Source organism: Collinsella sp. LCP21S3_A3, from assembly GCF_052118905.1.
In the GTDB taxonomy this organism is placed as follows: domain Bacteria; phylum Actinomycetota; class Coriobacteriia; order Coriobacteriales; family Coriobacteriaceae; genus Collinsella.
In genome coordinates this window covers 115,344-171,971 of sequence record NZ_JBQKGH010000004.1, presented here as the reverse complement: position 1 = coordinate 171,971, position 56,628 = coordinate 115,344, and the positions used below count along the sequence as shown (strand labels likewise).

Sequence of the window (56,628 nt, the reverse complement as noted above, 5' to 3'; positions counted from 1 at the left end):
GGAGAGCACACCGGCCACGACCAAAGCAACCAAGCTGACCAGTTCCACCCAGCCCAGCGTCGCCGCCCCCAAGCCTGCCGAGGGCAAAAAGACCAAGGAGCAAAAGCGTGCCGAGGCCCAGGCCCGCGCCGCGCTCAACAAAAAGCTCAAGGGCGTGCGCAACCAGCTCAAGAAGATCGAGGCCGAGCTCGACAAAAAGCGCGCCCGCTATGACGAGCTTATGGAATTGATGGCGAGCGAAGAGCTTTATGCCGATCAGGATAAGTTCAACGCCGCGCTGGGGGAATATAACGGGCTTAAGCAAGAGCTGCCCAAGCTCGAGGACGAATGGCTGGAGCTTTCCACCCAAATCGAAGAGGAGACCGCGCGTGAACTCTCGTAAGGCCGCTGCCGTGGCGATGAGCATCATCGCCATCGCTTGTCGCATCTGCGGCATCTTTATGAGCGCGATGACCGTGCTGCTGTGCTTTAGCGGCCTTACCGCCAAGCTGCAGATTGTGGGCTTTGTCGTTGAGCTTTCGCGCGCGCTGCCGAGCGCCATCGCCGGCTACGGCGTCATCACATCGCCCTTTGGCGGTGTGTTCCGCCTGGATTACGCCATCGTCGCCGTCATTTTGTTTGTGGCCGACTACCTGCTCACGCGCGCCTCGCGCCGCGTCCGCTAGGGGAGTGCCATGTCCAGCAGCTACCTCATGAACCTGCTTGCCAGTGCCGTCGCCGTCATCGTGGGCATCGTGATCCACGAGAGCGCACACGCCGCCGCAGCCTGGGCGCTTGGCGACAAAACGGCCCGTTCGCGCGGCCGCGTCTCGCTCAACCCGCTCAACCATATTGACCCGTTTGGCACCGTCCTCCTGCCGCTGCTCATGCTCGCCGCCGGCGGCCCGGTGTTTGCCTTTGCCAAGCCGGTGCCCGTGTACCTCAACAACCTTAAGCATCCCAAGCGCGACGAGGTCTTGGTGAGCGCGGCAGGCCCCGCCTCGAACATCGCACTGGCATGCCTTGCGGCCGCCATCATGCACGCAGCATACGGCAACCTCTACACCAGCATGTCCTTTGCCGTAGCGTCCCAAATCATGAACTTCGGCGCCACCTTTATCGTGGTCAACCTGTCGCTTGCGTTCTTTAACCTCATCCCGATCCCGCCGCTTGACGGCTCGTCGATCATCGTGCCGTTTCTCAAAGGCAAGGCACTCGCCAACTACTACCAACTTCAGCAATACGCCATGCCCATACTCATCATCGTGCTGTATCTGCTGCCCATGTGGACCGGCATCGACGTGATCGGCCGCTATTTCGACGTTACCGTGTATCCGCTGGCGGAGCAGCTGCTTAACTTCGCAATCGCCGGCATCTAGGGTAAACTTACAGGTCGACCGTGCAAAACGGTCGCAACATGCACCCAAACCGCGCCGCGAAGGCGCCGTCAAAGGAGGTCGAAGATGTCGTATCGCGTGTCGACGCAGGTCTACAGCGGACCGTTCGACCTGCTGCTGCAGTTGGTAACCCGCCAAAAAGTTGATATCGGCGCCATCTCTATCAGCGAGGTGGCCGAGCAGTACCTGGCCGAGGTCGAGCGTATTGAGGCGCTGGACCTGGACGTGGCGAGCGACTTTCTGCTGGTGGCGGCAACCCTTTTGGACATCAAGGCCGCCTCGCTGGTGCCCCAGGAGGCCCCGCACAAAGCCGACGACGATGACGAGATTGACGAAGACCTCGAGGAACTCAGCGCACTCGACGGCGACGCCCTGCGCGAGGTCCTGATCCAGCGCCTGATCGCCTACAAGCAGTTTAAGGGCGCGGCGGCGGCCCTTGGCGCGCGCATGCAGGCCGAAAGCCGCATGCATCCGCGCGTGGCCGGCCCCGACCCCGAGTTCTTGGGCCTTATGCCCGACTACCTGGCCGGTATCACGCTGCGCGGCCTCGCCGTCATCTGCGCCGACCTGGACGGCAAGCGCCAGACCTTCCTGCTGGAGGCCGAGCACGTGGCGCCGCATCGCGTGCCGCTCGACCTGACGGTGGCCTCGGTCGACCGCTTTACCATGGCGCACCAAACTTGCACCTTCCGCGAGCTGCTGGATGGCGACGCCACCACCGAGCAGCTCGTCGTCACCTTCCTGGCCATGCTCGAACTCGCCAAGCGAGGCTCGCTCACCCTGAGCCAGGACGAGATCTTTGGAACCATCCGCATCAACCGCGTCGAGGGCGCCGAGGCATACGTGCCCGGCGAGGGCCCCGAGCTCACCGAATAGGAGCGGCAACCATGTCAACCCTTTCTACGCTAGAGGCAAACAGCCTCAAAGGCGCCCTCGAGGCGCTGTTGCTGGTTTCGAGCGATCCGGTGAGCGCGCCCGCGCTGGCAGATGCGTTGGATATCGCCCCCGGCGAGTGCGCGTCGCTTTTGGCCGAGCTCAAAGTTGAGTACGAGGAGGCCAATCGCGGCTTTCAGCTGCGCGAGGTCGCCGGCGGCTGGCGCCTGTTTACGCATCCTGCCTACCACGATGTGGTCGAGTCCTATGTGCTGAGCTGGGACACGCAAAAGCTGTCGCAGGCGGCGCTCGAGACCCTTGCTGTGATCGCCTACCACCAGCCCGTCACGCGCGAGGTGGTCAAGGGCATCCGCGGCGTCAACTCCGACGGCGTCATCGCGTCGCTCGTTGACAAGGGTCTGGTGCGCGAGCTCGGTCGCGACCCCCAGCGCGGTCAGGCCATCATTTACGGCACGACCAACGCCTTTTTGGAGAAGTTCGGTCTGCGCTCCACCCGCGACCTTCCCGATCTGGAGCAGTTTGCCCCCGACGAGCAGTCGCGTCAATTTATCCGCGAGCGCCTGAGCGGCCGTAGCATTCAGTCTACGCTCGAGGAGCAGGTCGAGGACCTGGACGAAGAGCGCGAGCTGCTGGATACCGATGTTGAGGATGTCGAGGCAGTCGGTGGCGAGGAAACACTTGCCACCGACGACGCTGCGGAGGATACGCATGACGAGGACTAGCGAAGCAGGGGAGACGCGCGCCGCCGGTGCCACGGGCGCGCCCGCGATCGACCCCCAGCCCGTCTACCCGCACACCATGCGCCTGCAGCGCTTTTTGGCGCGCGCGGGCGTGGCGAGCCGCCGCGGCTCGGAGGACCTGATGACCGCCGGCCGCGTGACTGTCAACGGCCAGGTCGCGACCGAACTGGGCACCAAGGTCGATGTGGACCGCGACCATATCGAGGTTGACGGCATGCCCGTCAAGCTCAACCAGGGCGCCGTGTACCTGATGCTCTACAAGCCGACTGGCTATCTCACCACCATGAGCGATCCGCAGGAGCGCCCTTGTGTGGCCGACCTTGTCCCGCGCGACCGCTTTCCGGGGCTCTTCCCGGTGGGTCGCCTGGACCGCGACACCACGGGCCTTTTGCTCTTTACCACCGACGGCGACCTGTCGCAGGACCTGCTGCACCCCAGCAAGCACGTCTACAAGACCTACCAGGCGCTCGTGGACGGCCATCTGACCGATCGCGACTTGGAACCGCTGCGCCGCGGCATCGAGCTCGACGACGGCCTGTGCCAGCCGGCGATCTGCCGCGTCATTACCGCGCGCGAGGCCGAGGCCGTGGCTCCGCAGGGTGTGAAGCCTGGCACCACCGCCGTGGAGGTCATCATCCGCGAGGGGCGTAAGAACCAGGTCAAGCGCATGTTGAGCAAGATCCACCACCCGGTGATCCGCCTGCACCGCTGCAACTTTGCCGGCCTGGAGCTCAAGGACGTGGCCAAGGGCTCGTGGCGCGAGCTCACCGACCGCGAGGTACAGATCCTCAAGGCCGGCGGCATCCCGCCCAAGCAGGCCATCTCCAAGCGCGGCGCTGCGCCGGCGACCAACACCGCGAGCCGCACGCGTCACCACGGCAGCCACGGCTCCGCGCCCAAGCGCAACACCTACCGCGAGCGCTACACGGGCTAGCCAGTCCGCCAAGCCACAGCGCCCGCGTCCCATACCAGCACGTCAACCACCGAAAGGAAGCATTGCATGATCGTCGCCATCGACGGCCCCGCCGGATCCGGCAAGTCCACCATCGCCAAGGAGATTGCCCGCCAGCTGGGCTTTAACAAGCTCGACACGGGCGCCATGTATCGCGCCGTCACCTTCGCCGCGCTCGACCGCGGCATCGATCTGGACGACGAGGCTGCCATCGACGACCTTGCCGAGCAGATCGAGATCCGCTTTATCAACGGCACCGGCGAGGACACGCGCCTGACCATCGACGGTGCGGACGCCTCGGCTGCCATTCGCACCCCGCAGGTGGACGCCAACGTCTCCAAGGTCTCGGCCTACCCGGGCGTACGCGCCGCCATGCTCATCCATCAGCGCCGCGCCGCCGAGGACCGCGATATCGTGGCCGAGGGCCGCGACATCGGCACCGTCGTGTTCCCCAACGCGCAGGTCAAGGTCTTTCTGACCGCCGATCCGCGCGAGCGCGCCCGTCGCCGCGTGCTGCAGCGCCACCAAAACGATGCCCAGCCGCTCACCGAAGAGCAGCTCGAGGCCGAGGTCGACGAGACGCTCGACGCCCTCAAGCAGCGCGACAAGCTCGACAGCAGCCGTGAGGTCGCGCCGCTCGTGCCCGCCGAGGACGCGGTGCACGTCGACTCCACCGCCCACACCATCGACGAGGTCGTCTCGATAATCGAGGACCTCATCAACCAAAGGAGGTAGCTCATGCGCCTGTTTAAGCAGACGCCCGAGGATTACTACAACGCGCCTTATGCCGAGTTCCCCGTGCTCATCCGTGGCACCGTCTTCGTGGTCATGGGCATCCTGTGGGTCTTCTCCAAGCTCATGTGGCGTTGGAAGGTAGAGGACAGCGACCTGCTGTTTGAACGCCAGGAAGGCCGCGGCAGCGTGGTCATCTGCAACCACACCTCGATGGCCGAGCTCCTTGCTGTAGAGACGGCGCTATTCTTTGGCGGCCGCCGCATTCGCCCCATTTTTAAATCCGAGTTTGCCAAGAGCAGGATCGTGCGCTGGGCCTTTAGCCGCGTGGGCGGCATTCCCGTCGAGCGCGGCACCGCCGACATGAAGTGCCTGCGTGCCGCCCAGCATGCGCTGCAGCGCGGCGAGGACGTCCTGATCTTCCCCGAGGGCACGCGCATCCGCTCGCGCGAGATTAAGCCCGAGGTCCACGGCGGTTTTGCGCTTATCGCCCAGATGGGCAAGGCGCCCGTCAACCCGCTCGCCATCTGCGGCTGGTCCGATATCACGCCTGCGGGCAAAAAGCTCATGCGCCCCAAAAAGTGCTGGATCCGTGCCGGCAAGGCCGTCTCGCTTTCCGACGCACCGGCCGAGCTCAAGCGCAAGGAGCGCCTGGCATGGTTTGAGTCCGAGGCCATGAGCCGCGTCTACGCCATGCGCGACGACCTGTGCGCCGAGCACCCCGGCAGGTTCTAGCCATGGGCGAGAACGTCATGAATACCGCCGCGACCGCGTCCGACCAGGCCGCCGCCCCCACCATCGAAATCGCAGCGCATGCCGGCACCTGCTACGGCGTACAGCGTGCACTCGATATGGCCCTGGCTGCCGCGCCGCAGGCAGGGGAGAGCGCTCAGGTCCACACGCTGGGTCCGCTCATCCATAACCCCATCGTGGTGCGCGAGCTCGCCGAGGCAGGCGTTGATCTGGCCGACACCCTGGACGACGCCGCATCGGGCACCGTGGTCATTCGCGCGCACGGCGTGGTGCCGCAGGTAATCGAGGCCGCTCGCGAGCGCGGCCTTACCGTGGTCGATGCCACCTGCCCCTACGTCAAGAAGGTCCACGTGGCGGCCGAGCGCCTGGTGCGCGAGGGCTACCGTGTGATCGTCGTGGGCGAGCCGGGCCACCCCGAGGTCGAGGGCATCCTGGGCCACGCCGGCGATGACGCGCAGGTCGTGAGTTGCGCCGCCGATGCGGACGCGCTGCCGCTCAAGGGCAAGGTGGGCCTGGTTGTGCAGACCACCCAAACCGCGCAGAACCTGGCCGAGGTCGTGGCCTCCATCACTCCGCGTGTGCAGGAACTACGCGTGATCAACACCATCTGCGCTGCCACGAGCGAGCGACAGCAGGCGGCCGCAACCCTTGCCAACCGCTGTGATTGCATGGTCGTCGTGGGCGGCAAAAATTCGGGCAATACGCGCCGCCTGGCGCAGATTTGTGCCGATGTCTGCGAGCACACCCATCACATCGAGGAAGCATCCGAGCTTGAGGCCGCATGGTTTGCCAACGCGCGCCGCATCGGCATCACCGCCGGAGCCTCAACTCCGCAAGAACACATCGAACGCGCCGTTGCGCGCATCAAGGAGCTTTGTCGCTAATCATGGACCAGACCGTACCCGCATACGCCGCCGAGGTGGCCGATTACGGGCGCAGCCGCGACCCCGAGCCGGGTGAGGGCGCGCTCGTAAAGAACGTGCGTCCCGAATCGCCCGCATGGGATGTGGGTATCGAGCCGGGCATGCGCGTGCTCACGGTCAACGGCGAGCAGCTGACCGATATGATCGTGTGGCTCTGGGAGGCCGACGAGGACACCGTCGAACTTGAGGTTCTCGACCCGCGCGACGGCACCGTCACCCCCGTCGAGCTTGATCGCTTTCCCGGCGAGGACTGGGGCCTTGAGTTCGACGGCCCCATCTTTGACGGCATGCGTACCTGTGTGAACGCCTGCGTGTTCTGCTTTATGACCATGCTGCCCAAGGGCGGCCGCTCAACGCTGTATATTCGCGATGACGACTACCGCTTGAGCTTTTTGCAGGGCAACTTTGTCACGCTCACGAATCTTTCCGACGAGGACGTACAAAACGTTATCGATCGCAATATGAGTCCCATGAACGTGTCGGTCCACGCCGTGAGCCCCGACGTCCGCCGCCGCATGATGGGCCGCAACGCCCAGCGCGGCATGGACGTGCTCGAGGCCATCATGGCCGCCGGCATCGAGATCCACGCGCAGATTGTGCTGTGTCCCGGCATGAACGACGGCGAGGAGCTGCAAAAGACCCTACGCTTTTGCGAGGAGCACGAGCAGATCACGAGCCTGGGCATTGTGCCACTGGGCTTTACCAAGCATCAGAGGCGCTTTACCTGGTCATACAGCGACAAACCTGAGCTCGCGCGCGAAACCATTGCCATGATCCGTCCCTTCCAGGATCGTGCCTACAAGCGCTTTGGCCGCCACACCTTCCAGATGAGCGACGAGTTCTATCTGGACGCCGGCATCGAGCCACCCCAGGCCGATTTTTACGACGGCTACCCGCAGTATTACGACGGCATCGGTATGATCCGCTCGTATTTGGACGAGACTGACGATGTGCTCACCGCCGATGCCGAGCGTCTGCGCCGCGTCCGCGAGGCAATCGCCGCCCGTGGCCAGCGCCTCCTGTGCCTCTCCGGCACCAGCGCACGCGACACCGTGGCGCGCTTTGTGGAGTCGCCACGGGGCCTTGCCGGCACCGTCACCGCTATCGAAAACCGTTACTTTGGCGGCAACGTGGATGTGACCGGCCTCATCGTCGCCTGCGACATTCTGGAGCAGCTGCCGCAGGACCTCTCGGGGGTTATGCTCTTTGTGCCTAAGCTCATGTTCAACGCTGACGGCATGACGCTTGACGAGTATCATCGTGACGATTTACTCGCAAGCCTTGAAGCTCGCGGCGCCGAGGTTCATGTGGTGTCGACCATGCCGCATGAGCTGCTCGATACCCTGGAGCATATCCTTGGCATTGTGCCCGCAGGCTCTACTAATTCCGCTGACCCTACCCATTAAAGGAGTGCAGATGAAACCTATCGTCGCCGTCGTCGGACGCCCCAACGTGGGCAAGTCCACGCTCGTTAACCGCCTGGCCCAAACCTCGGACGCCATCGTCCATGAGTCCCGCGGCGTAACGCGCGACCGCTCCTACCACACGGCCGATTGGAACGGCCGCGAGTTCACCATCGTCGACACGGGTGGCATCGAGCCGCTCAAGAGCGATGACGTCTTTGCCACCTCCATCCGCGACCAGGCCCTCGCCGCCGCCGAGGAAGCCGCCGTCATCCTGTTTGTGGTCGACGGCCGCACCGGCGTCACCGAGGAGGACGAGTCGGTCGCCCGCATGCTCAAGCGCTGCGACAAGCCGGTCTTTCTGCTGGTGAACAAGCTCGACAACCCCGATCGCGAAAACGACAGCATCTGGGAGTTTTATTCACTCGGCATCGGCGAGCCAACGCCGCTCTCGGCCCTGCACGGCCACGGCACGGGCGACCTGCTCGACGACATCGTTGCCCTGTTGCCCGAGGAGGAGGACGAGGTCGCCGACGAGTTCCCCGACGCGCTGAACGTCGCCATCATCGGCCGCCCCAACGCCGGTAAGTCCTCGCTGTTCAACCGCATCCTGGGTGCCGACCGCTCTATCGTGTCCAACATCGCCGGCACGACGCGCGACGCCATCGACACCGTCGTGGAGCGCAACGGCAAGCACTACCGCATGGTCGACACCGCGGGTATTCGCAAGAAGAGCACCGTGTACGAGAACATCGAGTACTACTCCATGGTCCGCGGCCTGCGCGCCATCGACCGTGCTGACGTGGCACTGCTCGTCGTCGACGCCTCCGTGGGCGTTACCGAGCAGGACCAGAAGGTCATGGGCTTGGCCATCGAACGCGGCTGCGCCATCGTCGTACTGCTCAACAAGTGGGATCTGCTCGACGACGACCGCAAGCGCGAGGCCTGCATGGAGACCGTCGACCGCCGTCTGGGCGTCATGGCTCCCTGGGCCCAGTACCTGCGCATCTCGGCCCTGACCGGCCGTAGCGTCGAGAAGATCTGGGCGATGGTCGACGCCGCCGAGAAGACGCGCTCGCAAAAGATCACCACCTCGCGCCTCAACACCTTCCTCACCGACCTGCGCGAGTTTGGCCACACCGTGGTGGACGGCAAGCGTCGCCTGCGCATGCACTACGTGACCCAGACGGGCGTCAACCCGCCGACGTTTACGTTCTTCGTCAACCACAGCGACCTGGTCAACGACACCTACCAGCGCTATGTGGAGAACCGCATGCGCTCGACCTTCGATTTTTCCGGCACGCCCATTCGACTCTTCTTTAGGAAGAAGGAGCAAAAGGATGCATAATCCGATTCTGCTGACCGCCATCTGCGCCGTGGTCTCGTTCTTTATCGGAGCGATTCCGTTTGGCCTGATCCTGGGCCGTGTGTTCAACCACACGGATATTCGCAAGGCGGGCTCCGGCAACATCGGCACCACCAACGCCCTGCGCGTAGCCGGCCCCAAGGTCGCCGCGCTCACGCTGCTGCTCGACTGCTTGAAGGGCGCCATCTGCGTCCTTATCGCGCGTCCGCTCATCGCGAGCGTGGGCTATGGCTTCCCGGTGAGCATCATGGCTCCCGGTGCCGCCGGCGACTGGATGCTCGGCGTCATTTGCCTGGCTGCCGTGTGGGGACACATCTTCTCGCCTTACCTCAACTTCCGTGGCGGCAAGGGCATTGCCGTGGGGCTGGGCGTCATACTCGCCTGGTACTGGCCCATCGGACTTTCGCTGCTGGGCATGTTTATCGTGGCCGTTGCCATCACCAAGTATGTGTCGGTGGGCTCGCTTGCCGCGGCCATCGGTCTTCCCATCGCCGCCTGCGCGGTCTTTCCGTACAGCAGCCTGGGCCTCAAGTTTTGTATGGCGATGATCGGCATCACCGTGGTGTGGGCCCATCGCTCGAATATCAAAAAGCTCATGACGGGTAAGGAATCCAAGCTCTCGTTTACCAAGCGCGTCACCGAGCCCGACGATAAGTAGGAGAGAGTCATGAATGTTGCGCTGATTGGCTCCGGCTCCTGGGGAACCGCCGTCGCCGGCCTTGCCGCCGCGCGAGCCGAGCGCGTGACCATGTGGGCCCATAGTGAGCAGACGGCCGCCGGCATTAACGGCGAGCACCTAAACCCCCGGTATCTGGTGGATTACGAGCTGCCCGGCAATGTCGTCGCCACCACGGACCTGTCGCGGGCGCTCGACGGTGCCGATGCGATCATCTTTGCCGTGCCCTCCATGCACCTGCGCGACGTCTGCCACCAGGCGGCGCCGTTCATCGCGGACGAGACGCCGGTTCTGTGCCTTACCAAGGGCATCGAGCCCGAGTCCGGCATGCTCATGAGCGAGGTCATCGCCAGCGAGATCGGCAACGAGGCGCGTGTGGCGGCGCTCTCGGGCCCCAACCATGCCGAGGAGATATGCCGCGGCGGACTTTCCGCCGCCGTCATCGCCAGCAAAGACTCGCAGGTAGGGGAGACCTTTAAGGACCTGCTCCTATCCACGGCCTTCCGCATCTACCTGTCGCAGGACATGACCGGCGTCGAGGTTTGCGGCGCCATGAAAAACGTCATCGCCATCGTGTGCGGCATCTCCGCCGGTACCGGCGCGGGCGACAACACGCTCGCCCTTATCATGACGCGCGGCCTGGCCGAGATCAGCCGACTGGTGCACGCCCGCGGCGGCCAGGCCATGACCTGTATGGGTCTTGCCGGCATGGGTGACCTTATTGCCACCTGCACCTCCGAGCATTCGCGCAACCGCACCTTCGGCTACGAGTTTGCCCACGGCGTATCGCTCGACGAGTACCAGGCGCGCACGCATATGGTGGTCGAGGGCGCCGTCGCCGCCCGCAGCGTGAGCGAGCTCGCCCGTTCGCTGGGCGTAGACATTCCGCTCACCTTTGCCGTGGAGCAAACGCTCTACAACGGTGTTACTTTGGATAGGGCGCTCGAGATCCTTACCGACCGCGTCCCCTCTCAAGAGTTCTACGGACTCACCGACTAGCGCAGAAAGGCTACTACCATGGGTTCCATCAAAATCGCTCCGTCCGTCCTTTCGGCTGACATGGCCAACCTCAAGGGCGAGCTCGACAAGATCGCCGGCGCCGACTATGTGCACTTCGACGTCATGGACGGTCACTTTACCGGCAACCTCACCTTTGGCGTCGAAATCCTCAAGGCCGTCAAGCGCTCCACCAAGGTGCCGGTCGACGCGCACCTGATGGTGTCGAACCCCGACGAGACCGTCGATTGGTATGCCGACGCCGGCGCCGATATGATCACCGTGCACTACGAGGCCTCCACGCACCTGCACCGCACGCTCACGCATCTGCAGCAGCGCGGCGTCAAGGCCGGCGTGGTGCTCAACCCCGCCACGCCCGTCTGCGTGCTCGAGAGCATCATCGAGGTCGTCGACATCGTGCTGCTCATGAGCGTGAACCCCGGCTTTGGCGGCCAGAGCTTTATCCCTGGCACGCTGCATAAGCTCCACGAGCTCAAGGCCATGTGCGAGCGCCACGGTGTGTCGCCCATGATCGAGGTCGACGGCGGCATCTCTTCCAAAAACATCGCCGAGGTCGTCAACGCCGGTGCCAACGTGCTCGTGGCCGGCTCCGCCGTATTTAAGTCCGAAGATCCCGCCGCCGAGGTTGCGCTGCTGCAGAAGCTGGGCAACGAGGCCGCACAGGAGGCATAAACCCTTATGACCGCAGGTCAAAACCGCATACCCGTGAATCTTGACTATGCCGCCTCGACGCCCATGCGCGCCGAGGCGCTCCTTGCGCAGCGCGAGTACGACGAAAGCGAGCTTGCCGGCGTCAACCCCAACTCGCTGCACTCGCTCGGTCGCAAGGCTGCCGCACGTCTGGAGGTTGCACGCCGCGAGATCGCCCGCAGCTTTGGCGCGCGCGTTCGCCCGTCCGAGATTGTCCTAACCAACGGCGGTACCGAGGCCAACCAGCTGGCGCTCCTCGGACTTGCCGAGGGCGCCCGTCAGCGCGATCGAAAGCGCGAGCGCGTGATCGTGTCTGCGATCGAGCATGATTCGATCCTGGACAACCTGCCGCTGCTGCGTGCCGCCGGCTTTACCGTCGACCTGGTGCAGCCCTGCCGTGCGGGCTACATCGAGCCTGCCACGCTTGTCGAGCTGCTAGGCGACGACGTGGCGCTCGTGAGCATCATGGCCGCCAACAACGAGACCGGTGTGGTACAGCCTATTCGCGAGCTTGCCGCGGCTGCGCACACCGCGGGCGCCCTGTTCCACACCGATGCCATCCAGGGCTATCTGCATATTCCGCTCGATGTGACCGAGCTGGGCGTCGATGCCATGACCGTTGCAGCACACAAGATTGGCGGTCCTGTGGCATCCGGCGCGCTCTACGTTAAGACCCGCACGCCGCTGCGCCCCCGCATCTTTGGCGGAGGACAGGAGGCCGGACGTCGTGCCGGCACGCAGGACCTGCGCACGCAGCTGGCCTTTGCCGCTGCCGCCTCGTCTCTGGCGCCCCATGTGGCTCAGGAGCGCGAGAAGCTGCAAGCCCTTTCCGACAAGCTCTACGCCACGCTCACGGCCCATCCGCGCATTCACGCTACCATGGGCGACTACACGCAGGCCGACCGTCTGCCCGGCATGGTTTCGATCTATATTGACGGCATGGACTCCGAGGAGCTCATCATCAAACTCGACGCCGCCGGTTTTGAGGTTTCGGCCGGATCGGCTTGCTCGAGCGGCAGCATGGACCCGAGCCACGTGCTGAGCGCCATGGGCATTGGTCGCGAGCAGGCGCTGGGCGCACTGCGCATCTCCTTCGATGACCGCGTGAATCCGGCCGATCTGGACAACTTTGCCCAGACGCTGCTCTCGATCGTAGGTGCCGCATGATCGTCGCCGAGCTCGAGCGCGCCCTGCTGGCACACTATCCCAAGACGGACGCCGAGCCCTGGGACCACGTAGGCTTATCCGTTGGCGACCCCGACGACGAGATCCGCGGCGTTGCCTGCGCGCTTGACGCTACCAGGGACAACGTGCAGCGCGCCTTGGAAGCCGGAGCCAACGTGTTGCTCACGCATCATCCCGTCTACATCAAGGCGCCCGAGTCGTTTTGCCCGCCCAGCGCAACGCGCCCCCAAAGCAGCGCGGCGCTCTACGAGGCGGCCCGCTGCGGGGTGAGCATTATCTCGCTCCACACCAACCTGGACCGCTCGCACGAGGCGCGTGCCTGCCTAAGTAAGCTGTTGGACGCGGCGCCTGCAAGCTCGTTGGAGCACGTGGACGACCCCGAGGCCTGCGGCCTGGGCGCGCTTGCAACACTCAACGACCCATGCACGCTGCGCGATCTTGCCGCCCGTGCTGCCACGGCCTTTGGCAGCGACCCACGCGTATGGGGCGATGCCGAGCGCCCGTGCCGCACCGTCGCCATTCTGGGCGGCTCCCTCGGCGACTTTGGCGAGCTTGCCATCGCCGCCGGTGCGGATGTCATCGTGACGGGCGAGGCAGGCTATCACGTGGCGCAAGATCTTGCCTTGCGCGGGCTGAGCGTGATCTTGCTCGGCCACGACCGCTCCGAAGAGCCGTTCGTGGATATCTTGATGAACTCTGCGGTTGACGCCGGGGTCGACCCCCGTCATGCGATTAAAATACTGAACCCTTGCCAATGGTGGACTGTGACAAAAGGAGAGAACTTATGAGCGCCGGCGCTACGCTACTCAAGCTGCAACAGATCGATTTGGAGCTCGCCCGCAACAAGAGCGAACTTGCCAATATGCCGGAGCTCAAGGAGCTCGCCTCAAAGCGCAAAACCTATGTAAAGCTTAAGTCCGAAATGACCAAGCTCTATGCTCAGCGCAAGGACCTCGACATTGAGCTGGACGATCTCAACACCACCGAGATCCAGACCAACAACGCCATCGAGGCCGCCAAGAAACGCCACTTCGACGGCTCTGACTACCGCGAGGTCCAGGATCTGGAAAACGAGCTCGCCACCCTGGCCAAGCGCCTGGACAAGATTGAGCACACCCGCAAGGATGTCGTTGTCGCCCACAAGGAGGCGCTCGACCGTGAGGCTCGCGCGCAGTCCATCATCGCCAAATTCGAGGAGGGCGTGAAGGCCGACACCAAGGCTGCCCGTGCCAAGGCCGCCGACCTGCAGACTCAGATTGATGCCGCCACCAAGGAGCGCACCGCGCTTGCCGCCACGCTGCCGACCGACGTGCTCACCGACTACGAGCGTCTGCTCAAGCAGTTCCGCGGCCTGGCCGTCGAGACCATTAAGGGCAACATCCCCACGGTCTGCCACACCGCGCTGCAGGCGTCGTCCATGAGCGACCTCAACCACGACGGTAGTGAGATTACGCACTGCCCGTACTGCCACCGCTTGCTCGTGCTCCCCAACAAGGAAGCCTAACAATGACGACGGCACCCGACAATTCAATGCAACTTGAGGGAAAAACGATCCTGCTGGGCATTACCGGCGGGATCGCCGCCTATAAGTCGTGCAATATCGTGCGCCTGCTGCAAAAGCGCGGCGCCCGCGTCAAGGTCGTTATGAGCGAGCATGCCACGGCGTTTGTGGGTCCGCTCACCTTTCGCGCGCTCACGGGCGAGCCGGTCGCTGTGGGTCTGTTCGACGACCCCTCCGACCCCATCCACCATATCTCGCTGGCGCAGGAGCCCGACTTGGTGGTCGTGGCGCCCGCGACGGCCAATATCATCGCCAAGATGGCCAACGGCATCGCCGATGACCTCATCTCCACCACGCTGCTTGCCACGCCGCGTCCTATCGTGGTTGCGCCGGCCATGAACAATGGCATGTGGAAGGCGCCGGCCACGCAGGCCAACATGACCACGCTGCGCGAGCGCGGTGTCCACGTTGTGGGTCCGGGCAGCGGCTACCTTGCCTGCGGCGATGTGGACACGGGACGCATGAGCGAGCCCGAGGACATCGTCGAGGCCGTCTGCAAGCTGCTCGACCCCGCTCCTCAGGACCTTGTGGGCAAGCGCATCGTGATCACCGCCGGCCCCACGCACGAGCCGATCGACCCCGTGCGCTTCATTGGCAACCGTTCATCGGGCAAGATGGGCATCGCCCTGGCGGGGGAGGCCGCTCGCCGCGGTGCCGCCGTCACGCTCGTGCTGGGGCCGACATCGCTCGACGTTCCCCGCGGCGTGGAGTGCGTGCGCGTGCAGACCGCCGCAGAGATGCTGCAGGCGGCGCTGAGCGCCTTCCAGACGGCCGACGCGGCCATTTGTGCCGCCGCCGTCGCCGACTACACGCCTGCGGCCCCGGCGGACCATAAACTCAAAAAGGCCAACGAGCGCCTGGATCGAATTGAGCTCGTCGAGACCGTTGACATCCTGGCCGAGCTCTCACGCCAAAAGGGCGATCGCCGTGTAATCGGCTTTGCGGCCGAGACCGATAACGTCGTGGAGTACGCGCAGCGCAAACTCGTGCGCAAGGGTTGCGATGCCATTATCGCCAACGATGTCTCGCGCGCCGATTCGGGCTTTGGGACCGATACCAACAAGGCCTGGATAGTGAGTACAGCGGGCACGCAAGAACTTCCCGTACTAACAAAACCCCAGCTCGCAGATACAATTTTAGACTTGCTTCAAAATTTGTAAAAAAGTTCTTGCACAAGGACAAAGTTTCGGGTTACTATACTCCCTGTTGCGAGCGAGAGCAGAGCAACAAACATAAGCTTCGGGACGTGGCGCAGCTTGGTAGCGCACTTGACTGGGGGTCAAGGGGTCGCTGGTTCGAATCCAGTCGTCCCGACCAGAAGTTTGCAGGTCAGGCACCTAGTGCCTGACCTTTTTTTATCAGGAATCATCAGGGAATCACCGGAGAATCACCGGCTGTTTTTTAGCCAATAAAGACACGCCCTTCTACCTGCACTTTTGTAGAATCTCGGTTTTAATGGATCCCCCCTTCACTTTCTTTCCATATTTGTTGAATTCACTGATTCGTTTTGATACCACATTTGTAGTCTATCTAGCCTAAATTTTTCTACATACGCGAAAATCACCTACCTGTGCCTAGCTACTGCGGCTACGACATCCAAGCCAACTGTCCCGCCCTGCTTCACTAATTCCCCGCACGTTCGCACGGAACACCGACACCGCCCAAGGGCCGCGATACTTTTTCGATTTCTTTCGGCAGCGAGAGGAAGGCTTCCGTGCCTGCCGAAACAAGGCACTGCGCTCCAAAAAGCTAACGCCGCGGGTATTAAGCCGACACCGCTACGGTGCCACCGGCCATCGCTGCGGGCACCTGCGGCGTAATCGCCCCAGAGTCCGCCATCTGGGCCGCCATGCCGGCGAAGTCCTAGGCGACGGCATGAGCGTGCGGCTCAGGGCGGCGTTCGCGCCGTCATTCTCGTGCGACCTCAAGAGAGTGCGTCGGCGCGGGCTCGACTAGGGCGAGCTCGCCACCGTCATCGACTTCATCGTCGAGAACGCCCCGAAGCGCTGGAGGAACTTCATAGACGCCGCATGCGCACGCTCAAGGGCGCATTGAGGGGCAGGGCTGAGGGCTTTAGGATCGGGGCTTGGGACTAGAAGGGGGCTCGGAAGTCGCGGGTCAGGATTCGAACATCGACCCACGCGCTTGGCGATTCTTACCAGTTCAGACGGCTTGCAGGCTATTCGCGCTGCGGGAGGGACTCGCACCACTGCAGCAATGCGCTCAACATAGCGGGCTTGTCTTGCACGAACTGTTCACGCCTCACACCGCGGCGCGGCTCAAAGCGTATGACGTAACCCCTGTTGTCCAGGAACACGTCATAGCTTTCGGGGGCGCCGGGCAGGTTCAGCGCTACATGGCGCGTGCTGCGAATGCGTTGCGGCGCCTCCGTAAGAGACTCGTTGGGCAGCTGACCGCCGCATATCTCTTCTAGTGCGCGGAAGCGGCGTCCGAAGCTCAGGTAACCGTGGCAACCGCTGTCTGCATGCCCGGCACAGCAGAACTGCGTTTTATAACCCTTATCGTTCAGTATGCGCACATGGGGCTGCAGCTCGTGGTCGATCGCTACCAGGTGATCAGGGCGCTTGCCGCATTCGCATTCGCCCAAGGGCTTAAAGCACTTCGGGCACACGAACAGCATGCACTTCATGGTTTGCTCGGGCGTGAGCTCCCTGATTCCCAGGGCTGCGATTTCTGCCGCAGGGGCTTCGGGCTGCACGCAGGGGCAGCCGCTTGCGCGCAGAATTGCGTCGATGCGAGCCACGGTGGTGCGCTCCATTTTCAGGGCGATGGCTTCGTCGCGCATCGCGCCAAACGCTTCGATGTCTTTCGTAACTGCAGAAAGCGGGGTTCGCCGAGAGATGTACACGAATGCGTTCTTTTCCCTCGCAGCGGGTTCGCCCTCAATCTTCACCGTGACGCCGGCTTTTGCATAGGTGCCGTACTGCACGCCATTCGCTTTGTCCAGCGTCTGGACCTCGCCCCGCGTGAGACCATGCCACAGCACGCCTTCCACAAACGATCCTTCCATGCGCATGATGGTGGGACGGCCCTTCGCGTCGCACGCCAGCGTGTAGCCATAGAGCTTCGCCTTGGTTGCATAAACATGGTGACCGCCCTCGAGCTTTTTGGCAATGCGGTCATGGCTGATGTCAAAGCCATATGCGAAGTACGGGGTTTCCGCATACTCGCGGGTGTCGGCGGAGTGTTCGCGCGCGTCGAACGCCGGGCCAGAGGGGCGATTAAAGTTGTGCACGTCAAACTCAGGCAGGCTGTTGCACCAGTCGAGCAGGGTGCGCAGCAGGGCTTTGCGCTGCCTTTCGAACTCATCCAGCGTAAGGGAGTAGCTAAGGTCTGCCCGCAGCGCGGGGTCGCTGCTGCGCACCGCGCGGAACCCTTCGGGGACGTCGATCTTGTAACCGAACTCGCCTGGGGTCTTGATTGACAAGTAGATGCGGTGAGACCCGCAGAAGGTGGCCTCACTCGCTTCCATCACCTGGTAGCGCTTAGAGCGCAGGATGCGTCCATGCTGCTGAAGGCCACGGGGGAAACGGCGTGCGTAGTAACCGGTGTAACGGCATGTGCAATCGGCGATCTGGTGACCTTCACCGCACACGAAGTCGGCGTATTCGCGTGCAGCGGGGAGGTCGATCTTGGCTGCGCCATACGCCGCCGACTCTTCTTGCGCGCGCAAGCGGTCCAGGCTGTCGGCGCGCATGTCGGACATCTGCGCCAAGGTTGCCTCATCAAGCTGCATCACGCGGCCGGCTTCGACCACGCGGTCGATGTAATCGTACTTTTCGGTGTACCTGCGCAGCGGGGTGCGCTCAGAGATGTAGACCATCGCCTCAAGGGTTGCGGGAACCACATCGCCTTCGCGCCCAACGGTCACCGTTTCCTTGCGGTAACAACCAGATGCAATGCCTTCGTAGCGGTCGAGAGACGCCACGTGAGAGCTATCGAGCGCCCACAGCGCGCCTTGCACATGCGACCCCTCGCGCTTGGTGATGGTGAGGTATCCGGCGGTGTCGAACGCCAGTTCATAGCCGTTCAGGGTCGCTTTGCCCAGCAGCACCGCGCCGGGGCAGCGGGTTTCAACTTGATGGATATCAAGGTTGCTACCGTACGCGAAGTTGATGATCGAGGGTGCAGTCTCGGGGTGACGGGCTGAGGCGTTGTTGCGCTTCTCGTTGTACTTCATGGTTCACGCCTTTCGGTGTTGTGATGGGCTTCGGTCGCTCGAGCTGATTGCAGCATACAGTCTGAAGCCGAAAAGGCGTGAAAACCTGAGATTGTCATTTTAAGAAATAGAACGAAAAGGACGGCCATGCACGAAATCGCGCAGGCAGAAAGTGCTGTTCGAGGCGCATCCTGCGAAAGGATACCCGTTCAGAAGGGTTGTTGCCAGTTTTTATCGATTCGATTTTTTACGAGCGCACGAAGAGGTTGCGTTTAGAAAAACGCAAGGGCGGCTGTTTCGCCTGTAAGCAAACATGAAATCGGCCGCAGCGGTACCGCCTGGGAGGGCGGACGAGGGACTTGGCCGCAACCTAATCCCCGGGTGCGGCTGCTACGCTCACTACTTGAGAATCGTCGACCGCCCAGTATCTGCCATCCAAAAGTTTAAACACGATATAGCTGCCGTCTTTGCTTATTTCGGCGGCGTTTACGCATTTCTGAAGATCGGCGTGGCGCGCGTAGCGGCCGTCGAGCTTATCTCCATTTACAAGCACGACTTCAAGATTGAGACCCATCTTCTCATACATAACGATACGATCCGAATCGTCCACGCCCTTGCTTGAGTCGAAGTCGGGCCTTTGCCCACCGCGGCGAATCCCTCGTTCAGTCAATGCCCTGTCGATCCCGCCCTTTGCGTAGTCGCTCAGCTGGGAATAGATTCTGCCAGCGAGATCATCGGCCAAGACGCGCTCTGGGTCCCCGCCTGACCGTTCCGCTCGAAACTCGCCTAATGCCGACAGCATCAGGTACACCTCATGCAATCGCAGCGGCAGGAAGATCGGGTGAGCCGTCGACTTCAGGCCGCCGCGGCTTGTCGGCTCGGCCTTGATGTAGGAGTCGCCAAAACGCACGCCGCCTGCCAGGGCGCTCAGGCGTTTTTGCACCGCCGTGCGCGAGCAGCCCAGGTACGCGGCGATCGCTTGCTGGGTCATTCCCTTATGCGCCGCTTTGAGCAGCATGAGATTTGCCTCGTCCGTGCCTATGAACGATTTGTCCAAGTTGTAGTGGCGCTTTTTTGGGGCGCCGCCAATCTCGTTGCCCTTTTCGAACAGCTCGTGCACGCTCAGGAACAATTCATGGCGGCCGTTGCTTTGGGGGCCTTCCTCTGAGTTGGCATAATCTGCCAGCGCCTTGCAAAACGAGCGATAGTTTTCGTCAGTGACGAAAGTGGGCCACTGCATGTTGTGAAAGCGTGTGCCTTCACGTGTGTCGGCGAATTTCGCATACGCAGACTCAGGATCGCAACCGACCCTTTCCGCAATTTCCGCAACTCTCATGCCAATCCCTTCCGCAACCCAATCACACGCACGAAAAACCTATCAAGCCAGAAGATTGATGTGGCAAAAAAGAAGAAGAGGCATTACACCCCTCCTTCCGGACAGCCTGTATCCCGGTTCCCTGCCTGCCAGTTCGCCCTCCCCGAAACCCTCGGGGCGCTATGGGGTCGAGCCCCTCCGCATGGAAAATTCTATCGCGGCCATGCCCGCTATGCGTGTCACGCACACCACGCCAAACGTCAGGTTTACCAGCCGGGACTGAGCCCTCTTTCGAGAGCAGGGTTATATTAGCATCTACAAACTCGAAAAACCCTGCCGCATTTGAGGAGTACCAAGAAAACGGTCTACACCTTGAATATCAACCTCATCCGAACACCTCCCGCATTCACACGAACATGTACGGATGAATGCGGGAATCCGATACCCTGAGGGCCGGATCGGCCGGCCCACTAGGCACGAGCGGGACACGGTCCAGAGGATGCCGGAGCGCAGGGTCCCGTGCAGGGAGATCGCGGGGGAGCCGGGCAGGTCGCCCTAGACGGTGAGCGCCGAGGTGCCGTCGCGCCCACCCATGAAAAGAGGGTTTCTTTGCGGGCGCCGCATCCGCACGCCCCCGCAAAGAAACCCTCGCACTCGCATCTCTACCTGCGAACCCGCACGCGCCCTCGCGCACGCGCCGCGGCAGCTGCTAGTCGCGGTAGAACGAGCCCATGTAGCGGATGTACTCGTCCTCGGTGTGGTTGGCCTTCCAGTCGTGGACGGAGTCCTTGTTGCGCTGGCCGGCGATGACGGAGAGCTCCTTACCCAGCTTCTCAAAGGCCTCGTCGACGCACTCCTCGGGGGTGAGGGCGATCTTCATGACGGCCTCGCCCTGCGGGCCGCCGGGGAGGTTGGACAGCAGGCTGGGGGTTAGGGTGGTGCCGAGGGTGATGACCTCGACGTCGACACCGGTGCCCTCGCACTCGCAGGCCACGGCCTCGGTCATCTTGAGGATGAAGGCCTTGCCCGCGCCGTACTGGCCGTTCCAGGGGCTGGAGCTGATGCCGGTCATCGACGAGACGTTGATCACGGCGCCGCGGTCCTGGGCGGCAAAGATCCGCATGTAGTGGTGGAAGCACTTGAGGAAGGTCACGACGTTGACGTTGATCATGGCCTCGTGCTTCTCCCAGGGAGTGTCCTGGATCTTGCCGAAGCTGTGCAGGCAGGCCACGTAGCTCATGAAGCCCATGTCCAGGCCCTCGGTCGCGGCGAAGACGGTCTCGGCAGCGTCGGGCTGGCTAAAGTCGGCGCGCACGACCTTGGTCTCCACGCCGTAGGTCTCACGGATCTCGCCGGCGAGCACGTTCAGCTTCTCCTCGCGACGGCCGACCATGACGACATTCATGCCGCCGGCGGCGATCTTCTCGCAGAACGCCTTGCCGACGCCCTCGGTCGCGCCCAGGATCAGGCCCCACTCACCGTACTTTTCCCTCAGGTTCATACTGCATCCTCTCTCTCGATGCCCATGCGGGCACCTCTCCTTTAGCGTGCGGCCGCTCAGCCGCATACGGTGCGCCATTATGCGCTGAACAAGAGGGGAGTGCGTTCACGACTTTGCGAACGAGCCCGAAACAACGATGAACGGTGTCGGTCTATCACCACAATGAAACCCTTGCAGTATCAAGAGGGGAGGTGCTGGCGGGTGGAACCAAAAGGTGAACGCCGCCCTGGCGTGAGCGGCGTTCGATGTGGTTTTACCCACCTTGGTAGCTATTCACCAGGAGGGCATTGCGACCTCCGGTCGCCTTTGCTGTATCCACTTGTGTGCCCATGTACAAAGGGATGCATCGCTATTCTGCGCCGGTGCTCGACGAGCGCGTGCGCTGGGCGCTCATCAGCGGCTACCTCTACGGCGTGCGCGACGCGCTGCTCACCCTCAACAATAACTGTAGCTGCAACTACCAACATAGCCCTCGCGGCTACTTCCTGTGAGAGTTTTTTGTTAAAGCAACGGCGCGAGAGTCCTCGTGGCACCCAGCAGCGTCCTCCACATGTCTGGACTCTCTATGCTCGCGCTGGATAGACATCGCCAGAACGGGTATAGTATCGAGAGTTTTGTCGTTTACCAGCGGGGGAGTCCTGTGGGCATCAAAAAGAAGATCAAAAAGGAGCTTATCGGCACCTCCGATTACCCGTCGAATAAGATTTTCACGATCTCCAATTTCATTACCTTCACGCGCCTGGTCCTCACGCTGGTCTTCCTGTACCTGTTTGTGACGGACAACAACCGTGTCGTCGCCATTGTCATCTATGCCATCGCGGCCTCCACCGACTGGATGGACGGTCAGATTGCCCGCATGACTAAAACGGTCTCGTGGCTTGGCAAGGTTATGGATCCCATCTGCGACCGTGCGCTGCTATTTACAGGCGTTTTAGGTCTCGTGGTTCGCGGCGAGCTTCCCATCTGGGTCTGCGTGCTCATCATTGGGCGCGATATCTACCTGGGCATCGGCACGCTCATCGTGCGCCACTACCATCGCCGCCCCATCGACGTAGTGTTTCCCGGCAAGATTGCCACGGCGCTGCTCATGACCGGCTTCTCGCTCATGCTGCTGGGCTTTCCCACCGTGGATGGCTGGCATCTGCTGCCCGCCACGTTCACGGCCTTCCCGGGCCTCAACGGCAGCTCGGTACCGCTCGGCATCTTCTTTGTGTATGGCGGCGTCATCTTCTCCATGCTCACCGCTGTCATCTATTCCATTAAGGGTGGAGCGGCCATTAAACAGGCTGTTGCGCATCCAGAGGACGAAGACGTCGACTTTCTTAACCCCGAAATCGAAGACTAAGCCATTGGGGTATTATTACGTACAGTTCATTCTTTGCGGCATGTCCGCGTTAAGTTAGGGGTTGTCATGGACAACATGGTTAACAATATGCCTCAAAACGATAAGACTGCCGACGCAACCTGCGTCTTCCGTGTGCCTTCGAGCGACGTTACCGTTCCCGATCTTATGGCGAACGTTCGCATCACTGCCCCCGTTCTGTCTATTGTCAAGGGGCCGCAGACCGGTGCTGCCTTTGAACTCGAGGACGATGTGACCACCATTGGCCGCGATCCGGCAAACGGCATTTTCCTCAATGACATGACCGTATCGCGTAGCCACGCACGCATTATTCGCGAGGGTCTGGCTGCTCGCATCGAGGACTTAGGCTCGCTCAACGGCACGTGGGTTGACGGCGCTATCGTCAATGCCGCCCCGCTGCACGACGGATCTTCCGTCCAGATCGGTACGTTTACGCTCATCTACCACGAGAGCACGCCGGAGCGCATCGAAACCGGTGAGTAAGGCATGGCCGAACGCAACTATCTGAGTATCGGCCAGGTCGTCAATTTACTTCGAGGCGCATACCCCGATCTTTCGAACTCAAAAATTAGATTTCTAGAAGATGAGGGGCTCATCACCCCTCATCGTACGCCTAAGGGGTATCGCCAATACTCCAAGGAGGACGTTGACCGTCTAGAGGTCATTCTGCACCTGCAGAAGACTCGCTACATGCCGCTCAACGTGATCAAGCAACGCCTGGAAAACGCTACAGATCTCTCCACGCTTGCCTACGAGGTGGGTCTGCTGTCCGACGTTCCGCTCAAGACGGAACCAAAGGAAACCAAGCAAAAGCTGCACCCCATCGAGACGATTCCGGATATGTTGGGCGTCGAGATCTCGTTTATTCGCTCCTTGGCCGAAAACGACCTTATTCGCATTATCAAGAGTCCGCAGAACCGTGAGCTCGTCGACGGGCGCGATTTTCCGATTATCCGCTACTGTTCTGAGCTGTCACGCTTTCATATCGAGCCGCGAAACCTTCGTCAGTACGTATCATCCGCCAACCGCGAGTCTTCGATGTTCGAGCAAGTGCTCGTGAGTATGCTTGGCATGGACACCTCAGATGACGAACGTGATGCCAAGCTCGAACGCGCGTTTAAGAAGTTACATGACCTCACCGAGGGCGTGCATACTGCGCTGCTCAAGAACCGCGTATTTGAGTCACTCAACGCCGTAGTCGAGGACGCCGATATCGATGCCCTCGATGAGGAGATCGCACGCTCCGAATCAACCAAGGCCAAAAGCGAAGAGGCATCTGCCTCCGCGGTCCCCGTGCGCGAGGAATCCCTCGTGCAGCCGCTTAAGGTTGTCGCCCCCTCGCACACCGGCACCGCCAGCGCGGACAAATAAATGCTTCTACAAACCAGCCTCCCATGAAAGGTCACACCATGTACGACTTCGAATCTCACATCGTCGACATCCCCGACTATCCCGAGCCCGGAGTCGTCTTTAAGGACATCACGCCGCTCTTTAGCAATCCCGAAGCACTTAAAGCCATGGTCGACGCGCTAGCGGAGCATTTCTCCGGTATGGGCATCACTAAGGTTGTAGGACCCGAGGCTCGCGGTTTTATGGTAGGCGTGCCTGTTGCCGTGGCACTCGGCGCGGGCTTTGTTCCTGCACGTAAACCGGGAAAACTGCCACGTAAGACCGTTAGCCAGGAATACGAGCTCGAGTATGGAACCGATTCGATTGAGATTCACGTCGATGCCATCAGCTCTAAAGATACCGTGTTGATTCTGGACGACTTGGTCGCGACGGGCGGAACCGTCGAGGCAACAGGTAAACTGGTGCGAGATATGGGCGCAAAGCTCGTAGGTTATGGTTGTATCCTTGAGCTTGCGTTTCTTAATCCGCGCAAGAAGCTCACGCCTTCTAACGAGGACGTTGAGCTCTTTAGCCTGGTAACGGTGGACTAGCCGCTACCCTTAGATACCGGAAAGGAAGCTCCATGCGCACAGCAAACACGCACAAAAACATGGCACGCTGCGCAGCTACGGCAACCCTCGCTTGTGTTTTGGGCTTGGGCCTCGCGGCTCCTGCCTATGCCGATACCGCGTCCGATCTTGCCGCCGCTCGTACCAAACTCGAGCAGATCGGTACGCAAACCCAGCAAATTCATGAAGAACTCTCCGCTCAGACGCAGGAGCTTGATCAGACTGCAGGCGAGATCACGCAAAAGCAGCAAGAGATTGCCGAGGGCCAGGCAAAGCTTTCGAGCTACGTTGCCGGTGAGTACAAGACCGGCGGTCTGAGTCTCCTTCAGGTTCTGACGGGCGTCGACGATCTGGGCGATATGCTCAACCGTTTGTTCTACTACGGCAAGGTCTCCGACAAGCAGGCCCAGACCATTCAGGAGGTCAAGGACCTTAAGCAGCAGCTCACCGATAAGCAGGCCGAGCAGGAGAAGAACGTCGCCGCGACGCAGAAGAAGGTCGACGAACTCAACGCCCAGCAGGCTGAGGCCCAGAGTGTCGTAAACTCCCTGGATTCACAGCTGCAAGCCGAGCTTGCTGCCGAGGCCGAGGCGAACGCCGCGCTGCAGGCTGGCATAAATGCCAGCACCGCCGAAAAGGCCACGGTGAGCAACGACACCGCCGGTACGACCGAGAACACCAACAATAGTGGCGGTACGACCAACAATGGCGGCGGTAACACACCTGCGCCCGCGCCCGCTCCTGCTCCCACGCCGCAGCCCTCGACGCCCGCCCCGGCACCGGCCCCTTCCGCGCCGAGCCAGTCCGTTGACGGCGGCAGCGTTGTCTCTCGCGCTTATAGCAAGCTTGGTTGCGCTTATTCCTGGGGCGGTATTGGCCCGAACAGCTTTGACTGCTCCGGCTTTGTAAGCTACTGCCTCACCGGTCGCTACTGCCGCCTGGGCACTACCGGCACCTTCATGGGTTGGCCCCGTGTTTCTGATCCTCAGCCGGGCGACGTCGTTGTTAACTCTTACCACACCGGCATCTACATTGGTAACGGCCAGATGATCCATGCTTCCGACTACAGCACGGGCGTTATCATCAGCTCCGTTGCCGCTGGCATGAACAACAATTATATTTTCGTTCGCTATTAAGTGTTTTAACTCAGCTAACGAAAGTGGACCTCGTATCCTTTGGGAGCGAGGTCCATTGTTTTATCTCGACCGCCCATTTTGTGTGTAAACTACAATCTAGTTTTGAATACTAGATATGCGCAGCATCTGTCCAAAAGATAGCTATAATTGTTGAGGAACAACTAGAAAGGACCCTCAATGAGCTGGGCACTCATCTCAGATTCGAGCTGCAATCTTCGCGATTGGCAACCAACCGCACCTCATACCACCTTTGCATTTGCACCCCTTAAGATCCGAGTGGGGGAGCGTGAATTTGTCGACGATCACTCGCTCGATGTTCACGAGCTTAATGTTGCCATTCAATCGGAATCCAGCGCATCATCGAGCTCCTGCCCAAGCGTAGGGGAGTGGGCTGAGCTCTTTAAGCTCGCCGACAAGACGATCTGCATGCCCATCTCCGAGGGCGTCTCGGGAAGCTACAATGCCGCGGCCACTGCGCGTGACATGGTGCTTGCCGAAGAGCCCAATCGTAAGATTCACCTGGTTAATTCGCGCGCAGCAGGCGGCAAGATGGACCTGATCTTCTTACTGTTTGATCGCTATCTTGCAAGTAAACCGGATGCCTCCTTTGAGGAAGCCTGCGCCTACTTCGATAGCTTGGAGCAGAACAGCAAGATCCTCTTTAGTTTATGCAATTACGAAAACCTTGCGAAGGCCGGACGTATCCCTAAGGCGGCCGGTGTTATTGCCAACAAGCTCAACATCCGCATTTTGGGCACGGCGAGCGAAGCGGGCGAAATTGAACTCGTTGGGCATACGCGTGGCGAAAAGAAGATGCTCACCAAGATTGTCGACACCATGGAGGCCGAGGGTTTCACGGGCGGCGAGGTCATCATCGATCACGTTGAGAACGAAGCTGGAGCTCAGGCGCTTGCCGACCGCATTGTGGAGCACTGGCCGGGCTCCAAGACTATCATCATGCCCTGCAACGGCCTAGATTCCTATTACGCCGAGATGCATGGTCTCATCATCGGCTACGGCATGGGCGTGGCTTCGGGCCAATAAAGCTCAACCAAGCAAAAACGCGGGCGGGACAAAGTGACTGATGGCTCTTTGTCCCGCCCGCGTTATACGTCGCCTAGCTATTAAACCCATTGAACTTGAGGTAGCTCATCAGGTACGCCTTCGATACAAAGGACGAAACCGCACTGCGTACGAGCAATGACTCGCGCGTAACCTGATGTGCGGTATCGGGCACGGGAGTCTGCTCAAGGGAAAAAGCCGCACGAATCGATGCCTCAAGTTGATCGACTACATAATCGAAGGCCGTCGGAGCGTCGTAGCTCAAGCGCTGAATATTAAAGAGCGCCTGAACCGCAGCGATGGGCAGCACCTGCTTAAAGATACAAATGGCGATGAGACGCGCAATCTGCTCACGGCCATACTGCTTTTTAACCGGAGCAGGAACGAGGCCGACCTTTACGTAGTTATTGATCATCGAAGGCGTAATAACGGGCTGCTCTACGCAAATCGAAAGCGGCTCCATCCACAGTGCAACATATTCAATAACCTGATCGCGATAGAGCGTTACGTTGGGCAGCTGGTCATAGCGTGGCAGGCTCAACGCATTGAGTTTACCCGCCATATCGGACTGAATAAATGCATCCGGCAGCACCGTCGGCTGAATATCCTCCGGCTTAATGCTGACCGATGTATCGGACATCGGGATAACATGTTTGACGTGGTTCATAAGAGGCCTCCGTTCGTTTTCTATATTGTATTCTAGATTATCTAGTTTTGCATACCACATAGCCGCTAAGTAAAAGTGGTTGGACAGCACATTGGCGCACCGTCCAACCACTTTGCAAATAGATAGCAACCTTACATAAGATATATTATCGTACTTATCCTCGTAAGAAGGCGTATGCGCTGGTTGCCGCTATGGCTCCGTCCGAAACGGCGGTCACAACCTGGCGTAAACGCTTGGAACGGATATCGCCGGCAGCAAACAAGCCCGGCGTGCGAGTGGCCATAGAGTCGTCGGTAACGATACCGCCGTCAGGCGCCAGATCCACCAGATGCTGTACAAGCTCGGTATGGGGCTGTGTTCCGGCAAAGACAAAGATGCCAAACGAACCTGGATCGAAGGACTCGGAATAGGTATCACCGGTGGCGTTGTCCTTAAACGTGATAGTTGTAGGCATGGCCTCGCCCGATAGCTCCACAATACTAGTTTGGTACCTAACAGAAATATTATCTTTAGCGAGCACCTTTTGAACCACGCCATCGGGAGCACGGAACTGATCGCGGCGCAAGACGATGGTCACGCTGCTGGCAATTTCTGATAAGAACAGGGCTTCCTCGCAGGCAGCATTACCGCCGCCAATGACAAAGACCTGTTTGCCACGAAAGAACATGCCGTCGCACGTCGCACAATACGAAACGCCGCGACCGCGATACGTATCCTCGCCAACAAAACCAGCAGAGCGCGGCGTGGCACCCATGCAGGCAATAACGCTTGAGGCCACCGTGTCGCCCGTATCGTGATGCACCGTAAACAGCGCCGCATCCGCATCGTAATCGATACCCGTCACCATGCTCCATGCAACCTGTGCTCCCAGGCCCTCTGCATGTTGCTGAAAACGCTCGCCGAGCTCGGCACCGCTCAAGAGCGGAATGCCCGGATAGTTTTCGACCTCATTGGTTGTGGCGATCTGTCCTCCCGACATGCCTTGCTCAATCACGGTCGTCGTTAGATTGGATCGCGCAGCATAAATGGCTGCAGCATAGCCCGCTGGGCCGCCGCCGATAATCGCAACATCGATCGGCTGATTGGTAGTCATGGAGTGTCCTCTCATCGAAACATTGGCGTTCTTTGCGCTCATACCCAAATTTAGGAGAACATGACAGTCATGCACTACAATGATTCTTTGCGAAACAACGATGAAGGGGAGTTATCGATGGATCAAACGCAGATGGGCAATGACGCTCCCCTGCCCACGCAAAGCGCCCCCCAATCGGAGCAATTGATGCCGCCACCCGGACAAAAGCCCTTAGTGACCATTGTCCACGCATCGGTTGGTTCGGGACACAAAGCGGCAGCAAACGCTATCGCGCAAGCATTCGAGCTTATACGCGGCACCAAGGGCATACCGCAGGATGTCGAGATTGAGGTCTTGGATATCCTCGATTTTGGACGCATAAAATTCGACGGCAACAAAACGGCCGCATCGTTTACCGGCGCCACACGCCCAATTTATGACTTGACCTGGCGATATACCCTTACCGGACACCTGCTTTGGGGCGGCGGCACGGCATGGTCGCGCATTATGTTTCCCGCATTTAACGAATACGTTCGCACTCGTAGGCCTATTGCCGTGGTCGCCACACATATCACGGCAGCCAACGTTGCGGTTGGTGCGCGCGTCATTACGGGCATCGACTATCCCGTCATTTGCGTGCCGACCGATTACGAGGTCGAGGGCTGGTGGCCCCATAAGGACACTGACTTATTCTGCGTGGCAAACGAGTTTATGGCCGAGACGCTCCGCCCACGCAAGGTTCCCGAGGCAAAGATACGCATTACGGGCATCCCTATTCGCGCTGGATTTGACACGGATTACAATCGTGAGGAAGAACTCGAGAAGTTCAATCTCCCTATCGACAAGACCATTGTGCTGGTAATGGCCGGCGCCAGTTTGCCTCAACCGTACGTTCGTTTTCGCGCGGCGATGGACCACACCCTCCCCTTCCTCCGTAGCTTCGAGGATATGCACTTTGTCTTTTTGCCGGGCAAGGACACGGAATACGCCACGCGCCTGAAAACGCTCTTCGAAGCCATGAAACTCGAAAACGTCACGGTTCTTGACTATGTCGATGACATGGCAGCGCTCATGCACGGCTGTGATCTGGCAATTCTCAAATCGGGTGGACTCACTGTTACCGAATGCCTGTGTGCACACCTGCCGATGATTCTGCTGGGCAAGTCCTATGGCCAGGAAAAGGCCAACACCACCATGCTCACCGACTTGGGCGCCAGCATGCATGTCACCACCGCACGCGAGCTCATTGTGACGCTGCGCCATCTCCACGATCATCCCGAGTCGCTCAAGGCACTGCTCATCAATGGCGAAGTGCTACGTCGTCCACACGCGGCCGAGGACATCGCCATCGCAACCATGGAACTTGTAGGCAAGCCCCAAAAGCGCAAACGAGCCTTCTGCCGCTTCTACTGGGGCGGAAAACCTGCGCATATCCGCTAAGGTCTTAATGTCCGCTTACCCGCGGGAGGCCCCTATATATCATCCCGTGCTCAAACATTCTCGCTTCGCTGCGAAACTGCGCGCGGGACGATATATAGGGGCCTCCCGCAGGCAAGCTGCGTTTACGTATTAGCAGCTATACCAGATTCCCCACCATTAGAATCTGCAAAGGCGAAACCGGAAAATATAAATACAGTAAGCCGACACGACAAAGGTGGCGTCCCTTTGACGCGCCGGCTTACTAGAAAGATTGTTATATCTCAAGCATGTAGCCCTTTCGCCTGAGCCCCATACATATCGTCCCGCGCGCAGTTTCGCAGCGAAGCGAGAATGTTTGAGCACGGGATGATATGTATGGGGCTCAGGCGAAAGCGGAATCCATGCGCCCCTGCGATGCGAGAATGTTTGAGCATGGAATGATATGTGTGAGAGGCGGGCGGGAGGGATACGAGCGCCCCCGCGAGAATGTTTGAGCATGGAATGATATATAGGGGCCACCCACGGGTGAGCGGACATTACAATACGCCGCTAGAACCGAAACCGCTGGCTCCTCGGTCGGTTTCGTCTAGTTCGTCTACCTCCACGAGATTGACCGTGGGAACTTCTTGGATGACGAGTTGAGCGATTCGGTCACCCTTGTTGATCTGGATTTCATTGGATGGATCCAGGTTGATAAGGATGACTTTAAGCTCACCTCGATAGTGGGCGTCTATAAGACCGGGCGTGTTGACTATAGACAGACCCTGCTTAATAGCCAGGCCACTGCGAGGCTGAACGAAGCCAGCGTATCCATCGGGCAGCGCGATCGCAAGGCCAGTAGAGACCAAGCGTCGCTCGAAGGGCTTAAGGGTACAGTCCTCATTGGCACGGAGGTCCAAACCGGCATCTGAGGGATGGGCGTATTTGGGAAGCTCGATCGTAGGGTCGAGACGCTTAATGTTGACCGTAATGTTGGACATAAAATCACCTTAGCTTGTCGAGCTCTTGCAAAAACTCATCGATGTCTTTGAAATCGCGATAGACCGAGGCAAAGCGAATGTAGGCCACCTTGTCGATCTTGGCCAAGCGCTTAAGCACCATGTCGCCCAGGTCGTGGGACGTAACAGCCGTCAGCGTACGGGAACGCAGCTCCACCTCGATGTCATCGATGAGCTCATTGAGCTTTTTCGTGTCGATGTCGCGCTTAATCGTAGCGCGCATTAAGCCGACCAGCAGCTTATTGCGATCGAACCGCTGCCTTGACCCGTCAGATTTGATGACCTCGATGGGGTCTTCGCATCGCTCGAATGTTGTGAAGCGATAGTTGCACGAACAACATTCACGACGGCGTTTAATGGTGTTATTAGATTCCTGCATACGGGAATCGACAACACGGGTATGTGCATTGCCGCATCTGGGACAGCGCATGGTACCTCCTCCAAAACGATAACAAGGGTACCATGTGCCGGTGTTTAAATCTTACGAACGCGCAGGAACTTTAAGAACGTCACCCGCATCGAGTGACCCATGCTCCAGATGATTGACACTGCGAATTATGTCAGAAGTCTCCTGCGTAGAAAGACCGTCAACGGAATGCTCCTGAGCAAGCGACCACAAGGAATCGCCAGACTGAACACGGACGGTCTCATAGGTAACGTTAGATGCCGATTCGGCATATGCGGCGTGACGAGCGCTGAAGATCGAGGTAGCAAGTACAAAGAAGAGCGTGAGCGCAACGGCCAGGGCGACAATCGTCGAGGCCTTCAGAGCAACGGGGGCCGAAGTCGTGGCGACGCACTGGCTTCGGACGGGCTTGCCAGGCAGTGTTTGAAAACCAGATCGGCCGCCTTTGACAACCGTGAAAGCCGGCGCCGCAGGCGTCTCGAGCTTAAGGGCGAGGTTTCCCTGGACCATATCCGTTGCATTCATCATGTTCTCCTCTCGCGTTTTTGACGAGAACTGTTTTATCAAGCCGCGAGGACAAAAAAGTCTAGCGCGGGAACGAGTGTTCGGTTATTATTATCTTCGAACAGTTGTTCCTGTCAAGCAAACATAGAACATTTGTTTGGGTTAGGTAGAGAGGAATCCCTGATGGCTCGCAAAATTACCAAGCGACAGCAGCAGATTTACGACTTCATCAAGGAGTATCAGCAGGAAAAGGGCTATCCGCCCAGCGTGCGTGAGATGGCTTCGGCTGTGGGTCTTTCCTCCCCTAGCACCGTACATGCACATCTCTCCGCACTGGAAGCACGCGGCCTGCTCAAACGTGACGCCACCAAGCCTCGTGCCCTAGAGCTCTTTGACGAGGATGGAGCCTCCGTCTCCATCTCAAAGTCCGATGAGCCCACGGCACCCCGCGGAACCGTATCGCTACCCCTCGTGGGCCGTGTCGCCGCAGGGATCCCCATCCTTGCCGAGCAGAATATCGAGGACACCTTTACCATCCCGACCGAGATCGCAACGGACCAGGGGTCTTTTATCCTCGAGGTCCACGGCAATTCGATGATTAACGTCGGTATCCTTAACGGCGACTATATCATCGTTCGCGAACAGAAGAGTGCCATGAATGGCGAGATCGTTGTGGCCATGATCGATGGCTCCGCAACGGTCAAAACGTTCTACAAGGAGCAGGGACGAGTTCGCTTGCAGCCCGAAAACGACACCATGGAGCCCATCTATGCGACAAATCCGACGATCCTGGGCGAGGTTGTTGGATTGATGCGCCGGTTCTCGTAATGCAAAACCGCATCACGGTCTTTGATACCATTCGCGGATTTACCATGCTGTCGATGGCAGGATTTCATGCTTGCTACGATCTTACCTATCTTTATGGTTGGGATATGCCCTGGTTTACTCAGACCATCTTCCAAGACATCTGGCGTGCCAGCATCAGTTGGGTATTTTTGTTTATTGCCGGCTGGATGTGCACCCTCTCGCGCAACAACATCAAGCGTGCCGTCAAATATGCCGCTGCCGCTTTTCTCGTATGGGTCGCGACGACGCTCGTCTCAGTCGATGACTCGGTGAACTTCGGCATCATGTTCTGCATGGCGGCCTGCACCGCCATTGTCGCGCTCGCGCGTCCGGTGATCGTTAAAGTGCCGTCGGTATGGGGTATAGCAATTTGCCTCACACTTTTTACCCTTACCTGGAGCATTCCTAAAACGGTTTATCCTATCCCCTATTTAGCTTGGCTGGGTTTCCCAGGTCCAGACTTTGTCTCTGGTGATTACTATCCAGTCATACCATTCTTATTTATGTACCTTGCAGGCTTCTTTGCCGCCCACACGACTCAGGAAGCAAACTATGAGGCGCCGGGATGGGCCTATGCGAATCCCATCCCGGCGCTCGCAAGTCTCGGGCGCCATGCGCTGCCGTTCTACCTGCTTCATCAACCGGTTATCTTGGGTGTACTGGAGCTGATTTACTCTGTTCGATAACGCTCGAGACGCGGTGCGATACGGGCTGGAAGCTTTGCCACAATACGAACGCCGTCCTCGAGGTATTCCTCGTGCAGAAGGGTTCCCTGTTCGTGCACGAGCGTGATTAACGCGCCCTCTCGATACGGGATATCGGCCGAGAGCAACACGTCCGTAGCGGCCGCCTCACGAGCGATGCGGTCGACTAAGTCATCAAGGCCCTCACCCGTCTGAGCCGAGAACAATACCGCCTCGGGATAGCGCCGGCGAAAGCTCAAGCGGTCGACGCTATCGAGCAGATCGATTTTATTGAACACGGTAAGCGTCAGGCGCTCACCGGCACCAATCTCGTCAAGGACACGATCAACCGCCTCAAGCTGACGCTCGTAATCCTCATCGGAAGCATCCACAACTTTAAGAACCAAATCGGCGCCGAGCACCTCGGAAAGCGTAGATTTAAACGCGTCGACCAGGCCATGGGGCAGCTTTTGAATAAAGCCAACGGTATCAGTGATCGTCATGCCACGGCCACCGGGTAAACGATACGAACGCGTCGTAGGATCGAGCGTGGCAAACAGCTTATCCTGCGAAAGTACCGTGGATCCTGTCAATCGATTAAGCAACGTCGACTTACCGGCATTGGTGTAGCCAGCCAACGCTACGCGAAACGCCGGCGATTCAATACGGCTTTTCGATTGCACATCACGACGTTGTTCAACCTGTTTCAATTCGCGTCGAAGAGCTGCGATCTTATCGCGAATCAGGCGACGGTCGACCTCGAGCTGGCTTTCGCCCTGGCCAAAACGCGATCCAATGCCGCCACGCGTCTGTTCCTTAGCAAGGTGGCTCCACATACCTCGCAGACGGGGCAGCAGATACTGTAACTGAGCCAGCTGCACCTGCAAGCGACCCTCACGCGTCTGGGCATGCAGGCCAAAGATATCCAAAATCAACGCCGTACGGTCAATAATCTTGACCGGTTCGCCCACGGCTTTCTCAAGATAGGACTGCTGTGAAGGAGTCAAGTCGTCGTCGAAGATTACAACATCCGCATCCATACGATGCACCAAACCGCATAGCTCCTCGACCTTACCGGAGCCGATAAACGATTTGGGATGAGGTTTGACCAGACGCTGAGACAAGCGTGCCACGCATTGGGCTCCAGCAGTGTGAGCCAAGCGCTCGAGCTCGTCGAGCGAACGGTCGAGCGGCCAGGCGTTATCGCGCCACTCAACACCAACCAAGACGGCACGCTCAGGTTCAGGCGCCGTGGGAACCAAGGGAAAACGTGCCATTAGGCAGCCTCAATACGACGGTAGATATCATCGACGACCTCATCGATCGTAAACTCATCCATATCGAACCACACGATGCGATCGTCACGCTTAAACCAGGAAAGTTGGCGCTTGGCATAGCGACGTGAGCGCATCTTAATAAGCTCGCGGGCCTCGTCCATGGTAATAGCGCCTCGCAAGGCATCAATAATCTCTTTGTAACCGATTGCCTGCATCGACGTGAGTGCATCACCTAGGCCCTGGTCCATAAGGCCACGGACCTCATCAACCAGCCCCTGCTCAAACATAAGGTCGACACGCAGGTTAATGCGCTCATACAGCACTTCACGGCTACGCGTCAGACCAAACCACAAGGCATGATAACGCTCACGTGGAACGCTGAATTTAGACTTCTGCTGGGCATACGACACACCGTCATCGTGCATCTCGAGCGCACGGATCACGCGGCGCACGTTATGAGGATGAATCACGGCAGCCGATTCCGGATCACGCTCGGCAAGCAGGGCATGCATAGCTTTCTCGCCAATACGCTCGGCAAGCTCCTGATAACCCGCGCGACGTTCGTCCTCGAGCTCTCCCGAAGGAAAATCCATTTCATCGAGTGCAGCCTTAAGATACAAGCCCGTGCCGCCGCAAAAGACCGGAAGCCGTTGCTCACCAAGCAAACGCTCGATATGCGCCCGGGCATCAGACTGATAGAGCGCAGCAGAATACGCGACGCCCGGGTCCACGATATCGACAAGACGCAGGGGCACCGAGCACTCCTCGGGCATCATCTTGGCCGTACCGATATCCATACCGCGATAGATTTGCATCGCGTCACACGATAACACTTCAGACGACAGACGAGCAGCCAGGCGGTCGGCAACATCACTCTTGCCGACCGCCGTCGGACCGACGATCGCTACGGCAGAAAGGTTTGTGCCGGGGAAAACCATTAGCGAGGCTCACCCACAACGGAGCCAGACAGATACCACGTCTTGGCGACATCCACATCGACGTCGACGATTTTGCCGATAAACTGATCGATGCTATAGCCAGCGGGAATCGGAGCATGCACTGTCTGGTTCTTAGGACTTTTACCAAGAAGGACAGCGTCGTTTTTCTTGCTCGTGCCCTCAATAAGCGCAGGCACCACGGTGTGAAGCTCGCCCTGGTTATACTCGTATGCCGTCGTCTCGATAACCTTGACCAGACGGTTAAAGCGCTCAAGGATAACCTCATGCGGGGTGGGATCATAAATCTCAGCTGCCGGGGTACCGGCGCGCTTGGAGTAAATAAACGTGTAGGCCTGGGCATAGCGCACCGTCTCGGCAAGCGAGAGCGTCTGCTCAAAGTCTTCCTCGGTCTCGCCCGGGAAGCCCACGATGATGTCGGTTGAAAGCGCAATTTCGGGCATACGGTTACGAATGCGATCGACCAGGCCCAGATAATCCTCGCGCGTGTACCGACGATTCATCTCTTTAAGGATACGCGTGGAACCCGACTGAACGGCTAGGTGAAGCTGCGGCATAACGGCAGGTGTCTCGGCCATAGCATCGATGGTCTCGGGAAGCAAATCCTTGGGGTGCGAAGAAGTAAAGAAGATACGCTCGACGCCCGTATCACCCACGGCGCGCAGCAGATCGGCAAAGCGCGGCTTGCCAAAGAGATCGCGACCGTAGGAGTTTACGTTTTGCCCCAGCAGCGTAATCTCGCGCACACCCTGACGCACCAGACCCGTCACCTCGTCGACAATCTCCTCGAAGGGGCGGCTCTTCTCGCGACCACGGACGTACGGCACGATGCAGTACGTGCAGAAGTTGTTGCAGCCCGTCATGATGGGCACCCATGCATGATACTGCGTCTCGCGATGCCACGGCATACTCATGGCGTCCGTATCTTCATGCTCATTCGTGCGGATATGGCGCTTGCCATCCATAAACGCCTCGGCGATAAGCTCCGCCACGTGCGCAATCGAATGCGTACCAAAAATAACGTTGACGTTATCGACGTTGGTGAGCAAGCCCTCGCCATCGCGCTGAGCGATGCAGCCACCCACGGCGACCACACGCTTGCCCGAAGGAGAAGGGGGAAGACTCTTGCAGGAATTGCACTGACCGTACAGGCGCGTATCGGCAGCCTCGCGCACACAGCACGTCATGAATACGACAATATCGGCATGCTCCGGATCGAGCGCCATAAGACAGCCATAGGAATCGAGCAAACCGCTCACGCGCTCGGAGTCGTGCTGATTCATCTGGCAGCCGAATGTGCGGATAAAATAGGTTTTACCGGCAAGAATATCGCGTACGAAACGCTGGTCCATGAGCTTACATCCTAACGATGATATCGACGGGGCACAAAGGTGCTACAAACGTGCGAAAACTCGCTTACGCAACAGGCTTAACGTCGTCCATGACGACATTGTCCATAGCAGCCCGATTAATCTGGTGAACGTAGATAGAGAGACGGATTGCCGTGCGAGACTCCCCGTTAATGAGGATGTCAGAGAACACCGGCGCACAAGAGACATCAAAGCCAGTAGGGATCAAAAAACCTCGCGCAATGGCAACGGCCTTTATGGCCTGGTTGACGGCGCCGGCACCGACGCACTGAATGTTGACGGGAACGCCATCTTTGACCATACCGGCAATGGCGCCGGCAACGGACGCGGGCGATGATTTGCTTGATACCTTCAGGCAATCCATGAAGAAACTCCTGCGTTTAAAAGTACGTTTTAACTGCAATAACTGTATCGTACCGAGCGGACTCGGTAAAGATGCTACTCCTCTTTGGCAAGATCGAACGTCACGGTGATGCGATCACGTGAAACGCGAATCTTAGGGTCGCCGCACAGATTGAGGTAATACCGGGCGGCGAGGTCATTGAAGTCGCGCTCAACAGCACGCGAAAACTGCGCCATGTCATCCTTGGCAATGCGAAGGCCTCGACGGTCCTTGGCAAGATCGACTGGAGCCGGCAAATGCGAGGTGGAATCGCGCTCGCGAAGCAGACGCGCGCACACACCGCGAACGGGCTTAATCTGTCCCGAAAGAATACGGTGGGCAGTACGCTCGGACATCTCGAGACCCAGCCCGGAGCAAATCCGGATAAAGTCCTCGGCATCCGAGGCAAGACCTAAACGATCGATAACCGGAAGCTCACACTCGTCATCGATAAAGAGCAGGCGTGACGTATCGAGACGACTGGAAGCCTGGGCGTACAGGGTCGCAGCGATCTCGGACGGAGAGCCCAGATACACGTCGCAGTCGCGCAGCTCCTCAAGGGCAAACTCGCAGGCTGCGCGAATGATGTTGTGAGGACCACGAGCGCATACATAGCGGCCGTCTTCGTCTTTAACCGCCTGAGGCCAGCTCGACTGGTCGGCGCGCTCGCCTAAGCGATCGGTGTCAACGCAAACCTTAAACGCTGAGCCCAAATCGACGCCCGATGTAACAACGCGTGCCTCATCGGTGTTCTGCTTGATAGAGAACAGCGCCATACCACGACCGTGAACACCCCAACGGTCCATCTTCATGCTCTCGAGCTTGGAGGTGACACGGGCATCGAAGATACGCTCCTGCATATCCTGCGGCACACCCGAACCGTTATCCAGGAAGAGGAGGGTACGAACACCCTCCTCCTTGGTCGTGGCTAGATAGACCTTATCGGCTCCGGCATCGCGAGCATTACGCAGCATCTCGATGACAATGTCCTCTACATGCTGAATGTCATGCTTGGCCTGACGGCGCTCGGCCTCCGAAACGCGGAGGCGGACATACCCCTCGCCAAGGTTTTCCTCGACGCGAAGGTTGCCCTCCCCCGACATCGACGCGATAAATGAGATGAGCTCGTTCGCGTCGTTCATGTTATTTAGCGATATCGACGGCACGGCTCTCGCGAATCACGACAACGCGCACCTGACCGGGATACTCCATCTCTTCCTCGATCTGATGGGCGATATCGTGCGCAAGCACCGTGGACTGGGCATCGGAAATCTTGTCCGGCTGAACCATGACATGGACCTCGCGACCGGCCTGCATAGCATAGGTACGCTCGACGCCGTCATGAGAGTTGGCAATCTCCTCGAGCTTCTCAAGGCGCTTGATGTAGCTCTCGGCCGACTCGCGACGGGCGCCGGGACGAGATGCGGAAACAGCATCGGCAGCCTGGACCAGAACGTCGAGCACCGTGTTGGGGTCGACATCGGCATGATGGGCCTCGATTGCGTGGACGATAACGGGCTTCTCGCCATAACGGCGGGCAAGCTCGGCGCCAATCACAGCATGCGGACCCTCAACGTCGTGATCGATGGCCTTGCCCAGGTCATGCAGAAGACCCGCGCGCTTGGCGGTCACAACATCCAGACCAAGCTCGGAGGCCATGATGCCGCACAGGTCGGAGACCTCAAGCGAGTGCTGTAGCACGTTCTGACCAAACGAGGTGCGGTAGCGCAGAGCGCCCAGGGTTTTGACGATCTCGGGATGCAGGTCGTGGATACCGGTATCGAAGGCAGCCTGCTCGCCGGCTTCGAGCACACGATGCTGAACCAAGTCAGCGGCCTTGTGGTACATCTCCTCGATGCGGGCGGGGTGAATACGACCGTCGGCAATGAGGTTCTCGAGCGCCACGCGGGCGGTCTCACGACGGACCGGATCAAAGCTCGAAAGCACGACAGTCTCGGGGGTGTCGTCGATCACAAGGTTGACGCCGGAAACCTGCTCGAAAGTACGGATGTTACGACCCTCGCGACCGATGATGCGTCCCTTAAGGTCATCGGAGGGAATATGAACGGACGTGACGGTGACCTCGGCGGTATGGTCGGCGGCACAGCGCTGGATCGCCAGGGAGAGAATCTCCTGAGCGGTCTTGTGGCACTCGGCGCGGACCTGTTGCTCGGACTCACGGATAATGGTGGCCGCCTCATGGGTAACCTCGCCGCGGACCTTGTCGAGCAGCTCCTTGTGAGCATCCTCGCGCGTAAGGTCGGCAATACGCTCGAGCTCTGAGGTCTGCTTGGCGCAAAGCTCCTCAAGTTCGCGAGAGCGCTTCTCGACCTGACCGGCCTGGCTGGACAGCTGATGCTCGCGCTTATCGAGCGCATCGTTGCGTCGGTCGAGCGATTCCTCGCGCTGCATCACGCGATTTTCGAGCGCGCGAATCTCGCTCTTACGCTGCTTGTCCTCGGCCTCGGCGGCCTGTTTGTTCTTGATGATCTCTTCCTTAGCCTCGAGCAGAGCCTCTTTTTTGAGGGTCTCGGCCTGACGCTTAGCATCACCGATCAGGGACTCTGCCTGCGCGTGTGCCGACTGAATCTTTTCTTCGGCCTCGTGAAGACTACCCTGCTTGGCGGTGCGCATGTAGGCAATGGCGACGATGGCACCCAAAACAATGCCAACGAGCGCTGCAATGATAGGCGGCATGCTCACTCCTTTTTATGGATTCGTTACACAACAAAGCGAACCGTCCATACGAACGGCTCGCGACATTTGAGTAATATGGGCGCAGCTTATGCGGGTCGGATACAGATAAACATATAAACAAACTCATCGCAGATGAGCACATATCACAATGCAAATGACAATAATTATCCTACGTTGAACCGCAACAACTGTCAAATTAACGCACCCAGCACGGCGCCTATCGAGCGGTGAACGGCAGGGGCGTAACGCGCGCAGGCTTAAACGTCGCATTTCTCGCTTAAGGCATCGAGGCGCGCCTTAACGGCATCGGCGGCAATGTGATAGGAAAAGCCCTTGCCCATCAAAAATCTGACGAGCTTTTCGAATGCACGTGCCTCGGGAACGCGACGCTTAGCGAGCAAAGCCGATGCGCGAGCCAAGTCGTCATCCTCGGCAAAATAAGCCTCGGGATACCCTGGAATCTCATCAAGTGCAACATGGCGACGCTTGAGTTCAGTCTCGATTTTGCGCTGTCCCCAACCACGACGCTTACGCTCCTCGATAAAGTACGAGCAAAAGCGGTTCTCATCTAAAAAACGATACTCGATGGCACGATTGACGGCAAAGTCGATCGCGGGCTGTCGAAAGCCATAGCGCGCCAACTTATCGCGCACCTCGCCCGTAGCATGATCGCGACGCGAAAGCATCTCGGTCACCATGGTGAGCGCACATTTGCATTCGATAAGCTTCACCGCCTCGCGAAAGTCATCCCAGTCGCAGGGAAGATCGAGGCGGTTCTGAACGTACACACGTGCCACACGCACGGGAATCCAAATGGACCGTTCAAAACCGCCCTCCAGATCGCAATCGATATGTGCACAGGGCTTTTTAGACGCATAACCGCTCGAGAACGAGGAGGCCGTCTTCTTATCCGGAAAAACGACCCGAGCCTCGGTCACCGTATACGACATGTCGGCATCCGTTACTCGTCGTCATCGTCGAGCATCGCGGAGCCATCGATGGCATACAGCTCATCAAACTCCTCGGGGGCGGGCTGATCGGTCAACTCAACCTCGGAGGGGGCATCATCGTCATACTCAAGACCGCAGGCGAGGCGAACCTTGTGCTCGATCTCGTCGGCGCAATCGGGATGCTCGCGCAGGAACGTCTTAGCGGCCTCGCGACCGTTGCCGAGTTTGTCCTCACCATAGGCAAACCAAGACCCCATCTTTTTGCATATGCCGCACTCGACAGCCATATCCAGAATCGAGCCCTCTTTAGAAATGCCGGTGCCATACATGATGTCAAATTCGGCCGAGCGGAACGGAGCAGCCACCTTGTTCTTAACGACCTTGGCACGTACGCGATTGCCGATAACCTCGTCCTTGAGCTTGATGGTATCGATTTTGCGAATATCGATACGCACGGAAGAGAAGAACTTGAGTGCGCGGCCGCCTGTGGTGGTCTCGGGGTTGCCGAACATGACGCCGATCTTCTCGCGCAATTGGTTAATGAAGATGCAGGTTGTGTTGGACTTGGCAAGCGAGCCGGCGAGCTTGCGGAGCGCCTGACTCATCAAGCGAGCCTGCAGACCCACCGTCGTGTCACCGATCTCGCCCTCGATTTCTGCACGTGGAGTCAAAGCGGCAACAGAGTCGACGACGATGGCGTCGATGGCACCGGAACGCACAAGCATGTCAACGATCTCGAGCGCCTGTTCACCCGTATCGGGCTGGGAAATCAGCACCTCGTCGATATCGACGCCGATGCGCGCGGCGTAGGTGGGATCAAGCGCATGCTCAGCGTCGATAAAAGCCACGACACCGCCCATGGCCTGCGCCTCTGCAAGAATCTCGAGCGAAAGCGTTGTCTTACCGGAGGACTCGGGGCCATAAATCTCAACGATACGGCCGCGCGGCACGCCGCCGATACCCAAGGCGGCATCGAGCGCCAGAGAGCCCGTCGGAATAGCCTCGACCTCGAGCTCGGGACCGCCGTCGCCATACCTCATAATAGAACCCTGGCCGAACTTCTTCTCGATCTCGGCCTTGGTAGTGGCGATCATCTCGTCGCGCTCTTTACCCGTCGTGCGCGTATGAACGGTACGTACGGGACCTGAATTCTTGGCCATGAATAGCCCTCCTCTTAACAACCTGAATCGATGATAAACGAACGGCTGTTCGTGGTCAACCGTTCAGGTTCATCATATGCACCCGTCCATTCCAAAACCCGACCAAACGCCGACCAATCACCGACCAAACGCTTGACCATGCCAATCGCAAATACGAGTGCTCGTACAAATTTAAGACATGTGCCAGCGCAAGCGCATTCCTTGCCAAAGGTCCCTATCTCCACAATTAAGGGGCCCTAAGGCCCCTTAAAACACGTCTATTCCATGGAATTGAGCACGCGGACAATGCGTTCCAAAGCCTCAGCGACCGCATAGGCACGGACGCACGACCGATCACCCTCGTACTGACAGCGCGCAGACTCAACGACCGTCGCTCCCCCATCGGCCGCACGATACGCCCAGCCGATATAGAACGTGCCGGCGGGGTCTTGCTCGGTACCGCCGCCGGGCCCAGCGTAGCCCGTTGCGCTCACGGCGACATCGCTCTGATAGAGGTCCAGCGAGCCCGCGGCCATCTCACGCGCCGTCTGATGCGACACGGCGCTAAACCGATCGAGCGTTTCCCGCTCGACGCCGAGCACGCGATGTTTAATCTCATCGCAGTAGGTCACCGCACCGCCACGAAGCACCGCCGAGGCACCCGGGATATCGGCAATCGTCGAGGCGATCATGCCCGCCGTCAGCGACTCCGCCGTCGACACCGTCACGCCACGGGCACTCGCGCGCTCGACAATATCGCGTGCCAGCTCCTCGTTGTTTGCGGCGATCTGCAAATAAGGCTCCGTCATACCCACCAGGACCTAGACCGAAAAGACGATCTTACGGCAGTTCCAGAAGTACTGGGCACCCGAGATAATGGTCAAAATGACGGCGATGACGTACAGGAAGCGCGACACCGAATAGACACCGAGCAGCAGCGACGCCGGACCCAGCTGAAGACCGGCCATCGCAAAGACGCACAGATAGCCACAGATGGAGACCATCGTGGTCGCCGTCTTGTACTTGCCGAGCTTATCGGCGGCAACGACCACACCGGCAGCACTCGCGACCATGCGAAGTGCGCTCACCAACAGCTCGCGGAACAGGATAATGAACACGGACCACACGGTCACCGCGCCAAAATCCAAGAACAGCAGCAAGGCCGAGAACACCAGCAACTTGTCGGCGATGGGGTCCAAGAACTTGCCGAAATCGGTGATCTCGTTGCGTGAGCGCGCCAGATAGCCGTCGACCTTATCGGTGCACGACAGGATCACATACAGAATGAAGGCAGCAGCGGCGAGCGGGCCGTCGAAGGTGCTCCAGTCCGTACAGGCAACGCTCGCGTGAGACAGGGCCGAGACGATCATAAACACCGGAATAAAGACGATGCGAACGCACGTCACGATGTTGGCGGGCGTCCAAACGCTCGTCAGTTCCTTATTGCTCTCGTTTGCCACGACGCTCTCCTACTCCACAACATGGCCGATAAGCTCATAGCAGAAGCTATCGGTAAACTCGACGGTCAAAATATCGCCCACGGACGCCTCGCTGGCGTCCAGATGCACCGCGCCATCGGAATCGGGCGCCTGGAACCAGGCATGACCGATCAGCTCGGCGCCGTCCTCGGTCTCCTCGATACCGTCGACGATTACCTGGGCGCGCTCGCCCACATGGGCTGCCGTGGCGGCAAAACCCAGCGACTCGGCCAGATCCATGGCCTCCTGGGCGCGCTCGAGCTTGACCTCCTCATCGACCTGGCCCTCCATATTGGCGGCCAGGCTGCCCTCCTCCCGCGAGTAGGCAAAGACGCTCGTATAGTCAAAGCCGACGGTGTCCATAAAGTCGATAAGATCACGGAACTCGTCGTCGGTCTCGGTCGGAAAGCCGACCATGGCCGTGGAGCGAATCACGATGCCGGGGATACGATCACGAAGATCGCGGAACAGTTCCTCGAGCTCCTGACGCGAACCGGAGCGACGCATGGCCTTGAGGATGCGAGCGTCGCAGTGCTGCACGGGGATATCGATATACGGCAATACCTCGGGCGTATCGCGAATCGTCTCGATAAGCTCGTCGGTCATGCCCTCGGGCTGCAGATAGAGCACACGAACCCAGACGTTGTGCGGGCGCACAGCCTCGGCGACGGCGCGCAGCAGCTGCGCCAGATTGCGCGGTGAGGCCTCGGCGGCGTCCTCATCGGCAAAGTCGGTGCCCCAAATGCCCGTGTCCTGGCCGATCAGCACGATCTCGCGCACACCGCCGGCAACCAGGTCGCGCACCTCGGAGATAATGCTTTCGGCATTGCGCGAATGATAGCGACCGCGAATGTAGGGAATCATGCAGAAGCTGCAAAAACGATTGCAACCATCGGAGATCTTGACGTAGGCGACAGAGCCCTCGACGGTACGCTTGACCTGCGGGATATAGGCAGCGATTTCACGCTCCACACCAAGAACGCCATCGATGACAGAGACGATACCGTCTTCCTCATCGGCCTTCACAAATGCCGCGACCTCGGGCAGCTCGTCGGGCAGGTCGTCGCCGTAACGAGACGGCACGCAACCGCACATGACAATGGGGCAGGAGCGAACGCCGTCCTGCACCTCGTTAGCGAGCTCGAGCGTGGTCTCGATGCTCTCAGACGTCGCCGAGGTAAGAAACGAGCACGTATTGACAATGGCGATATCGGCATCCTGAGGATCGAATGCCTCCTCGTAGCCCGCAGCGGTCAGCAGCGAACGCATGCGGTCGGTATCGACCTCGTTCTTGGCGCAGCCAAGCGTGATATAGAGTACGGAACCCAACGGAGTATCCATGTTGGAGAGCGGTCCTTTCGAGTAAATTAGCGGTAGTTGGTAAACTGCAGCGGCTGGCCGTAGTCCTGGTCGCGCAGGAACTGAATCACCGTCTGTAAAGCGTCCTTAGAAGCCGAGGAAACGCGCAGCTTATCGGCCTCGATGGTCACCTTGACCTTAAGCTTTTGATCCTTGATGTCTTTATTGATCTTCTTTGCGGTCGCCTGGTCGATGCCCTCGACGATATGACCGAGCACGCGCACGGTACCGCCCGAAGCCGCCTGCGGGGTGTCCCAAGAGACAGCCTTGAGGTCGATACCGCGCTTGATGAGCTTGGAGCTCAAAACATCGATGATCTGCTTGGAGACAAAATCGGCCGGAGCGTTAATCGTAAAGAGCTTGTCGCCCTTCGAAAGCTCGATGGTGGCGCCGGAGTCTTTAAGGTCATAGCGCTGGGAAATCTCGCGGGCGGTCTGCTGGAAGGCGTTATCGACCTCCTGCATGTTAACCTCGGACACAACGTCAAAGCTGGAATCTTTAGCCATGGTTCTTCCTTTCGGTACGGGGAGCCTTAGTAGCTGTCGTACGAATAGTCATCTGTATCGTTCACTGTCTGGCCGTCGGATGCCGTGTCGGTGCCGACGGTAGACTGGGCATCGGTGCCGTCGGCATTATCGGTACCGTCGGCATTATCGCCGTTCGCGGAGTCAGCGTTCTCCTTCTTGGGAACGGTAATGGTCACGCGCGCCACACCCGATGTCTTGGTGTCATAGCGAACCTTTTCACCATTCTTGGTGACCGTAACATCGGAGGGCTTGGACGTGGTGATCTCAATCGAGGACTCGGGCGTGTACTCCTGCTCAAAAGGACCGGTCGCTTGAGCGCCATAGACCGATTTACCGTCGACCTTGACCTCGATCCAGGCGGTCTTGCCCTTGGCAACAGAGACCTTGACCTTGGTGACCTCGTCCTCTTCCGTTTTGACCGTCGCCTTGGCGGCATCGGAACCGGCCGCATCCGTCGCCTCGTCGGCGTCTTCGTCCTCGTCAGTGGATTCGGTCTTCTTGGAAGAGTTCTTAGTTGTCGTCTTGGTAGCCACGGGTGTCTCGGGCGTCGACTCGGGTGCAGCAGAGCCGCAACCACGCAGGAGTACCACGATGAGCAAAATCAACAGCAGCACCACGGCACCGATGCCGACGTACATAATGCGCGGATCGATCGTGTTGTATTGAGAGGCGCGCCCAACGCCGCGTCCGCGATTGGAGCTACCACGACCATTACCCTGCGGTATGCGGCCGCGACCGCTATCGGGACGACCACGATAGCTACTCTGGCGCTGCGAACCCCGCTGGCCCGGTCGCGGCGCAAGCTCGCCACGGCCCTGATAGCCGCGCTGGCCATAGGGCTGGGATTGCGAACGGAGGCGCGGCGTCACCTGCGTGGTATCGGCGTCGGAATAGCCATCGCGGGAACGCCCGGCGGATACTCCGCGATAGCTACGACCGGAGTATCCGCCGTCGCCGTAACCGGCGCGAGGATCGCGACTCAACCCACGAGCGGCGGGAAGCGCACGGTCATCTGGCAGGGGCGTACTGCGAAAACGATCTCGCTGAGAACGAATTTCCTCGCTGGAGCCCGTCTCGGTGATATAGCCCGCCTGCGGAGGGCGCTGGCCGTACCGTGTCGTACGACCACCCTGAACCATCAAAAAACGACCGTTATCGACCGAAGAACGCGAGTTAACGTAGCCGGCAGCATCCTGAAAACGACCGCCCTGCTGCGAGGTATCGCGTTCATATGCCATGAGGTCGTCAAAATAAGCGTTGACGACCTCGCGCGGGTTAAGCCCCAAAAAGCGAGCGTAGCTCGAAATCATGCCCTGCGCATAGCCACGCGGGGGCATCGATGCAAAGTTACCAGTCTCGAAAAACTCGATGATCTGCGGCCTGATTTTGATGGTGTTGGCGACCTGCTGGATGGAAAGGCCCATCCGGCGACGCTGCTCGAGCAGCATGTCACCAAAGCGTGCAGCCATCAGAATCCTCCAAACTCACGATCTTCACGTACCATCTCGGCGTCGACAGACTCCAGCGCGGCAAGCCCTTCGTCATCCAGCAGGACCTCGCGCGGCTTGGAACCGTCGGGCGGGCCGACGACGCCCTTTTCTTCCAGCATGTCCATAATACGCCCGGCGCGCGCATAGCCAACCTTGAGGCGGCGTTGCAGGCCAGATGTGGAGCCCAGCTGCGATTCCACCACAATATGGGCGGCCTCCCAGATAAGCGGGTCGTCATCCTGCGGCTCGGCAACGCCCGTGCGAACAATGCCGCCACCAGCCATGGACATGGAAGCAGGCGCCACGGCAGACAGAATCTCCTCGTGGTAGTCGGGCTCGCTTTGCGACTTAACGAACTCGACGATCTCGTTGATCTCGTCATCCGAGACAAAACAGCCCTGGATACGGCGGGGCTTGCCCCAGTCGACCTTGGAGAACAGCATGTCGCCCAAACCGGTGAGCTTTTCGGCGCCCATCTGGTCGATAATGACGCGGGAATCGATGCCCGTGGCCACGTTAAAGGCGATACGATTGGTGATGTTGGCCTTGATGAGGCCCGTCACCACGTTGGAGCTGGGGCGCTGCGTAGCCACGATAAGGTGAATACCGGCGGCACGGCCCAGCTGGGCGATACGAACGATCGAGGCCTCGACATCCTTGCCGGCAACCATCATCAGGTCCGATAGCTCGTCGATGATAATGACCAGATAGGGCATCTTTTGCGGCGGGTTATCGTAGTGTTCGAACTCGCCGGCGGCCTGCTTTTCGTTATACGTCGAGATCTTGCGAACGTTGAGGCGCTCGAAGACCTTCAGGCGACGCTCCATCTCGGAAACAGCCCATTGCAAGGCACTCGCAGCCTGCTTGGGTTCGGTCACCACGGGCACATAGAGATGGGGCAGGCCGTTATAGCCGGCAAGCTCAACGCGCTTGGGGTCGACCATGATCAAGCGAACGTCCTCGGGAAGCGCGCGCATGAGCAGGGTCGTGATGATGGAGTTGATCATGACCGACTTACCGGAACCGGTGGTACCAGCAATAAGCAGGTGGGGCATCTTGGCGAGGTCGGCGACAACCGGCGTGCCCTCGGCATCGCGGCCGATGGCCAGCTCGAGCGGACCGCCCTTCACATAGGGAAGCACGTCGCCCAGGTTAACGTTCTGGCGCTTGCGATTGGGAATCTCGATACCCACAAGCGAGGTGCCGGGAATCGGCGCAAAGATACGCACCGACTGGGCGGCAAGCGAAAGCGCGATATCGTCCTCGAGGCTCGAAATCTTGCTCACGCGCTCGCCCTCGCCGGGCTGCAGCTTAAAGGTCGTCACCGTGGGACCGGCAATCCAGCCGACGACGCGAGCGCTACGGCCAAACTCCAGCAACGTGGACTGCAGCGACTCGGCCGTCTGCTCCAACTCCTTGTCAGAAGACGCGGCGGACACCGACTGCGGGTTGGCGTGCAGGATTTCGAGCGGCGGGAGTTTGAGGCCATCCTCTTGCTCGCCCTCGACATCGGCAGCAGTGCCGTCAGCTCCCCCATCGCCGGCTGCAACAGGAGCAGCGGAAGCCGTTGGGGTGGAGGCGTCGGCAACCTTGGGATGCTTCAGGAAATCAGGGATCTGCGGGGCAGCAGACACGGGGTTCACGGCAAACGGCGGCTCGGACTCGTCGACCTTGTCCGGGTCGTCTTCCATCGAAAGCTGTCCGGTGACCTGTCCGCGCCTGTCTTGGCGACGCGGCAGCAAAGTTGTCTTGGCGGTCTCGAGCGGACACTCGTCATCCTCGTCATCGCCCGCGGTGAGTTCGATTTCGCTATCGGACCAAGACGGGTCGGGCTCACTCGTGTTGAGCTTGGGCGCGGACTTGCCATGCTTGGCATGGCGACGCGGCAGCAGCGTAGTCTTGGCGCGCTCGGCCTCCACGGCCTCGGACACGTCGACAAACGGATCATCGTCCTCGTCGTCATCGTCCAGAACAGGGTCCGCATCATTGCCCATCACCGTGGTCACGGCCATATCGGAGCCCTTCTGACGAAGAACGCTCAGGTGCGGACGGGCGATGCCGGGAACCGACAGGGCCTCTTCGTCGCCCCACGGGCTCGCATTGACATCGGCACGACGGCGCTCGGCGAAATCGGCAGCGCGATCTCGCGCAGAGCGCAAAACGCCACCCACCGAAAAGCCGATGATGACAAAGCCAACGATGGCCAAGCCCACCAGGACCACCATCGCGATAGGTTTACCCAGCGCATTCTGCAGCGCACTCGCAATAAACGCACCGATATAGCCGCCCGAGGCGGATAGGTTTTGCGGCACAAACATGAGGTCGCACGAATCGCTCGTGCCCGGCACCATCAACGAAAGAATGGAGACGACGGCGATAAAGACAACGGCGCCACCCGCGACCGAGCGAATGTTGAGCGGCGAGTCCTCACCTAAAAAGAGCGTAGCGGCAAACAGCAAAATGACGATCGGCAGCACGTAGGCGCCCAGGCCAAAGCCAAGATGGTAGAAACCGGCAACCACTGCCGTCACGGGTGCCGTTGCCGGAGAAATCACGGCAATGAAAGACGCAATCGCCAAAACGGCAATGACCACGCCGGCGATATCGCGGTTGGCCGAAGGCTCGACCAGGGGCTCAACATCGTCGAACTCGGCCTCGTGGCCCTTATTGGCACGAAGATGGGAACCGGCACCCTTAGCAGATGCCGGTTGGTTGTTGGCTTTATTGCCTTTGGCGTTTTGTGCAGATCCGCGCGCCAAACTAAACCTCCATGACGACCGGGATGATCATCGGACGGGTGCGCGTACGGCTCCAAATGAAGTTGGAGAGCGAATCGCGCACGGCCTTGCGAATGGCATCGGAGCCGCTGCTCGTAAAGCTAAACTTGCCCTTCTCGATCGTCTTCATGATGGATGCGGAGGCATCCTCGGAGAACTGATCGTCGATAGCAAAGGAGACGCCACGGCCCGAGAACTCAATAGCCTCGATCTTCTTGTGCTTGAGCGAGACGATGGCGACGGCTGTGACCATACCGTCATTGGCGAGCTTCTGACGATCGCGCAGGACGATGGGGTCGGTATCACCGATGCGCAGGCCGTCGACGTAGACGACGCCGGACTCGACGGGCGTGCCGCGCTTGACAATACCACCGCGCATCTCGAGCGTGTCACCGTTATCGAGGATAAAGATGTGATCATCCTTAATGCCCATCTTACGGGCAAGCTGGGCATGGGCACGCAGGTGCACGGCCTCGCCGTGAACCGGCATAAAGTAGGTGGGCTTGGCCATGGCCATCAGAAGCTTGAGCTCCTCTTGGCTGCCGTGACCCGAGACATGGACGAGGGCACGGTTCTTGTCCCACACGTCGCAGCCAAGCTTGGCCAGGCTGTTGACGACCTGCTGGACGGCCTTCTCGTTGCCGGGAACAGGGGTCGCCGAGAGGATGACGGTATCGCCCTCGTGGATGGAGAGCGTCTTGTGCTCGCCGTTGGCCATACGGGACAGCGCCGACAGCGGCTCGCCCTGAGAGCCGGTGCACATGACGACGATCTTGTCGTCAGGCAGGTTATCGATATCGAAGGCATCGATGATATCGGCATCGTCGATGTTGAGGTAGCCCAGCTCGCGCGCCACGCGGGTGTTGGTGAGCATGGAACGTCCGGTCACGACGACCTTGCGGCCGCACTTGCGGGCGGCGTCGCAGATCTGCTGCAGGCGATGGATATGGCTCGAGAACGACGCGACGAACACGCGGCCCGGGGCATTCTTGATGGCGTGCAGCAAGTTGGGGCCGACTTCGGCCTCGGACTTGGTAAAGCCCGGAACCGTGGCGTTGGTGGAGTCGGAAAGCAACAGGTCGATGCCCTGCTTGGCAAAGCGACTGATGGCGGCATAATCGGGCGTGACGCCATCGATGGGCGTCTGGTCGAGCTTAAAGTCGCCCGTGTGCATAACGGTGCCCTGGTTGGTGCGAATGAATACGCCCAAAGCGCCCGGAATTGAGTGCGTCATAGAGAAGAAGTCGAGCGAAATGCCACCAAGATTGACATGGCTACCGCCCTTGACCTCGCGGAACTTGGGCGCGCGGATGCGGAACTCGGAAAGCTTGCCCTCGATGAAACCAAGCGTCAGCTTGCTCGAGAAGATGGGCACCTTGTTGTTGAGGTCCTGCAGCAGGTACGGAAGCGAACCGGTATGGTCCTCGTGGCCGTGGGTGACGATGATGCCGCGGAGCTTCTCCTCGTTCTCCAGAACATAGGTGTAGTCGGGAAGCACCAAATCGATACCGGGCTGGGAGTCGTCGGGGAACATAAGGCCGGCGTCGACGAGCACCATGTCGTCGCCGCACTCGAAGACCGTCATATTCTTGCCGATGCCGTCAAGGCCTCCGAGCGGAATGATCTTCAAGGGAGATGATTTTTTAGCTGCCATAGGTTCGTGCGGTTTCCTTTCTTCGAAACGGGTCTGGAACAACCGACGGGGCGCTTCTGGCAAACCGACCGCCGGGAACGTACAAACATGCATCACGGAGTCGATGCAGTAACCGCATTATGATACCCATTTGCCCACCAACAGACCACCCATGCATCAAAGCCCCATCTGAACTGGTCTATCCCGCCGGTTTCCCGTGGGGCGGGCACTGATGAAGTTTCCTGCTCTACAGTCCTGCTCACGACGGAGGCCACATTAAGTGGCCTCCTGTTCGTGCGGAACTCGCGATAAACTTCATCAGTGCCCGCCCCACGGGAAACCTGCCAAAAAGGGACAGGTTTATTTTGGTCGGTTTTATCTGGGGTAATGCCGCACATGCGATTATCTAAAGATCTGAATTCAGATAACTGAATAGACTATCTGACAAAATCGAAACCCGCACCCACCAGCCCTTTTGCTATTCCCGGCGGGGGCCGCGGGTAAAGTTTATCGCGAGTTCCGCACGAGCCGGAGAGCACTTAATGTGCTCTCCGTGCGAGCAGGACTGTAGAGCAGGAAACTTTACCCGCGGACCCCGCCGGGAATAGTAAAAGGGCGACCCCTGTCCGGAGTCGCCCTTGTTGAGCTGCTTATGTACGGCTGTTACTCGGCGTCGTGGTGACGGCGGGGCTTGCGGCCTCCGTTGTCACCGGGACGGCGCGGACGGTCGCTGCGCTCGGAGCGCTCGCGACGCGGACGCTCACGGCGCTGGAAGTGCTCACCGTCGCCCTCGGAGGCACCCTCGGCACGAGCCGGAGCCTCGGGCTTATCCAGACGATCGAGCGAGATCTTGCCGCGATCGTCGACCTCGATGACGACGACCTTAACCTCGTCGCCCACGTTGAGGACATCCTCGACCTTCTCCACGCGACCCTTGGCGACGCGGGAGATGTGCAGCAGGCCGTCCTTACCGGGCAGCAGGTTGACAAAGGCGCCAAAGGGCTGGATGGAGACCACGCGACCGGTGTACTCCTCGCCCGGCTCGGGAACCTTGATGATGAGCTTGATGCGCTCGACAGCCTGGTCGACGGACTCGCCGGTGCCGCCGACAAAGACAGTGCCGTCCTCCTGGATGTCGACCAAAGCACCGGTCTCGTCTTGGATGCCGCGGATGACCTTGCCGCCGGAACCGATGACGTCGCGGATCTTGTCGGTCGGAACCTGGATGGAGACGATGCGCGGAGCGGTGCTGCGCGTGGTGTGGCGCGGCTCGGGGATCACATCGAGCATCTTCTGCAGGATGAAGGCGCGACCCTCCTTGGCCTGCTGCAGGGCGCGGGCCAGGATGTCAAAGGTAAGGCCGGTGGCCTTGTTGTCCATCTGCAGAGCGGTAATGCCCTCGGTGGTGCCGGTGACCTTAAAGTCCATATCGCCCAGGAAGTCCTCAAGACCCTGGATATCGGACAGGACCACGGTCTTGCCCTCCTCCTGAATCAGACCCATGGCGATACCGGAGACCGGGCGCTTAATGGGCACGCCGCCGTCCATGAGGGCGAGCGTGGAGCCGCAGGTCGAAGCCATCGAAGAGGAGCCGTTGGACTCCATGACCTCGGAGACCACGCGGATGGCGTAGGGGAACTCGTTCTCGTCGGGGAGCACCGGAAGCAGGGCGCGCTCGGCCAGGTTGCCGTGGCCGATCTCGCGGCGCTTGGGGCTACCCATGCGGCCGGTCTCGCCGGTGCAGAACGGCGGGAAGTTGTAGTGGTGCATGTAGCGCTTGCCCTCGGTGGGCTCGATGGTATCCAAACGCTGGCCCTCGTTGAGCATGCCGAGCGACAGGACGGAGAGCACCTGGGTCTGGCCGCGCTGGAACAGGCCGGAGCCATGAACGAGCGGCAGGTAGTTGTCCTTCACCATAATGGGGCGGATCTCATCGGCGGCACGGCCGTCGACGCGCTCACCGGTCTCGACGACCATGGTGCGCATGGCCTTCTTCTCGAGCTTCTTGAGTGCCACGGGGATCTCGCGCTCCCAAGCGGCCTGCTCCTCCTCGGTGAACTCGGCACGGATGGACTCCTTCAGAGCCTCGACCTTGCCGATACGGGAGAGCTTGTCGGCGTCGCGAAGGGCGGCTGCCATCTCGTCGTAGTGGGCGAAGATGCGCTCCTGGACCTCCTCGACGGGCTGGTCAAGCGGGTACTCCTTCTTGACGATAGCGCCGTTGACCTGCTCCCACTCGGCAACGAACTCGTCCTGAGCCTGGCAGAAGGCAGCGAGGGCCTCCTGGCCAAACTTCATGGCGGCGAGCATATCGTCCTCGGAGATCTCATCGGCGCCGGCCTCGACCATCGAGATGAAGTCGGCAGAGCCGCCCAGCTCCAGGTCCAAATCGGAGTTCTCGCGCTCCTCATAGGTGGGGTTGACGATAAACTCGCCGGTCTCCACGTTGCGGCCGATGCGCACGCACGCAAGCGGGCCCTCGAAGGGCACGCCGCCGAGCGTCATGGCCAGGGAGGCACCCATGACGTTGATGACGTCGAAGGGGTTGACCTGGTCGGCGACGAGCGAGGTGGCGACGATGTGCACCTCGTTGCGGAAGCCGTCCGGGAAGCTCGGGCGAATAGGACGATCGATCATGCGGGCCGTGAGCGTGGCCTTCTCGCTGGGACGGCCCTCGCGCTTGAGGTAGCCACCCGGAATACGGCCGGCAGCGTACATCTTCTCGTTGAAGTCGACGGTCAGCGGAAAGAAGTCGTAGTTCTTGCGCTCCTTGGAGACGACCACGGTGTCGAGCATCGTGGTATCGCCCTGCTTGACCAGACAGGCGCCGGTGGCCTGCTTGGCAAGCTCGCCCGACTCAAAGGTGTAGGTCTTGCCGTACAGCTCAAAGGTCTTGGATACGAGTGTCATTGTTCTCCTTTACCCCGCAGGCCCCTTGCCTGCGGGCTTCTCATGTGACGCGGGCCCCCTGCCCCCGCCACGCTTCAGAGCGTGATTGTTCACGCCCTTACACAAAAAGAGCGCCCCGCTGCGCAGGACGCTCTTAGCATGTACAAATCCTTACTGGATGTTGTCGCGGATGCCCAGAGCCTTGATGAGCTCACGATACTCGACGACGTCGTTCTTCTTGATGTAGGAGAGAAGACGACGACGGCGACCGACGAGCATGAGCAGACCACGACGGGTGTGGAAGTCCTTCTGGTGGGACTTCATGTGCTCGGTCAGCTCCTTGATGCGCTCGGTCAGGATGGCGACCTGAACCTTGGGGTTGCCGGTGTCGACCGGGGTGTTACCGAACTGGGCAGTCAGCTCCGCCTTGCGCTCTTTGGAAACAGTCATTGTTTCACCTTTCGTTTCGCGTCGCCCGCGGGCGACTCCATTCGCCTCGGACTGGGAAGCCGCCGGTGGAGCGAGCATCCAAGGTCGAGGTACCAACAGGTCGGTATGTTACCACAAGCGGACCGCGTATGCCCATCATCACCGACCCAACATGAATTCCATCGCGCGAAGACGCTGATCGGTGTGCGTCGCAGCCCAAACATGCGAAAGCCCCAGCAAAAAGGCGGCAGTATGGGGATCGACCCTCTCGGCCATGAGCGCATCGAAGGTCATGGACATGAGGGCGCGCAGCCATGCGACCTCGCCGGTCGACACCAGCTCGGCACCCGGAACGCTCGACGCGCACGACCCGCACATGAGCCCGCCCGCCTGGGGCGAAAAATACGACAGAATGGGGTCTCCGCACAGTACGCAGGCCGAAAAATCGGGTCGATAGCCAACGTGCGACAACAGCTTAAAGACATATGCCGCCACAAGCAGGTCCATATGTGCCGTGTCGAGCCTGCTGCCCACCAGGGCAAGTGCTCGCTGCGTAATGGCAAAGGTAAACGGGTCCTCGGCGTCCTCGAACGAGCACACGCGCGCGACCTCGGCGATCGCGCTTGCGGCGCAGGTCGTCTCGTAATCGGGCGCGGCGCCGAGCGGCGCCTCCATAAGCTCGGCCTGGGAAACCACGTCGAGCGACCGTCCGTGCGCGAGCAGCATATCGACGGTACAGAACAGCTCGCAGCGCGCCGCCAGGCGCCCGCCGGGTTTGCGCGCGCCCTTTGCCACAGCACGGACCTGCCGACCCCGCTCATCGAGCATCGTCAAGATCAGATCGGTCTCCTTGAGCTTGGTCTTATCGAGGACGAGTACCTTTGTGCGATATGTCCGTGAGCCTGCCATGAGCGCCGCGCGCCCTTAGTCCTCGGCGTTGTAGCCAAAACGGCGAATCTGGGCCTCGTCGTCACGCCAGCCGGCCTTTACCTTCACGTCCAGCTCCAAAAAGACCTGCGTGCCAAAGATGCGCTCAAGATCGCGACGGGCGTCGATGCCGATATGCTTGATCATCTCGCCGCCCTTACCGATGATGATGCCCTTTTGGCCCTCGCGCTCAACGTAAATGGTGGCATGCACGCGCAGCACCTTCTTGGTCTGCTCGAGCGCATCGCAGATTACGCCAACGGAGTGCGGAATCTCATCACGGGTGCGGCGCAAGACCTTCTCGCGCACAAACTCGGCAACGAGCGTCTCGTCGGAAGCGTCGGTACCCATGTCCTCGGGGAACCAACGCGGGCCCTCGGGCAAAAAGTGCGCAACGGTCTCGATGAAGGCATCGACGTTAAAGTTCTTGACCGACGACGTCACGATCTCATCGTCATATTCCATGAGCTCGTGGGCGGCCTTAAGCTGCTCCATGACCTGTGCGGGATCGGCTTCATCGGCCTTGGTGAGCACCAGGACCTTCTTGGAACGGGCACATCTGACGCGCTCGGCAACCCAGGCGTCTCCCCTGCCGATCGGCTTGGTGGCATCAATCAAAAACGCGACGACATCGACATCGTTCAGCTCGAACAGCGCGCTCTTGTTGAGCTCGGACCCCAGGCCGTCCTTGGGTTTGTGAATACCCGGGGTATCGACAAAAACCAGCTGGTAACCGGGGCGATTGACGACGGCGCGCATGCGACGGCGGGTCGTCTGGGCCACCGGTGAGGTGATGGCGACCTTTTTGCCATAGCAGGCGTTGAGCAGCGTGGACTTACCGGCGTTGGGGCGACCGACCAGGGCCACGAAGCCGCTGCGGAAACCGGGCTCAACGTCGCCAAAGCCCGCGAGGCTGTCGTCCTCGTCGCACAGGGCGTCGAGCTCCTCGTCACTCATGCCCTCAAACGGG

The 56,628-nt window shown here is 59.7% G+C and carries 55 protein-coding genes and 1 tRNA gene (2 of these 56 running past the window's edge); 29 read left to right on the top strand and 27 right to left on the bottom strand.

The annotated features are described in order from the left end of the window. From ACTQ0H_RS03785 to ACTQ0H_RS03695, 19 genes are all read left to right on the top strand, one after another. A protein-coding gene (locus ACTQ0H_RS03785; RefSeq protein WP_441547842.1) for an ABC-F family ATP-binding cassette domain-containing protein crosses the window boundary here: on the top strand, positions 1-382 show its end. It extends 1,649 nt beyond the left edge of the window; 382 of the gene's 2,031 nt are visible here — the last part of the coding sequence; its start codon lies off the left edge, out of view; its stop codon occupies positions 380-382. Continuing rightward, a complete protein-coding gene (locus ACTQ0H_RS03780; RefSeq protein WP_164473297.1) occupies positions 369-665 on the top strand; it encodes a hypothetical protein in 297 nt (98 codons plus the stop codon). Before ACTQ0H_RS03785 ends, ACTQ0H_RS03780 begins: the two co-directional genes overlap by 14 nt. A 9-nt stretch (positions 666-674) precedes the next feature. Next, complete coding sequence (locus ACTQ0H_RS03775; protein ID WP_441547841.1) at positions 675-1,358, top strand: site-2 protease family protein; 684 nt, start codon at positions 675-677, stop codon at positions 1,356-1,358. An 84-nt stretch (positions 1,359-1,442) separates the two neighbouring features. Then, complete coding sequence (locus ACTQ0H_RS03770) at positions 1,443-2,252, top strand: segregation and condensation protein A (RefSeq protein ID WP_441537368.1); 810 nt, start codon at positions 1,443-1,445, stop codon at positions 2,250-2,252. 11 nt (positions 2,253-2,263) lie between these two features. Continuing rightward, on the top strand, positions 2,264-2,992 hold the full coding sequence (scpB, locus tag ACTQ0H_RS03765) for an SMC-Scp complex subunit ScpB (RefSeq protein WP_441055625.1): 729 nt from the start codon (positions 2,264-2,266) through the stop codon (positions 2,990-2,992). Continuing rightward, the gene (locus tag ACTQ0H_RS03760; RefSeq protein WP_441547840.1) at positions 2,979-3,944 is read left to right on the top strand and encodes a pseudouridine synthase; all 966 of its coding nucleotides are present in this window, start codon (positions 2,979-2,981) and stop codon (positions 3,942-3,944) included. The genes scpB and ACTQ0H_RS03760 overlap by 14 nt, the downstream gene beginning before the upstream one ends. A gap of 66 nt (positions 3,945-4,010) precedes the next feature. Then, a complete protein-coding gene (gene cmk, locus ACTQ0H_RS03755; RefSeq protein WP_441547839.1) occupies positions 4,011-4,697 on the top strand; it encodes a (d)CMP kinase in 687 nt (228 codons plus the stop codon). A 3-nt stretch (positions 4,698-4,700) separates the two neighbouring features. After that, positions 4,701-5,429, top strand: coding sequence for a lysophospholipid acyltransferase family protein (locus tag ACTQ0H_RS03750; protein ID WP_441547838.1), 729 nt, complete (start codon positions 4,701-4,703; stop codon positions 5,427-5,429). Positions 5,430-5,431: 2 nt separating this feature from the next. Beyond that, complete coding sequence (locus tag ACTQ0H_RS03745; RefSeq protein WP_441547837.1) at positions 5,432-6,331, top strand: 4-hydroxy-3-methylbut-2-enyl diphosphate reductase; 900 nt, start codon at positions 5,432-5,434, stop codon at positions 6,329-6,331. 2 nt (positions 6,332-6,333) lie between these two features. After that, a complete protein-coding gene (locus ACTQ0H_RS03740; protein WP_441547836.1) occupies positions 6,334-7,776 on the top strand; it encodes a DUF512 domain-containing protein in 1,443 nt (480 codons plus the stop codon). Between the two features lie 10 nt (positions 7,777-7,786). Then, complete coding sequence (gene der / locus ACTQ0H_RS03735) at positions 7,787-9,121, top strand: ribosome biogenesis GTPase Der (protein ID WP_427748050.1); 1,335 nt, start codon at positions 7,787-7,789, stop codon at positions 9,119-9,121. After that, the gene (gene plsY / locus ACTQ0H_RS03730) at positions 9,114-9,797 is read left to right on the top strand and encodes a glycerol-3-phosphate 1-O-acyltransferase PlsY (protein ID WP_441547835.1); all 684 of its coding nucleotides are present in this window, start codon (positions 9,114-9,116) and stop codon (positions 9,795-9,797) included. The genes der and plsY overlap by 8 nt, the downstream gene beginning before the upstream one ends. Before the next feature lie 9 nt (positions 9,798-9,806). Continuing rightward, positions 9,807-10,814 (top strand): NAD(P)H-dependent glycerol-3-phosphate dehydrogenase, encoded by a 1,008-nt coding sequence (locus ACTQ0H_RS03725; protein WP_441547834.1) that lies wholly within the window; start codon positions 9,807-9,809, stop codon positions 10,812-10,814. Positions 10,815-10,832: 18 nt separating this feature from the next. After that, positions 10,833-11,504, top strand: coding sequence for a ribulose-phosphate 3-epimerase (rpe, locus tag ACTQ0H_RS03720; RefSeq protein WP_441547833.1), 672 nt, complete (start codon positions 10,833-10,835; stop codon positions 11,502-11,504). Between the two features lie 6 nt (positions 11,505-11,510). Then, the gene (locus tag ACTQ0H_RS03715) at positions 11,511-12,689 is read left to right on the top strand and encodes a cysteine desulfurase family protein (RefSeq protein ID WP_441547832.1); all 1,179 of its coding nucleotides are present in this window, start codon (positions 11,511-11,513) and stop codon (positions 12,687-12,689) included. After that, positions 12,686-13,495: a Nif3-like dinuclear metal center hexameric protein gene (locus tag ACTQ0H_RS03710; protein ID WP_441547831.1), complete on the top strand. Its 810-nt coding sequence runs from the start codon at positions 12,686-12,688 to the stop codon at positions 13,493-13,495. Before ACTQ0H_RS03715 ends, ACTQ0H_RS03710 begins: the two co-directional genes overlap by 4 nt. Beyond that, the gene (locus ACTQ0H_RS03705) at positions 13,492-14,211 is read left to right on the top strand and encodes a zinc ribbon domain-containing protein (RefSeq protein ID WP_441547830.1); all 720 of its coding nucleotides are present in this window, start codon (positions 13,492-13,494) and stop codon (positions 14,209-14,211) included. The genes ACTQ0H_RS03710 and ACTQ0H_RS03705 overlap by 4 nt, the downstream gene beginning before the upstream one ends. A gap of 2 nt (positions 14,212-14,213) precedes the next feature. Continuing rightward, positions 14,214-15,428 (top strand): bifunctional phosphopantothenoylcysteine decarboxylase/phosphopantothenate--cysteine ligase CoaBC, encoded by a 1,215-nt coding sequence (gene coaBC, locus ACTQ0H_RS03700; RefSeq protein ID WP_441547829.1) that lies wholly within the window; start codon positions 14,214-14,216, stop codon positions 15,426-15,428. A gap of 80 nt (positions 15,429-15,508) precedes the next feature. Beyond that, positions 15,509-15,585, top strand: a tRNA-Pro gene (locus ACTQ0H_RS03695). An 862-nt stretch (positions 15,586-16,447) separates the two neighbouring features. Here ACTQ0H_RS03695 and ACTQ0H_RS03690 read toward each other — a convergent pair. The 3 genes from ACTQ0H_RS03690 to ACTQ0H_RS03680 form a co-directional block, all read right to left on the bottom strand. Next, positions 16,448-18,469: a gamma-glutamylcyclotransferase family protein gene (locus ACTQ0H_RS03690; RefSeq protein ID WP_441547828.1), complete on the bottom strand. Its 2,022-nt coding sequence runs from the start codon at positions 18,467-18,469 to the stop codon at positions 16,448-16,450. Positions 18,470-18,818: 349 nt separating this feature from the next. Continuing rightward, positions 18,819-19,784 carry a hypothetical protein gene (locus tag ACTQ0H_RS03685; protein WP_441063559.1) on the bottom strand — a complete coding sequence of 322 codons (966 nt, stop codon included), beginning with the start codon at positions 19,782-19,784 and terminating at the stop codon, positions 18,819-18,821. Between the two features lie 688 nt (positions 19,785-20,472). Further along, complete coding sequence (locus ACTQ0H_RS03680) at positions 20,473-21,264, bottom strand: 7beta-hydroxysteroid dehydrogenase (RefSeq protein ID WP_154516391.1); 792 nt, start codon at positions 21,262-21,264, stop codon at positions 20,473-20,475. Positions 21,265-21,605: 341 nt separating this feature from the next. On the opposite strand from ACTQ0H_RS03680, the gene ACTQ0H_RS03675 reads away from it, so the two are divergent. From ACTQ0H_RS03675 to ACTQ0H_RS03645, 7 genes are all read left to right on the top strand, one after another. Beyond that, on the top strand, positions 21,606-21,755 hold the full coding sequence (locus ACTQ0H_RS03675) for a hypothetical protein (RefSeq protein ID WP_441015440.1): 150 nt from the start codon (positions 21,606-21,608) through the stop codon (positions 21,753-21,755). A gap of 149 nt (positions 21,756-21,904) precedes the next feature. Then, entirely contained in the window at positions 21,905-22,609 is a 705-nt protein-coding gene (locus ACTQ0H_RS03670) for a CDP-alcohol phosphatidyltransferase family protein (protein WP_441031238.1), read from the top strand. 66 nt (positions 22,610-22,675) lie between these two features. Continuing rightward, entirely contained in the window at positions 22,676-23,110 is a 435-nt protein-coding gene (locus tag ACTQ0H_RS03665) for an FHA domain-containing protein (RefSeq protein WP_195838557.1), read from the top strand. Between the two features lie 3 nt (positions 23,111-23,113). Continuing rightward, positions 23,114-23,998: a transcriptional regulator FtsR gene (gene ftsR / locus ACTQ0H_RS03660; protein WP_154516382.1), complete on the top strand. Its 885-nt coding sequence runs from the start codon at positions 23,114-23,116 to the stop codon at positions 23,996-23,998. A gap of 38 nt (positions 23,999-24,036) precedes the next feature. Beyond that, positions 24,037-24,567, top strand: a complete 531-nt coding sequence (locus ACTQ0H_RS03655; protein WP_195838556.1) for an adenine phosphoribosyltransferase — start codon at positions 24,037-24,039, stop codon at positions 24,565-24,567. A 32-nt stretch (positions 24,568-24,599) separates the two neighbouring features. Next, complete coding sequence (locus ACTQ0H_RS03650) at positions 24,600-25,721, top strand: coiled-coil domain-containing protein (RefSeq protein WP_441063555.1); 1,122 nt, start codon at positions 24,600-24,602, stop codon at positions 25,719-25,721. Between the two features lie 177 nt (positions 25,722-25,898). After that, on the top strand, positions 25,899-26,765 hold the full coding sequence (locus tag ACTQ0H_RS03645; RefSeq protein ID WP_441063554.1) for a DegV family protein: 867 nt from the start codon (positions 25,899-25,901) through the stop codon (positions 26,763-26,765). Between the two features lie 73 nt (positions 26,766-26,838). Here ACTQ0H_RS03645 and ACTQ0H_RS03640 read toward each other — a convergent pair whose 3' ends face one another. Then, the gene (locus ACTQ0H_RS03640; RefSeq protein WP_441063552.1) at positions 26,839-27,450 is read right to left on the bottom strand and encodes a DUF1836 domain-containing protein; all 612 of its coding nucleotides are present in this window, start codon (positions 27,448-27,450) and stop codon (positions 26,839-26,841) included. Positions 27,451-27,604: 154 nt separating this feature from the next. After that, positions 27,605-28,543, bottom strand: a complete 939-nt coding sequence (locus ACTQ0H_RS03635; protein ID WP_441537845.1) for an NAD(P)/FAD-dependent oxidoreductase — start codon at positions 28,541-28,543, stop codon at positions 27,605-27,607. A gap of 213 nt (positions 28,544-28,756) precedes the next feature. Here ACTQ0H_RS03635 and ACTQ0H_RS03630 point away from each other — a divergent pair, with 213 nt between their 5' ends. Further along, positions 28,757-29,962 (top strand): MGDG synthase family glycosyltransferase, encoded by a 1,206-nt coding sequence (locus tag ACTQ0H_RS03630; protein WP_441547827.1) that lies wholly within the window; start codon positions 28,757-28,759, stop codon positions 29,960-29,962. A gap of 515 nt (positions 29,963-30,477) precedes the next feature. Here ACTQ0H_RS03630 and dut read toward each other — a convergent pair. Genes dut through ACTQ0H_RS03615 form a run of 3 tightly spaced genes read right to left on the bottom strand, consistent with a single transcriptional unit; the run spans position 30,478 to position 31,873 of the window. Continuing rightward, the gene (gene dut / locus ACTQ0H_RS03625; RefSeq protein WP_441535814.1) at positions 30,478-30,921 is read right to left on the bottom strand and encodes a dUTP diphosphatase; all 444 of its coding nucleotides are present in this window, start codon (positions 30,919-30,921) and stop codon (positions 30,478-30,480) included. 4 nt (positions 30,922-30,925) lie between these two features. Continuing rightward, on the bottom strand, positions 30,926-31,369 hold the full coding sequence (gene nrdR / locus ACTQ0H_RS03620; protein WP_427717459.1) for a transcriptional regulator NrdR: 444 nt from the start codon (positions 31,367-31,369) through the stop codon (positions 30,926-30,928). Positions 31,370-31,420: 51 nt separating this feature from the next. Further along, the gene (locus ACTQ0H_RS03615) at positions 31,421-31,873 is read right to left on the bottom strand and encodes a LysM peptidoglycan-binding domain-containing protein (protein WP_441547826.1); all 453 of its coding nucleotides are present in this window, start codon (positions 31,871-31,873) and stop codon (positions 31,421-31,423) included. Between the two features lie 159 nt (positions 31,874-32,032). Here ACTQ0H_RS03615 and lexA point away from each other — a divergent pair, with 159 nt between their 5' ends. Both lexA and ACTQ0H_RS03605 read left to right on the top strand, forming a co-directional pair. Then, positions 32,033-32,677, top strand: coding sequence for a transcriptional repressor LexA (gene lexA / locus ACTQ0H_RS03610; protein WP_441547825.1), 645 nt, complete (start codon positions 32,033-32,035; stop codon positions 32,675-32,677). Beyond that, positions 32,677-33,381, top strand: a complete 705-nt coding sequence (locus tag ACTQ0H_RS03605) for a heparan-alpha-glucosaminide N-acetyltransferase (protein ID WP_441547824.1) — start codon at positions 32,677-32,679, stop codon at positions 33,379-33,381. Before lexA ends, ACTQ0H_RS03605 begins: the two co-directional genes overlap by 1 nt. On the opposite strand, the gene hflX is transcribed toward ACTQ0H_RS03605, so the two are convergent. The 19 genes from hflX to era form a co-directional block, all read right to left on the bottom strand. Continuing rightward, the gene (gene hflX / locus ACTQ0H_RS03600) at positions 33,366-34,655 is read right to left on the bottom strand and encodes a GTPase HflX (protein WP_441535811.1); all 1,290 of its coding nucleotides are present in this window, start codon (positions 34,653-34,655) and stop codon (positions 33,366-33,368) included. The two genes, ACTQ0H_RS03605 and hflX, sit on opposite strands and share 16 nt — an antisense overlap. Further along, positions 34,655-35,593 (bottom strand): tRNA (adenosine(37)-N6)-dimethylallyltransferase MiaA, encoded by a 939-nt coding sequence (miaA, locus tag ACTQ0H_RS03595; protein WP_441535810.1) that lies wholly within the window; start codon positions 35,591-35,593, stop codon positions 34,655-34,657. Before miaA ends, hflX begins: the two co-directional genes overlap by 1 nt. After that, positions 35,593-36,963, bottom strand: a complete 1,371-nt coding sequence (miaB, locus tag ACTQ0H_RS03590) for a tRNA (N6-isopentenyl adenosine(37)-C2)-methylthiotransferase MiaB (RefSeq protein WP_441535808.1) — start codon at positions 36,961-36,963, stop codon at positions 35,593-35,595. Before miaB ends, miaA begins: the two co-directional genes overlap by 1 nt. Before the next feature lie 64 nt (positions 36,964-37,027). Then, positions 37,028-37,345, bottom strand: a complete 318-nt coding sequence (locus ACTQ0H_RS03585) for a stage V sporulation protein S (RefSeq protein WP_118079896.1) — start codon at positions 37,343-37,345, stop codon at positions 37,028-37,030. 74 nt (positions 37,346-37,419) lie between these two features. Further along, positions 37,420-38,505, bottom strand: a complete 1,086-nt coding sequence (locus ACTQ0H_RS03580) for an ATP-binding protein (protein ID WP_441535806.1) — start codon at positions 38,503-38,505, stop codon at positions 37,420-37,422. Between the two features lies 1 nt (position 38,506). Further along, positions 38,507-40,060 carry a ribonuclease Y gene (rny, locus tag ACTQ0H_RS03575; RefSeq protein WP_441547823.1) on the bottom strand — a complete coding sequence of 518 codons (1,554 nt, stop codon included), beginning with the start codon at positions 40,058-40,060 and terminating at the stop codon, positions 38,507-38,509. Between the two features lie 257 nt (positions 40,061-40,317). Beyond that, a complete protein-coding gene (locus tag ACTQ0H_RS03570) occupies positions 40,318-41,010 on the bottom strand; it encodes a regulatory protein RecX (protein ID WP_427793484.1) in 693 nt (230 codons plus the stop codon). Between the two features lie 11 nt (positions 41,011-41,021). After that, positions 41,022-42,170, bottom strand: a complete 1,149-nt coding sequence (gene recA, locus ACTQ0H_RS03565; RefSeq protein WP_154516331.1) for a recombinase RecA — start codon at positions 42,168-42,170, stop codon at positions 41,022-41,024. A 257-nt stretch (positions 42,171-42,427) separates the two neighbouring features. Further along, on the bottom strand, positions 42,428-42,943 hold the full coding sequence (locus ACTQ0H_RS03560) for a CinA family protein (protein WP_441547822.1): 516 nt from the start codon (positions 42,941-42,943) through the stop codon (positions 42,428-42,430). Positions 42,944-42,970: 27 nt separating this feature from the next. Further along, a complete protein-coding gene (gene pgsA, locus ACTQ0H_RS03555) occupies positions 42,971-43,519 on the bottom strand; it encodes a CDP-diacylglycerol--glycerol-3-phosphate 3-phosphatidyltransferase (protein ID WP_441041356.1) in 549 nt (182 codons plus the stop codon). Positions 43,520-43,618: 99 nt separating this feature from the next. Further along, entirely contained in the window at positions 43,619-44,968 is a 1,350-nt protein-coding gene (gene rimO / locus ACTQ0H_RS03550; protein ID WP_441547821.1) for a 30S ribosomal protein S12 methylthiotransferase RimO, read from the bottom strand. Positions 44,969-44,994: 26 nt separating this feature from the next. Beyond that, positions 44,995-45,492, bottom strand: a complete 498-nt coding sequence (locus ACTQ0H_RS03545) for a YajQ family cyclic di-GMP-binding protein (RefSeq protein WP_154516322.1) — start codon at positions 45,490-45,492, stop codon at positions 44,995-44,997. A gap of 26 nt (positions 45,493-45,518) precedes the next feature. Then, positions 45,519-46,982 carry a RodZ domain-containing protein gene (locus tag ACTQ0H_RS03540; protein WP_441547820.1) on the bottom strand — a complete coding sequence of 488 codons (1,464 nt, stop codon included), beginning with the start codon at positions 46,980-46,982 and terminating at the stop codon, positions 45,519-45,521. Beyond that, complete coding sequence (locus ACTQ0H_RS03535; RefSeq protein ID WP_441547819.1) at positions 46,982-49,762, bottom strand: DNA translocase FtsK 4TM domain-containing protein; 2,781 nt, start codon at positions 49,760-49,762, stop codon at positions 46,982-46,984. Before ACTQ0H_RS03535 ends, ACTQ0H_RS03540 begins: the two co-directional genes overlap by 1 nt. Before the next feature lies 1 nt (position 49,763). Beyond that, on the bottom strand, positions 49,764-51,434 hold the full coding sequence (locus ACTQ0H_RS03530; RefSeq protein ID WP_117654800.1) for a ribonuclease J: 1,671 nt from the start codon (positions 51,432-51,434) through the stop codon (positions 49,764-49,766). 642 nt (positions 51,435-52,076) lie between these two features. Then, positions 52,077-54,323, bottom strand: a complete 2,247-nt coding sequence (locus tag ACTQ0H_RS03525; protein ID WP_427794772.1) for a polyribonucleotide nucleotidyltransferase — start codon at positions 54,321-54,323, stop codon at positions 52,077-52,079. A gap of 150 nt (positions 54,324-54,473) precedes the next feature. Next, positions 54,474-54,752, bottom strand: coding sequence for a 30S ribosomal protein S15 (gene rpsO / locus ACTQ0H_RS03520; protein WP_154516313.1), 279 nt, complete (start codon positions 54,750-54,752; stop codon positions 54,474-54,476). A 138-nt stretch (positions 54,753-54,890) separates the two neighbouring features. Further along, complete coding sequence (gene recO, locus ACTQ0H_RS03515) at positions 54,891-55,640, bottom strand: DNA repair protein RecO (protein ID WP_441547818.1); 750 nt, start codon at positions 55,638-55,640, stop codon at positions 54,891-54,893. Positions 55,641-55,655: 15 nt separating this feature from the next. Then, on the bottom strand, positions 55,656-56,628 hold the 3' portion of the coding sequence (gene era, locus ACTQ0H_RS03510) for a GTPase Era (RefSeq protein ID WP_195838553.1). 101 nt of this gene lie beyond the right edge of the window; only the last 973 of its 1,074 coding nucleotides appear in the window; its start codon lies off the right edge, out of view; its stop codon occupies positions 55,656-55,658.

What these genes read in the sequence shown, in the direction of transcription:
- ACTQ0H_RS03530 (WP_117654800.1), bottom strand. Translation starts at nt 51,434, where the DNA reads ATGGCAGCTAAAAAATCATCTCCCTTGAAGATCATTCCGCTCGGAGGC.
- recA (WP_154516331.1), bottom strand. Translation starts at nt 42,170, where the DNA reads ATGGCCAAGAATTCAGGTCCCGTACGTACCGTTCATACGCGCACGACG.
- rpsO (WP_154516313.1), bottom strand. Translation starts at nt 54,752, where the DNA reads ATGACTGTTTCCAAAGAGCGCAAGGCGGAGCTGACTGCCCAGTTCGGT.
- lexA (WP_441547825.1), top strand. Translation starts at nt 32,033, where the DNA reads ATGGCTCGCAAAATTACCAAGCGACAGCAGCAGATTTACGACTTCATC.
- ACTQ0H_RS03710 (WP_441547831.1), top strand. Translation starts at nt 12,686, where the DNA reads ATGATCGTCGCCGAGCTCGAGCGCGCCCTGCTGGCACACTATCCCAAG.
- dut (WP_441535814.1), bottom strand. Translation starts at nt 30,921, where the DNA reads ATGTCCAACATTACGGTCAACATTAAGCGTCTCGACCCTACGATCGAG.
- cmk (WP_441547839.1), top strand. Translation starts at nt 4,011, where the DNA reads ATGATCGTCGCCATCGACGGCCCCGCCGGATCCGGCAAGTCCACCATC.
- ACTQ0H_RS03760 (WP_441547840.1), top strand. Translation starts at nt 2,979, where the DNA reads ATGACGAGGACTAGCGAAGCAGGGGAGACGCGCGCCGCCGGTGCCACG.
- nrdR (WP_427717459.1), bottom strand. Translation starts at nt 31,369, where the DNA reads ATGCGCTGTCCCAGATGCGGCAATGCACATACCCGTGTTGTCGATTCC.
- miaB (WP_441535808.1), bottom strand. Translation starts at nt 36,963, where the DNA reads ATGGACCAGCGTTTCGTACGCGATATTCTTGCCGGTAAAACCTATTTT.
- hflX (WP_441535811.1), bottom strand. Translation starts at nt 34,655, where the DNA reads ATGGCACGTTTTCCCTTGGTTCCCACGGCGCCTGAACCTGAGCGTGCC.
- ACTQ0H_RS03525 (WP_427794772.1), bottom strand. Translation starts at nt 54,323, where the DNA reads ATGACACTCGTATCCAAGACCTTTGAGCTGTACGGCAAGACCTACACC.
- ACTQ0H_RS03570 (WP_427793484.1), bottom strand. Translation starts at nt 41,010, where the DNA reads ATGTCGTATACGGTGACCGAGGCTCGGGTCGTTTTTCCGGATAAGAAG.
- ACTQ0H_RS03615 (WP_441547826.1), bottom strand. Translation starts at nt 31,873, where the DNA reads ATGATGAATGCAACGGATATGGTCCAGGGAAACCTCGCCCTTAAGCTC.
- ACTQ0H_RS03675 (WP_441015440.1), top strand. Translation starts at nt 21,606, where the DNA reads ATGCATCGCTATTCTGCGCCGGTGCTCGACGAGCGCGTGCGCTGGGCG.
- der (WP_427748050.1), top strand. Translation starts at nt 7,787, where the DNA reads ATGAAACCTATCGTCGCCGTCGTCGGACGCCCCAACGTGGGCAAGTCC.
- ACTQ0H_RS03775 (WP_441547841.1), top strand. Translation starts at nt 675, where the DNA reads ATGTCCAGCAGCTACCTCATGAACCTGCTTGCCAGTGCCGTCGCCGTC.
- ACTQ0H_RS03655 (WP_195838556.1), top strand. Translation starts at nt 24,037, where the DNA reads ATGTACGACTTCGAATCTCACATCGTCGACATCCCCGACTATCCCGAG.
- ftsR (WP_154516382.1), top strand. Translation starts at nt 23,114, where the DNA reads ATGGCCGAACGCAACTATCTGAGTATCGGCCAGGTCGTCAATTTACTT.
- ACTQ0H_RS03650 (WP_441063555.1), top strand. Translation starts at nt 24,600, where the DNA reads ATGCGCACAGCAAACACGCACAAAAACATGGCACGCTGCGCAGCTACG.
- ACTQ0H_RS03645 (WP_441063554.1), top strand. Translation starts at nt 25,899, where the DNA reads ATGAGCTGGGCACTCATCTCAGATTCGAGCTGCAATCTTCGCGATTGG.
- ACTQ0H_RS03580 (WP_441535806.1), bottom strand. Translation starts at nt 38,505, where the DNA reads ATGAACGACGCGAACGAGCTCATCTCATTTATCGCGTCGATGTCGGGG.
- coaBC (WP_441547829.1), top strand. Translation starts at nt 14,214, where the DNA reads ATGACGACGGCACCCGACAATTCAATGCAACTTGAGGGAAAAACGATC.
- ACTQ0H_RS03635 (WP_441537845.1), bottom strand. Translation starts at nt 28,543, where the DNA reads ATGACTACCAATCAGCCGATCGATGTTGCGATTATCGGCGGCGGCCCA.
- ACTQ0H_RS03715 (WP_441547832.1), top strand. Translation starts at nt 11,511, where the DNA reads ATGACCGCAGGTCAAAACCGCATACCCGTGAATCTTGACTATGCCGCC.
- ACTQ0H_RS03540 (WP_441547820.1), bottom strand. Translation starts at nt 46,982, where the DNA reads ATGGCTGCACGCTTTGGTGACATGCTGCTCGAGCAGCGTCGCCGGATG.
- ACTQ0H_RS03585 (WP_118079896.1), bottom strand. Translation starts at nt 37,345, where the DNA reads ATGGATTGCCTGAAGGTATCAAGCAAATCATCGCCCGCGTCCGTTGCC.
- rpe (WP_441547833.1), top strand. Translation starts at nt 10,833, where the DNA reads ATGGGTTCCATCAAAATCGCTCCGTCCGTCCTTTCGGCTGACATGGCC.
- rny (WP_441547823.1), bottom strand. Translation starts at nt 40,060, where the DNA reads ATGCCGCCTATCATTGCAGCGCTCGTTGGCATTGTTTTGGGTGCCATC.
- ACTQ0H_RS03690 (WP_441547828.1), bottom strand. Translation starts at nt 18,469, where the DNA reads ATGAAGTACAACGAGAAGCGCAACAACGCCTCAGCCCGTCACCCCGAG.
- ACTQ0H_RS03680 (WP_154516391.1), bottom strand. Translation starts at nt 21,264, where the DNA reads ATGAACCTGAGGGAAAAGTACGGTGAGTGGGGCCTGATCCTGGGCGCG.
- ACTQ0H_RS03685 (WP_441063559.1), bottom strand. Translation starts at nt 19,784, where the DNA reads ATGAGAGTTGCGGAAATTGCGGAAAGGGTCGGTTGCGATCCTGAGTCT.
- ACTQ0H_RS03545 (WP_154516322.1), bottom strand. Translation starts at nt 45,492, where the DNA reads ATGGCTAAAGATTCCAGCTTTGACGTTGTGTCCGAGGTTAACATGCAG.
- rimO (WP_441547821.1), bottom strand. Translation starts at nt 44,968, where the DNA reads ATGGATACTCCGTTGGGTTCCGTACTCTATATCACGCTTGGCTGCGCC.
- ACTQ0H_RS03705 (WP_441547830.1), top strand. Translation starts at nt 13,492, where the DNA reads ATGAGCGCCGGCGCTACGCTACTCAAGCTGCAACAGATCGATTTGGAG.
- ACTQ0H_RS03770 (WP_441537368.1), top strand. Translation starts at nt 1,443, where the DNA reads ATGTCGTATCGCGTGTCGACGCAGGTCTACAGCGGACCGTTCGACCTG.
- scpB (WP_441055625.1), top strand. Translation starts at nt 2,264, where the DNA reads ATGTCAACCCTTTCTACGCTAGAGGCAAACAGCCTCAAAGGCGCCCTC.
- ACTQ0H_RS03640 (WP_441063552.1), bottom strand. Translation starts at nt 27,450, where the DNA reads ATGAACCACGTCAAACATGTTATCCCGATGTCCGATACATCGGTCAGC.
- pgsA (WP_441041356.1), bottom strand. Translation starts at nt 43,519, where the DNA reads ATGATCGTCTCGGCCCTGTCTCACGCGAGCGTTGCCTGTACGGACTGG.
- ACTQ0H_RS03665 (WP_195838557.1), top strand. Translation starts at nt 22,676, where the DNA reads ATGGACAACATGGTTAACAATATGCCTCAAAACGATAAGACTGCCGAC.
- ACTQ0H_RS03740 (WP_441547836.1), top strand. Translation starts at nt 6,334, where the DNA reads ATGGACCAGACCGTACCCGCATACGCCGCCGAGGTGGCCGATTACGGG.
- ACTQ0H_RS03750 (WP_441547838.1), top strand. Translation starts at nt 4,701, where the DNA reads ATGCGCCTGTTTAAGCAGACGCCCGAGGATTACTACAACGCGCCTTAT.
- plsY (WP_441547835.1), top strand. Translation starts at nt 9,114, where the DNA reads ATGCATAATCCGATTCTGCTGACCGCCATCTGCGCCGTGGTCTCGTTC.
- ACTQ0H_RS03745 (WP_441547837.1), top strand. Translation starts at nt 5,432, where the DNA reads ATGGGCGAGAACGTCATGAATACCGCCGCGACCGCGTCCGACCAGGCC.
- ACTQ0H_RS03725 (WP_441547834.1), top strand. Translation starts at nt 9,807, where the DNA reads ATGAATGTTGCGCTGATTGGCTCCGGCTCCTGGGGAACCGCCGTCGCC.
- recO (WP_441547818.1), bottom strand. Translation starts at nt 55,640, where the DNA reads ATGGCAGGCTCACGGACATATCGCACAAAGGTACTCGTCCTCGATAAG.
- miaA (WP_441535810.1), bottom strand. Translation starts at nt 35,593, where the DNA reads ATGGTTTTCCCCGGCACAAACCTTTCTGCCGTAGCGATCGTCGGTCCG.
- ACTQ0H_RS03605 (WP_441547824.1), top strand. Translation starts at nt 32,677, where the DNA reads ATGCAAAACCGCATCACGGTCTTTGATACCATTCGCGGATTTACCATG.